Origin of the sequence: Streptomyces sp. NPDC002790 (genome assembly GCF_040295505.1) — a bacterium.
Lineage (GTDB): Bacteria > Actinomycetota > Actinomycetes > Streptomycetales > Streptomycetaceae > Streptomyces.
In genome coordinates, this window is the sequence record NZ_JBEOVM010000019.1 from 1 (window position 1) to 57,435 (window position 57,435).

Genomic DNA, 57,435 nt, shown 5'->3' on the forward strand with positions numbered 1-57,435 from the left:
CGATATTGTGTACGGTGAGTGGTGTTCTGCGTTGTGATCTTCCGAACCCAGCCCCCCCCATGGGAGCAACCCCCACCAGCACGAAGAGCGCCAGCCCATAACCAGAACTCGACCCGATCGACGGGAAAACGACCCCGCCCCGGGGTCACAAATCGGGCTCGGATGTGAACGCACGCGCAAGGAATCGAATATGAGCGCAGCGGCCCGAGTGGGAGCACGGAGGGAGCAAACAGACAAGGGGACACCGGGAGCACGGGAGCACGCTCCCCGCTCCAAGTGGGAGCATGGGAGCAACAGAAAAAGGGCCGTTCGAAAACGGCCCTTCACCTGCGACGTTCGATCGTTCGAACTTGTCGGGACGACAGGATTTGAACCTGCGACCCCTTGACCCCCAGTCAAGTGCGCTACCAAGCTGCGCCACGTCCCGGTGCTCGTTGACCTGGGGTTTCCCCCCGGCCTCACGCGCAGAGAAACCATACCGCACTCGGAGCCGTGGTCGCGCATCCCTTCCGGTGGGTGGGCGGGGTCCGGCAGGCCGCGGGAGCGGGGGTTGACCTCAAGCAAAGTTGAGGTCGCAGGCTGCGTGTATGACGACGACCACATCGGATGACATCGCCACCAGCGCCACCGGATCCGACGAAGCTGTCGGTCCCGTCGGGACTGCTGGGCCCGACAAGACCGACAAGGCCGATAGGGCAGACAAGAACGACAGGGCCGACAGGGCCGACGGACGGCCCGGCCATCGGTACGCGGATCTGCCTCGGCTCATCAGTCTGATGACCGGGGACGAGAAGCACGGGCCCGCCGCCACCTCCACCCTCGACGTGTTGTGGGTGCTGTACGACCGCGTTCTGCGGGTCGGGCCGGAGAGTGTCGAGGAGGTCGGGCGTGATCGGTTTCTGTTGTCCAAGGGACATGGGCCCATGGCGTACTACGCCGTGCTCGTCGCCAAGGGGTTCGTGCCCGAGGCGTGGCTGAGTGGGTTCGGGGCGTATGAGTCGCGGCTCGGGCATCATCCCGATCGGGTGCTCGTGCCGGGCGTGGAGATCGGGAGCGGCTCTCTGGGGCATGGGCTGCCGATCGCGGTCGGGACCGCGCTCGGGCTTCGGGCCCAGGGGCTGGGCGAGCCGGCCGTCTGGACCCTGGTCGGTGACGCCGAGCTCGACGAGGGCAGCAACCACGAGGCCATCGCCTTCGCCGGGGCCGTCGGGCTGGAGCGGCTGCACACCGTCGTCGTCGACAACCTGTCCGCTACGTACGGCAGGGCCGGCGGCATCGCCGCCCGGTTCGAGGCCGCCGGGTGGTCGACGGTGACCGTCGACGGGCGGGACCACGAGGCCTTGTACCAGGCCTTCAGCGCATCCCATCCGGGGCGGCCGCACGTCGTCGTCGCCCGTGTCGAGCCCAAGTTTGAATGAGCCCCCTCCCCTCTCCCCCACCCCCGCCGCTCCCTGCCTCTCGCGCCCCCTTTCCAGGAAGGACATCCACCGTGGACACCATGCGTGATCGCTTCGCCCCCGTTCTCAGCCAGATCCTCGACGAGGATCCCCGTGTCGCCGTCGTGCTCGCCGAGATCGGGGCCGCGCCCTTTGCGGGGGCCGCTCGGCGGCATCCGGAGCGGGTGATCAATGTCGGGATCCGGGAGCAGTTGCTCATCGGGGCGGGGGCGGGGCTTGCGCTCGCCGGGATGCGGCCCGTGCTGCACACCTTCGCAAGCTTTCTCGTTGAACGGCCTTTTGAGCAGGTGAAGTTGGACTTCGGGCATCAAGGGGTCGGGGGTGTGCTCGTGAGTGCGGGCGCGTCGTACGACGTGTCTTCCGGGGGCTTTACGCACATGGCCCCCGGCGATGTGGCGCTGCTCGACACCCTCGACGGGTGGCGTGTACATGTGCCTGGGCATCCCGACGAGGCCGAGACGCTGCTGCGGCGGGCCGTCGGGGCCAGTGGTGATGTGGTGAGTGGCTCGCAGGAGTACGTGCGGCTCTCCGTGCAGAGCAACAGGGAGGCGTTGCCCGTGGACGGGGGGCGATTCCTGGCCGTGCGGGAAGGGCGGCGGGGAGTCGTGGTCGCCGTTGGGCCCATGTTGGACAACGTGCTCGCCGCCACCGAAGGGCTTGATGTCAGTGTTCTCTACGCGACTACCGTTCGGCCTTTTGATGACACTGGGCTGCGGCGGGCCGTGGATGCGAGTGGCAGCGCTGATGTCGTGATCGTCGAGCCCTATCTCGCCGGGACCTCCACCGGCGCCGCCACTGGCGCGCTCGTCGATCTGCCGCACCGCGTACTCGGACTCGGTGTCGGGCGGCGGGAGTTGCGGCGGTACGGGAGCGTCGAGGAGCACGTCGCCGGGCATGGGCTCGACGCGAGGGCGCTGCGGGAGCGGATCAGTGGGTTTCTGCTTTCCCGTGTCCCCTCTGCCGCTGCTCCGGCATAGGAGGCATAGAAGGCATAGGTGGCACAGGTGGCACAGGAGGGGTGGGGGCACGAGGGGGCTGTGCCTCCGCTCTCACCAGGCCCCTGATCGCCGGGACCGAGATCATCGTCGCCGCCACCATCAGCGTGATCACTCCTCCTGCCAGCAGGACCTGCTGGGTGCCGAACGTGGCCGCTGCCGGGCCCGCCAGTGCCTGGCCCACCGGCTGCATGGCGATGGAACCGGCCACCTCGTAGGCATGGATGCGGTTGAGGACCTCGCGCGGGACCTGCGTCTGGACGCTCGTCGCCCACATCACGCCCCAGAACGACATGCAGGCCCCGGCCACCGCGCAGCCCGCCATCATCCATGGCACCCCCAGGCCGGCGCCCGCCGTCGCGGGGAACAGGGCGAAGCCGAACAGCGCCAGGCCACCCGCGCGCAGCATCCGGCGCGGGCGCACGCGCAGGGCCAGTACGCCGCCGATGACCGTGCCCGCGCCGAGCGCCGAGTTCACCAGGCCGTACGCGCTCGAGCCGTACTCCTGCGTTACCTGTACGGCCACCAGGGGGACGGCCGGGCCCCACGCTCCGATCATCAGCACGCACCAGATCGAGATCACTCCCCAGAGCCATCTTCGCGATCTGAACTCCCGCCAGCCCTCCACCAGTTCGGAGCGGAAGGCGCCTCGGGTGCGTGTCTTCCCACTGTCGCGTATGACCGGTGGCAGGCGCAGGAGGAGCAGGCACAGGGCGCTCAGGCCGTACGTTCCCGCGTGCGCCGCGAAGACCAGGCCCGGTGAGGCCAGCGCGACCAGCATGCCCGCCACCGCCGGGCCCGCCAGTTGTGCGCCGGACTCCGCCACCCGGATCGCGCCGTTCGCCGCCTGGACGTCGGATGCGAGGCGGGGCACCGTGCCGGCGACGCCGGGTTGGAAGATTGCCGCGGCCAACCCGTTGATCGCGCCGATGACGCAGATCTGCCAGAGCACGACATGGCCGGTGAAGAACATGACGGCCGCGAGGGACTGTGTCACCAGGCGTGCGAGGTCGGCGCCCGTCATCAGCAGGCGGGTGTTGAAGCGGTCCGCCAGCACCCCGCCGAAGATGACCAGGCCGGCGAAGCAGGCCACCGACGAGGCCATGGCGAGGCCCACCGCGCCTGCCCCGTAGCCGTGCTGCAGGAGGCCTGCCGCGAGTGCCACCGGCAGCATGGTGTCGCCGAGCTTGGCCACGCCCCTCGCGGTGAAGAAGAGGCCGAAGTCGCGGGTCCAGATGCCGCGCCGGGGCACGACATCGGCGTCCTCGGCGTCCTCGGCATCGACCGCCCGGTCGACCATCCCCGTCCCCCGTTCGCCGTCCCCGCGGCGCACCGCACGCGCGCGGCCCGCCCTCGCGAGCGGATCATGCCATGCGGACGTGCGGCGCCTCACCTGGTTTCATCCCGCCCGCGGAAGGCCCAACTCCGGGTGTGCGTCCAGGAGTCGGGACGGAGCGGCCTGGCGCCAGGAGTCGGCGAGGATGTCGCGCAACTCGGCCGTGTTTTCCAGGGCCGCGAGGCGCGCCCGGACCCATGCGAAGGACGCCTCGTGGTCCGCGATCCAGAACTTGTCCGGCTCGGACAGGACGAGTTCGTCGCGCTCCTCCTTCGGGCAGCGCACCGCTATCGACGTCTCGTCCTCGGGCAGCGTGGCGAACATCTTCCCCGCGACCCGGAACGTGGGCATGCTCCAGGCGACCTTCTCGGTCGTGTCCGGCAGGGACAGGGCTACGGTGCGTACATCCTCGGCGTCCAGCATGCTACGAACCGTAGCCAACGCCACTGACAACGCCACCGACAACGCCATCGGACCCGGGGGCGACCCCCTCGCGGTCACCCGCTCACGGCACCCGCTTGTCCAGCCACGCCACCAGGTCCGCCTGTACCTCGTCACGGTTCGTCTCGTTGAGGATTTCGTGGCGGGCGCCCTCGTAGCCCTTCCAGGTGAGGTCGGTGACGCCCAAGTACCGGAAGTCCTCCAGGAGTTCGTGGACGAGCGTCATGCGCTGGTTGCACGGGTCCTCCGTGCCGACCGCGATGTGGATCGGCAGGTCGGCCGGGATGCGGGCGAGGTTCGCCGGGTCGTTGATGCGGCGGACCGCGCGGACCCAGTCCAGGGACAGGCCCGCCGAGAAGTCGAAGCCGCAGCGTTCGTCGGCGACGTACTTGTCGACCTCCGCCTCGTCGCGCGAGAGCCATTCGAAGCCGGTGCGGTGCTCGTACGGGTCGTTGAAGGAGGAGAAGAGGTTGCCCACGTACGGCGAGGCGCCGGCGCGGCCGCCCGCCGCGACCGCGGCCTCCAGAGCCGCGATGTCGCCCTCGTTGTCGGCGCCGGGCAGGGAGCGGAAGGTGCCGGAAAGGATCAGGGCCACCAGGTCGTCCGCATACCGCTGCGCATAGTCGCGCGCGAGCAGCGAGCCGAGGCTGTGACCCAGCAGTACGAACGGGACGTTCGGGTACAGGGCGCGTGCCTGGTCGCCGATCGCCTTGAGGTCCTCGACGATCGACACCCACGCGTCGACGGTCTCGGGGTCGCCGTCGTCCGTGACTCCGTAGCCGCCCGTGGTCGAGGCCGTGGCGCCGTGGCCGCGGTGGTCGGAGGCGATGACCGCGTAGCCGTGGGAGGTGAGGTGGCGGGCGAAACGGTCGTAGCGCTGACCGTGTTCGGCCGCGCCGTGGGCGATCTGGACGAAGGCGCGAGGCCTGCCGTCGTCGGGCAGCCAGGTGTACGTGGCCACGGCGGCGCCGTCTCCGGTGCTGAGCGCGCTCGTCGTGTACGTCGGGTCTGTGGCGGTCATCTGGCGGCTTCCTCTCGGACAGTCCGTACGGCCCTGTGGGCGGGCGGGGCAACGCGGGTGCGGTGTGAGGGGGCGGGTGCGGTGTGCGGGTGCGGTGCGAGTCCGACCTGCACGTCTCCTCCCCTCCCCCGCACCGTAGGCCCTCACTCCTGGCAATCACCGACCGGCACGAGCCCGGCGGTCACCGACCGGGCCACGTAGTCGGGGATGACGCCGGCCTCGTCCCGGTCCTCCCCCGCCTCAGCCCTCCGCCGCCTCCCCCAGCGCCTCGAGCACCGGCCGGATCAGCGGGTGTTCCTCCACCCCGTGCCGTACCGCCGCGAAGACCTTCCGGGTCGGCGCCGCGCCGTCGATCGGCCGGACCACGACGTGACTCAGGTCCACGCCGTGCAGGGCCGAGCGCGGAACCAGCGCCACGCCCGCGCCAGCGGAGGCGAGGGCGACGACAGCGCGGAAGTCGTCCGACGAGTGCTCGAACTGCGGGGCGAAACCGGCATGTTCGCAGGCCAGGACCACCACGTCGTGGCAGGGGTTGCCGGGGTACGGGCCGATCCACGTGTCCTTCGCGAGGTCGGCGACCGGCACCCACTCTGTCGCCGCGAGGCGGTGCGTGAGCGGCAGGACCGCGTCGAACGGCTCCGCGTACAGCGGCACGCGCGTGATCCGGTCGTCGTCGGCGGCAGGCGCGCCCCGGTAGTCGACGGCGACCGCCACATCGATCCGCCGGTCCAGCAGCATCGGCAGGCTGGCGTCGCCTTCGGCGTCCTGGACGCGGACGCGGATGCCGGGCGCCGACTTCGACAGCAGGGCGAGGGCCGGCCCCACGACGAGGCCGATGCCCGTCGCGAAGGAGGCGAGCGTCACCGTGCCCGCCTCACCCGTGCTGTACGCGGCCAGCTCGGCCTCGGCCCGCTCCAACTGGGCGAGGACCGCGTTGGTATGGGTGAGGAGGATCTCGCCGGCCGACGTCAGCCGGACTCCGCGCGCGCCGCGCTCGACCAGCTTGTGGCCCGTCTCCTGCTCAAGGGCCGTGAGCTGCTGCGAGACCGCCGAGGGGGTCAGGTACAGCGCGGCGGCCGCAGCCGTGACGGTGCGGTGGTCGGCCACCGCACGGAGGATGTGCAGCCGCCGCGCTTCGATCATGAGCCGATTCTCCCAAACGGGTCTGACACTGCCCCCGGGGAGGCGTCAGCCGAGCTCGGCGCGGGCCGCCACGAACGCGTCCACCGCCCTGTTCACGTCCTCCGTGGAGTGCGCCGCCGACAGCTGGACGCGGATGCGCGCCTGGCCCTGCGGCACCACCGGGTACGAGAAGCCGATCACGTAGATGCCGCGCTCCAGGAGCAGCTCGGCCATCCGCCCCGCGACGGAAGCGTCGCCGATCATCACCGGGGCGATCGCGTGGTCGCCGGGGAGGACGTCGAAGCCCTCCTCGGCCATCCGCGTACGGAACAGCTTGGTGTTCGCCGCGAGGCGCTCGCGCAGGTCGCCCGCCGACTCCAGGAGGTCGAGGACCTTCAGGGAGGCCGCCGCGATCACCGGGGCAAGGCTGTTCGAGAACAGGTACGGGCGCGAACGCTGGCGCAGCAGCGCGACGATTTCCGCGCGCGCCGCGACGTAGCCGCCGGACGCCCCGCCCAGGGCCTTGCCGAGGGTGCCGGTGATGATGTCGACGCGGTCCATGACGCCGTGCAGCTCGGGGGTGCCGCGGCCGCCGGGGCCGACGAAGCCGACCGCGTGCGAGTCGTCGACCATGACCATGGCGTCGTAGCGCTCGGCGAGGTCGCAGATGTCGGCGAGCGGCGCCACGTAGCCGTCCATGGAGAAGACGCCGTCCGTGACGATCAGCTTCCTACGGGCGTCGGACGCCGCCTTCAACTGCGCTTCCAGGTCGGCCATGTCGCGGTTGGCGTAGCGGAAGCGCTTCGCCTTGGACAGGCGGATGCCGTCGATGATCGACGCGTGGTTGAGGGCGTCGGAGATCACCGCGTCCTCGGGGCCGAGCACGGTCTCGAAGACGCCTCCGTTGGCGTCGAAGCAGGAGGAGTACAGGATCGTGTCCTCCTGGCCGAGGAAGGCCGACAGGCGCGCCTCCAGCTCCTTGTGAACCTCCTGGGTGCCGCAGATGAAGCGGACGGACGCCATGCCGTAGCCCCAGCGGTCGAGGGCCGCGTGGCCCGCCGCGATCACGTCGGGGTGGTCGGCGAGGCCCAGGTAGTTGTTCGCGCAGAAGTTGAGCACCTCGCCGGGACGGCCTCCCGCGGTGACCTCGACGGTGGCGGACTGCGGGGTGCCGATGACCCGCTCGGGCTTGTGCAGGCCCGCGGCGGCGATCTCGTCGAGGGTCGCCTGGAAGTCTGCGCGCGCGTTGTCGAACATGACGTGAGTCCTTCTAAAGATGGGACCAGGGATGGGAAGTTCGGTGGGGGCGGGGAGCGCTCAGGCGGTCCAGTCCAGGATGACCTTGCCGCCCTTGCCGCTTGCCGCGTCCTCGAACGCCGCGTCGAAATCGGTGTACGCGTAGCGGCCGGTTATCACCGGCGCGAGGTCGAGGCCGCCTTCGAGGAGCACCGACATCGCGTACCAGGTCTCGAACATCTCGCGGCCGTAGATGCCCTTGATGGTGATCATCGAGGTGACGACGCGCGCCCAGTCGACGGCGAACTCCTCGGACGGCAGGCCGAGCATGGCGATCCTGCCGCCGTGGGTCATGTTCGCGAGCATGTCGCGCATGGCGACGGGGTTGCCGGACATCTCCAGGCCCACGTCGAAGCCCTCGCGCAGGCCGAGTTCGCGCTGGCCGTCGGCGACGGTCGAGGTCGCCACGTTCAGGGCGAGGCTCACGCCCACCTTCCGCGCCAGCTCCAGACGTTCCTCGCTGACGTCGGTGACGACGACGTTGCGGGCGCCGGCGTGCTTGGCGACGGCCGCCGCCATCAGGCCGATGGGTCCGGCGCCCGTGATCAGTACGTCCTCGCCGACGAGCGGGAAGGACAGCGCGGTGTGCACGGCGTTGCCGAACGGGTCGAAGATCGCCGCGACATCGAGGTCGACGGGGACGCGGTGCACCCACACGTTCGACGCGGGCAGCGCCACGTACTCGGCGAACGCGCCGTCGCGGCCGACGCCGAGGCCGACCGTCGCCCGGCACAAGTGGCGGCGCCCGGCAAGGCAGTTGCGGCACTTGCCGCACACCAGGTGGCCCTCGCCGCTGACCGTGTCACCCACGGCGATGTCGCTCACGTCGCGCCCGGTCCCGACGACCTCGCCGACGAATTCGTGGCCCACGACCAGCGGCGCGCTGATGGCCGACCGCGCCCAGCCGTCCCAGCTGCGGATGTGCAGATCGGTGCCGCAGATCCCGGTGCGCAGGACCTTGATCAGTACCTCCCCGGGGCCGACGCCGGGCTCGGGGACGTCCGTCAGCCACAGACCCGGTTCGGCCTTCTCCTTGACCAGTGCCTTCAAGGGTTCGACTCCTGTCGTCGCGCACGCGGGCAGGGCGAACCGGCCCGCGTACGACGGAGAATGGGTGGTGGGGTGCGCTGCGTCAGTCATCCGGATACGTCCCGAATGCGGTCCGCCGACACCGCAGACTCTTCCGTACACGGCGCGTTCGGTCCATCGAGGTTTTCTTAAGCGGCGCCCCAGGTTTCCTACAGGCCCGCGCCGCGCTCGGCGCGGACAACGCGACCGCGCTGATGGGCTCACCGGCCGAAGGCACACGTCCGGCCGGTTGATCCACTCAACGAACAGACTGTCCGAATAACGGACGCACGACGCATCCCCTCCCACGTGGTCGCATACTGTCGCCGCACTTCAACCCGTCTCAGACAGCGAACAGGCACGACCATGACACGGACCTCCGTCACGGACCGGCCGCAGGCCGGATCCGACGTCGGCGTCACGCCGGGCGACGTCGAGGACGCCTCCACCGGCACGGAACTCGGCCACGGCCTCAAGCAGCGGCACCTTTCGATGATCGCCCTCGGCGGTGTCATCGGCGCGGGGCTCTTTGTGGGGTCGGGGGCCGGGATCGCCGCCGCAGGACCCGCGGTCGTACTGCTCTTCGCGGGCGCCGGATTCGTCGTCATGCTGCTCATGCGGATGCTCGGCGAGATGTCCGCCGCCCGGCCGGCCACCGGCTCGTTCTCCGTGCACGCTGAGCGCGAACTCGGCGCCTGGGCGGGGGCGACCTCCGGCTGGATGTACTGGACCATGCTGACCTGCGGCGTGGCCGCGGAGGCGACCGCGGCCGGGCAGATCATGCACGGCTGGGTGCCGTTCCTGCCCGCCTACGGGTGGGTCGCCGTCTTCATGGTGTTCTTCTGCCTGAGCAACCTGGCCGCCGTGCGCAACTTCGGCGAGTTCGAGTTCTTCTTCTCCGCCCTGAAGGTCACGGCGATCTGCGCATTCCTCGTCCTGGGCGTCCTCGGCATCTTCGGTGTCTTCGGTGACGCCCCCGGCGCCTCGAACCTCACCGGCCGGGGCGGCTTCTTCCCCACCGGCTCCTCCGGCCTGATCGCCGGACTGCTCACCGCCGTCTTCGCGTACGGCGGCCTGGAGACGGTGTCCATCGCCGCCGCCGAGTCCGACAAGCCGCGCGAGAACGTGGCCCGCGCCGTGCGCACCGCAGTGTGGCGCATCGCGCTCTTCTACGTAGGGTCGATGGCGCTGGTCGTCGCCCTGGTGCCGTGGAACGACCCGAGCGTCGCCGCCGACGGCCCGTACGTCACCGTGCTCGACGAGTTCGGCATCCCGGCCGCCGGCACCATCATGCAGGCCGTCATCCTGGTCGCCCTGCTGTCGGCGATGAACGCCAATATCTACGGTTCCTCGCGCATGGCCTACTCGCTCGTCTCCCGCGGCCTCGGCCCGCGCTTCCTGGGCCGGGTGCGTCGCCGCGTGCCGGTGGCCGCGGTGCTCGCGTCCTGCCTCTTCGGGTTCTTCGCGGTGTTCGCCGGCGTCTGGTGGCCCGACACCGTCTTCACGTGGCTGATGAACACGACCGGCGTCGCCATCCTCGTCGGCTGGGTCTTCATCTGCCTCGCGCAGCTGAAGATGCGCCGCCGCCTGGAGCGCGAGTCGCCCGAGCTGCTCACTGTGAAGATGTGGGGCTTCCCGTATCTGACCTGGCTCGCCCTGGCGGCCATCGCGGGTGTCTTCGTGGTCATGGCCTCGACGGCCGACGGCCGCGACCAACTGCTCGTCTCCGCGATCCTGGTGGTGGCGCTGGCCGCGGGCGGGTACGCAAAGCAGCGCAGGGACGCGCGCCGCTGACGACTCCGGTGCGGGGCGGGCTCAGTCGAGCAGATCGCCCCGCCCCCGTACCAGTTCCATCAGTTCACCCGCCATCGACTTGATGGTCGCGAGCCCCGCCTGTCCCCACGGGCGGGGTTCGGTCGCGACCGCGCACACGGTGCCGAGGGCGAGCCCCGTGCGCTCGTCGATCAAAGGCGCGCCCAAGTAGGAGCGGATTCCGATTTCGTCGACTACAGGGTTGCCCGCGAAGCGCGGGTAGTCGCACACGTCTTCAAGGACGAGTGCTTTGCGGCGCACGACTACATGTGGGCAGTAACCGTGATCGCGCGCCATGTAGCGCGCCACTTCACCTTCCGTAGACGTCGATGTGGCGGCCGAGGCCGCCACCGCGCCCAGTTCGCCGCCCCGGTGGTCCCCACCGGGGGTGTGCAGGCCGGCGAAGAACTGCCGGTTGTCGTCCATGAAGTTGACCATGGCGTACGGGGCGCCCGTCACCTCGGCGAGCCGGTCCGCGAAGCGGTCGAACACCGGCTCGGCACGCTGCCCCAGGTCGAGCCCGCGCAACCGGCGGGCCCGCTCGGCACCCTCCTGGTCCTGCGGGGTCAGCAGCAGCCTCCTGGTCGCGTCGTACGTCACGTGTGGGCCCCGAACCCCGAGGCGGTCGCGGGCGCGTGCGCCAGCAGGTGTCGTACGAGGGTGAGCAGCGTCTGGATGCCGGAGCTCGAAATGCGCGCGTCGCAGCGCACGACGGGCACCGCCGGGTCCAGGTCGATGGCGGCGCGGACCTCGTCGGCCTCGTAGCGGTACGAGCCGTCGAACTCGTTGACCGCCACGACGAAGCCCATGCCGCGCTCCTCGAAGAAGTCGACGGCGGCGAAGCAGTCCTCCAGGCGGCGCGTGTCCGCGAGGATGACCGCTCCGAGGGCGCCCTCGGACAGCTCGTCCCACATGAACCAGAAGCGCTCCTGGCCCGGCGTGCCGAACAGATAGAGCACGTGCTCGGGGTCCAGGGTGATCCGCCCGAAGTCCATCGCGACCGTCGTCTCGACCTTGTTCTCGATGCCGTCGAGGTTGTCGGTGTCCGCGCTGACCGTGGTGAGCAGCTCTTCCGTGCTGAGCGGAGCGATCTCGCTGACGGCCCCTACGAAGGTCGTCTTGCCGACCCCGAACCCGCCCGCGACCAGGATCTTCAGTGCGGTGGGGAAAGGGTCAGAGCTGGCGTCGTAGTCCATCGAGCACTGCCTCCAGTAGGGACCGGTCAGTGGGGTTGTCGTGGAACGTGGGGGGCTTGGTGGTGATCGCCTGGCAGTCGACGAGGTCGGAGAGGAGAACCTTGGTCACGCCCGCCGGGAGCTTCAGATGACCGGCGATCTCGGCGACCGATGTGACCTGCGCACACAGGTCGAGCGCCTGGCTGTGTTCCGGACCCAGATAGCCGAGGGGGGTCGCCCCCGTGGCCATCACATGGGTGAGCAGATCCATCGACGTACTCGGCCGGGTGCGTCCGTTGCTGATCGCGTACGGACGTACGAGCCGGCCCGCGGCGCCGTCCAGCCATGGCCCGTCCTGCGGGGCCGCCACCGTCAATTCCTCATCGCCGTGGGCTGGGCGGAGGGCTGCCGGGGTGCGGTGACCAGGTAGGGGCGCACGCTCTTGACGAGCATGGCCATCTCATAGCCGAGCACGGCCGCGTCCGCGTCGCGCCCGGCGAGGACCGCGAGACAGGTTCCGGAGCCGGCGGTCGACACGAACAGCAGCGCTGAGTCGAGCTCCACCACCACCTGCCGTACGTCGCCGCCGTCGGCGAACCGGATGCCCGCGCTGCGGCCGAGCGAGTAGAGGCCCGAGGCGAGGGCCGCCATATGGTCGGCGCTGTCGGCGTCGAGCCCGTGCACGGACTTGACGAGGCCGTCAGAGGACAGCAGCACGGCGCTGCTGGTGTGGGGAACGCGCTGGACGAGGCCGCTCATCAGCCAGTCGAGATCGGACACATGACCCGTCGGCACATCGCTCGCCATGGGGGATCGACTCCTTGGTGGACTGCTGGGTGTGGTGCGGGGAGGTGGGGGATCGGCGGGGGCGGGCGCGGTGCGGGGTGCCGTGCGGCGCGGGTGGTCGGGCGGGTACGCGCGCGTGGTGGTGTGCGGAGGCGGGGGCGGGCGTGTGTGCGGCGTCAGGGTGGTCATGCAGGGGCGCCGCCTCGGCCGTGGCCGCCCTGGTCGTCGGGGCCCGGCTCCCACTGCTGAGCGTTCGGGGCCTCGTCGCCGGGGGCGCGCGGTTCCGCCGACTCGGCGAGCGTGATGCCGCGCTGGAAGGCGGCCATGAGACCGGGGTCGTGCACGGAGGGCGCCGACTCCTCATGGCGTGGCGCGGGGCCGCCGCGCAGTTGCGGAGCGATGTGCTCCTGGGCCCTGCGGTGCGGCAGTTGGGGGCGGCCCATGGTGCCCCGTACGACTCCCTCGGGGCGGGGCACCAGGGGCTCGGCGTGCGCCGCGGCCTCGCGGGACTCGGGGCGGAGGCCGGGGAGTGCGTCGGCGGGGGTGGGGCGGGAGCCTCCGGCGATGCGCTGCGGGAGGGGGGTGGCGTGGGGTCCGGGGCGGGAGGTGGTGGGTGGGGTGCCGTTGGGCGCGGGGGCCGTGAGGGGGGCGTCGGTCGGCGGGCCGGCCGGAGGCGCCCCTATGGGCGTGCCCGTGGGGGGTGTTCCTGTTCCTGCGAAGGGTGCGTCCGTCGGCGTGCCGGCGGCAGGCGTGCCCATGGGCGTTCCCGCGAGGGGTGTGTCCGTAAGTGGTGTGCCCGTCGGCGTGACGGCCGGAGGCGTCCCAATCGGTGTGCCCGTGGGTGGAGTTCCCGTGGGTGGTGTGTCGGTCGGCGGGGCGGCGGGCGGGCCCGTCGGAGGGGTTTCCGTGAAGGGGGCGGGCAGTGGGCCGAGGGGCGTGCCCGTAGGAGGGATTGTCGTGAAGGGGGTGTCGGTCGGCGTACCGGCCGGAGGTGTTCCCGTGTGGGGCTGGCGGGGCACCACGGAAACGGCGCCGTGGAGCGGGGCGGGGTCGGGCTGCGGCGGGGGGCCCGCTCGGTGGCCGTTCGCCGACGGCATCGGCTCGCCGCCGAGCACGCTGTTCGCGGTCGCCGCCGCGGCGGCCTTGCGGACGTGCGGGATGCGCACGCCCGCCCCGTCCGTGTCGCCGTCCCCGCCGAGCAGGTCCTGGGGCAGCACAAGGACCGCCTGCACTCCCCCGTAGATATTGGTCTGCAGCCGCACCGTGATGCCGTGCCGTCGCGCGAGCTGCGACACCACGAACAGGCCGATGCGGCCGTCCGCGAGGAGGCTGGCCACGTTGACCTGGTCGGGGTCGGTGAGCAGCGTGTTCATCTTGTTCTGCTCGGTGACCGGCATGCCGAGGCCGCGGTCCTCCACCTCGATGGCGAGCCCGGAGGTCACCGGGTTGGCGCGGAGCAGGACCTGGGTGTGCGGGGCGGAGAACACCGTGGCGTTCTCGACGAGTTCGGCCAGCAGGTGGATGCAGTCGGCGACGGCGTGCCCGCGCAGTGTGCCGTCGATCGGCGGCACGAGTTTGACCCGCGAGTACTGCTCGACCTCGGCGATCGCGGAGCGCATCACCTCGGTCATGGACACGGGGTGGCTCCACTGGCGGCGCGAGACGGCGCCGCCGAGTACGGCGAGGTTCTCGGCGTGCCGGCGGGTGCGCGTGGCCATGTGGTCGACGTGGAAGAGGCCCTTGAGCAGGTCGGGGTCCTCTACCTGGTTCTCCAGCTCGTCGAGAAGGCTGATCTCCCGGTGCACGAGCGACTGCAGGCGCCGGGCGAGGTTCACGAACACCTCGACCTTCTGCCGGCTGCCTGCCTGGCTGGACAACTGGGTGGCCTGGACGACGGCGGTCACCGCGACATCGTGTCCGCGCGCGAGGTCGACGGCGAGCCGGTCGAAGTCATCGCCTCCGGGCGCGCCGACGGCGGGTGCGCGGCGCGGCGGAGGGGCCTCACCTTTGCGCAACTGCTCGACCAGAGCGCGCAGTTCGGACTGGCGGTGCGCGGCGCCCTGACGCAGCGCGAGCACCCGGTCGCGTACGACGGCGGCGGTGCGCCGCGCGGCGACGGCGGCGATCACGATGCCGGCGACCGTCACCAGGCAGGCCCCGCCGAGCACCGCCCACAGCGTCGGACTCGGCCGCACGCCGGTGTGCTGGAGGACGAACAGCACGGCCGCGCTCGCACCGAGGGCCACCGCGAGCGGCGGAAGGACGGCGATACGCAGGAGTTGGGAACGTATGTGGGTCTCGGTCGGCTGTGGCGCGGCCCGCCCGGCCGGCCTGCCGTGCCGACCGCCTTCGCGGCGGTCTGCGCGGGCGGCCGACTGGCGGAGCTGGGACATACGGCGACCTCGTCCTCGGTTCTGTGAGTTCAGGGGCGTGGCTCGGCAGCTGAATGGACAGCAGGCAGCGCGACCGGGCGTCGCACGACGAGCACACACGGTAGTCGCCAACGGCATATACGCGAGGGGCAGTTGACAAACTCCGACGGCCGAGGTCCCGCTCTGGTATGAGCCTTCGCACCTACGACCGAATACCTACGCGCGCAGCGTCCGCACACCCGTTCGTCAGGGCGATTCAGGAAACTCGACGGGCCGGATTCAAGACGGATGGAGACCTAGAGCCGACCTAGAGCCTGTCGTCCGGGCGGAAGCGGGCCTTGATGTGCATGCGCTCTCCCTGGGGACCCAGGATGCTGAGGAATTCCACGGCGCGTTCGTCGGCGTTGCCGAACCAGTGCGGGAGGTGGGTGTCGAACTCGGCGGCCTCGCCCTCCGTGAGGATGACGTCCTGGTCGCCGAGCAGGAGGCGCAGCCGGCCCTGGAGTACGTACAGCCAGTGGTACCCCTCGTGCGAGCGCGGCTCGGGTTCCCGGCCGTCGGTGAGGCCCGCGGGAAGGGTCTGCTTGAACGCCTGGAGGCCGCCGGGCTTGCGGGTCAGCGGCACGATCGTCACGCCGTTGCGCGTGACTGGACGCGGGTGCACGCGCGGGTCGAGGTCGGCCGGGGCTCCGACCAGTTCGTCGATCGACACCTGGTGGGCCCTGGCCAGCGGCAGCAGGAGTTCGAGCCCCGGCTTGCGGTGCCCGGACTCGAGGCGGGACAGCGTGCTGATCGGGATTCCGGTGGTTTCCGACAGGGCTGTCAGGGTGGCGCCCTTGTGCCGGCGCAGCTCGCGCAGCCTCGGTCCGACCGCGGCCAGCACCCCGTCGACGTCGTCGCTCATCCGTCCACCGTGCCCGCGTTTTGCGTTTTCTGCAAAGAAGTTTGCCCGTACGCACGCGTGGCGCGACCTTGGCGTCGACGGGGTCACCTCACCGTCGAACCGACGAGAGACAGGACCGGACGCCAATGGACAACGACTTCACCCAGCGCGACAGCACCCAGTTCGACACCCCCGAGCACGACGGCCCCCAGTCCGACACCGCCCAGGAGTGGGACACGCGGTACCGCGCCAGCGACCAGCTCTTCAGCGGCAACCCGAACGGTGTGCTGGTCGACGAGGTGAGCGACATGCGGCCCGGCCAGGCGCTCGACGTCGGCTGCGGCGAGGGCGGCGACGCGCTCTGGCTGGCCCGGCGCGGCTGGCAGGTCACGGCGGTCGACGTATCGGAGGTCGCCCTGCGCCGCGCCGCCGAGGCCGGCGCCGATGTGGCGGGCCGGGTCTCCTGGTCGCGGGCCGACCTGGCCGTCACGCCGCCGCCGGCGGGCGCCTTCGACCTGGTGACCGTCCAGTACTTCCCGCTGCTGCGCAGCGCGGGCCTGGCGGCGGCGCGCGGACTCGTCGACGCGGTCGCGCCCGGCGGCACACTGCTGTTCGTCACGCACGCCCTGGCGGACCTGGCGCAGGACCATGCGGTGACCGCCAAGTTCAACCCCACCAACTACTACTGGGCGGACGACGTCGCCGCACTGCTCGCCGGGGACGGCAGCGACGCCGGCCGCCGCGACGGCGACCGCGCCTGGAAGATCGAGGTCAACGAGACCCGCCCGCGCACCGCCCCGGCCCCGCCCGGCACACACCACCACCGGGACACGGTCCTCCGGGCCCAGCGCCTGGCGTAAACGGAAACCGGGGCCGGGCAGGGCGGGACCGGGGCGGGCCAGTAGGCGCCGGACGGCACCCAGCCACCCACCGCCGACGGCGCGGCCCGCCAACCCGCCAACCGCAGTCTCCGCGCCCTCCGCCCTCCGCCCTCCGTCCTCAGCCCTTTCCCCTCGACCGCCCTCCACCTACCCCGCGACCACGATCCCCGCATCCTCCGCCCCCGTCACGGGCCCGCCCACCGGCCACCCGCCCTGCGGTTCGGCCGCGACCGCCCGCCACCACTGCTCCGTGGGCAGCGCCTCGGCGTCCGGCTCGAAGGGCTCGCCGGGGCGCGGCAGCGCGATGCGCGCGGCGGAGCGGCGGGCCGCGGTGACGGTCCCCTCGCCGGGCTCGGTCCACGCGTGCGGCGCCAGGTTGAACGTGCCCCAGTGGATCGGCAGCATCGGCCCGGCCGCGGGCCCTCCCTGTAGGTCGAGGTGGGCGCGCATGCCCTCCTCCGGGGTCATGTGGATGTCCGGCCAGTACTCGGAGTAGGCGCCGATCTGGATCATCGTCACGTCGAACGGACCGTGCTCTGCACCGATGTCGGTGAAGCCGGAGAAGTACCCGGTGTCGCCACTGTGGAAGACGCGGTGCTCGGGCCCGGCGGCCACCCAGGAAGCCCACAGGGTGTGCTGCGTGTTGCGCAGGCCGCGGCCGCAGAAGTGGCGGGCAGGGGTGGCGGTCAGTGTCACCCCGGCGACCTTCGTCGACTCGTGCCAGTCCAGCTCGCGCAGCCGGTCCGCGGGCACGCCCCAGTGCTCCAGGTGCGCTCCGACGCCGAGCGGCACGGCGAACACGGTGTCCGTGTGGGCGAGCGCCTTGATGGTGGGCATGTCCAGGTGGTCGTAGTGATCGTGCGAGATCACCACCACGTCGACCGGCCCCAGCGCGGCGAGCGGCAGCGGCGCCGGGTGCAGCCGCTTGGGCCCCGCGAAGGCGAACGGTGAACAGCGCTCGCCCCACACCGGGTCGAACAGCACCCGCACCCCGTCTATCTCCGCCAGGACGCTGGAGTGCCCCATCCACGTGATCCGCAGGCCGCTCGACGGCGGCTTCGCCAGGTCGGCGAGGGTGGTGGCGTGCACGGGCACGGTCCCCGTGGGGGCCCTGCGGGCGCGCTCGTCCTTCCGGAAATAGTTCTTCGCGAACTCGAGCATCGAGCCGTCGGGCCGAATGCGGGCGCCCTCCGGGTTCCGGAAGGACCCGTCCGCGAAGTTCGGGGACCGGCGGATGCGGTCCAGACGTGCTCCTGCGGGCTCGGCGCCAAAGGCATCGGGCTGGAGCGAGCGCAGCCCGGAAGTCAGAGAACGAGACACGGCGCCTCCCATTGATCGATCAGGTTTCCCATTATGTGCGGCACCACTGACAACGCGCCGGGTGCCTCTTCTGTGCCCGAGTCCCAGGGCTTGTGACCGGCGTCCCTCCGCCGCCGTCCCGCACCCCTCGCAGAAACTGATCCATCATTCAGTACCAGTTCGATTGACAGCACTCTCGACGACTCCGGATACTGACTGGCGATTCAGTAAAGCCAACTGGATCCAGCGAAGCCGGAAGCCGTATGGAGGCACCGTGTCGGAACTCCCCACCGAGCTGGTCCCGCTCACTCCCGAACAGCACGCCGTCGTCGAGCTCGCCCGGACGTTCGCGGCCGAGGAGATCCGGCCACGCGCGCGTGCTGTCGACGAGGCCGACGTCGAGACGCCCTGGGACCTGTGGCGCAAGGCGGCCAAGGTCGGCATCACCGGGTTCATGCTCCCCGAGGAGTTCGGCGGAGGCGGCTTCACCGACGTCTTCACGCAGGTCCTGGTACAGGAGGAGCTGTGCGTCGGCGACCTGGGCATCGGCAATCTGCTCTGCTCGAACGGCTTCTTCGCCGACCCCGTGCTCGCCCTCGGCACCGAGGAGCAGCAGCGCACCTGGCTCACCCCGCTCGCCGGCCCCGACACCCCGATGACGTCGCTCGCGACCACCGAACCGGGCGCGGGTTCGGACGCGGCGTCGATCGCGACGACGGCCCGCCGCACCGAGGGCGGCTACTTGCTCAACGGCCAGAAGTCGTGGATCTCGAACGCGGGCGAGGCCGACCGCTACGTGGTGTTCGCCAAGACGGATCCGACGCAGCGCTCGCGCGGTGTCAGCGCCTTCCTTCTGCACAGGGACACCGAGGGTGTCAGCTTCGGCGAGCCGATGCGCAAGATGGGTCAACGCGCCATCGTCTGCCGGGAGATCTTCCTCTCCGACGCCTTCGTCCCCGCGGAGAACCGGCTCGGCGACGAGGGCCAGGGCTTCAACGGTCTGATGCGCACCTTCGACATCTCGCGCGCCGTCCTGGGCGCCGCCGCCACCGGTGTCGCCCGCGCCGCCTACGAGTACGCACGCGACTACGCGCGCACGCGCGAACAGTTCGGCAAGCCCGTGATCGAGCACCAGGCGGTCGCGTTCCGGCTCGCCGACATGCGTACCCGCGTCGAGCAGTCGCGCCTGATGACGTGGCGCGCGGCCCGCCGCCTGGACGCGGGCCTGAGCGCCACCACGGAGGCGGCCATGGCCAAGCTCACCGCGTCGGAGACGGCGGCGTACTGCACATGGGCGGCAGTGCAGACGCTGGGCGGCTGGGGCTACTCGCGCGAGTTCCCGGTCGAACAGTGGATGCGCGACGCCAAGTTGGAGGAGATCGAAGAGGGCACCTCCGACATCATGCGCCTGATCATTGCGAGGTCACTGTGACGTCTGTCCACGAATCCGCCGTAGTTACGCGTCACAGTCCCGAGCCGCCACCGGACCGCACCCACCTCACCGGCGGCGAAGCCCTCGTCCGCGCCCTGGCCGCCCACGGCGTCACCCGGGCCTTCGGCATCCCCGGCACCCACAACCTGGAGATCTACCGCCACTTGACGGCCTACGGTGTCGCGCACACCGCGCCGCGCCACGAACAGGGCGCCGGATACGCGGCGGACGCGTACGCGCGCGTGACGGGCACGCCCGGAGTGGCGATCACCACCACCGGGCCCGCGCTTCTGAACATCGCGGCGGCCGTCGGCCAGGCGTACTCGGACAGTGTGCCGCTGCTGGTGATCTCGCCGGGCATGCCGCTGCGCCACCCCCGCCAGCCGACGGGCCTGCTGCACGAAATGCGCAGCCAGACCGAGGCGTTGCGGAACGTGGCCGCCTTCAGCCACCGGGTCTCCTCGGTGGCGGAGATCGGTGCGGCGGTGGCGCGTGCGTTCACGCTGTTCCGCTCGGAGCGGCCGCGTCCGGCGCACATCGAGATCCCGCTCGACCTCCTGGAGGCGGCCGAGCCCACGGGCCCGGCCCGCACCGCTCCCCCGGCCGCGCCGCACGTCCCCGACGCGGCACGCGTCGAGGAGGCCGCCGCGCTCCTCGCCCACGCGCAGCGCCCGGCCATCGTCCTCGGTGGCGGAGCCCGCGGCGCGGCGGACCAATGCCTCGCCCTGGCCGAACAGTTGGCGGCCCCGGTGGTCACCACGGCGAACGGGAAGGCGATCGTCGACGAGGGCCATCCGCTCTCCCTCGGCGTGTCCCTGCACAGCCCGGTGGTGCAGGAGTGGCTCATGAGCCTGGACGTGGTCCTGGCCGTCGGCACGGAGCTGGCCGAGTCCGACATCTGGACGGCCGAACCGCTCCCCCTCCAGGGCCAGTTGATCCGGGTCGATCTCGACCCCGCGCAGATGTACGCGGGCGTCCCGGCGAACGTCCCCCTGGTCGGCGACGCACAGGCCACACTCGACGCGCTCACCCTCGCAATCGCGGCCGCCACCACACACACCACCGCCACCCCGAACCCCACCACCGCCCACGCCCGAACCACCGCCCACGCCGAAACCGCCGCCCTCAGGGCATCCCGCGACACCGAATCCCGCCCCCGCGACGCCCACTGGCTGCCCTACCTGAAGGCGATCCGCGGCACCCTCACCCCGGACGCCGTCGTCACCTCGGACAGCGCCCAGTGCTGCTACTACGGGGCCCTGCCGCACCTCACCCTGGGGCCGCGCGCCCGCTACCTCCACCCCACCGGCTTCGGCACGCTCGGCTATGCGCTGCCCGCCGCGATCGGCGCGAAGGTCGCCTGTCCGGACCGCCAGGTGGTGGCGCTCAGCGGCGACGGTGGGCTGCAGTTCTCAATCCAGGAGCTGGCCACGGCCGCCGCGCTCCAACAGCCGCTCGCCGTCGTCGTGTTCGACAACTCCGGTTACGGCGAGATCCGCGACGAGATGAAGGCCCGCGGCGACGCACCGCTCGCGGTCGACCACGCGCGCGTGGACCTGCCCTCCCTCGCCCGCGCCTACGGAGGACACGGCGCGACGGCCCACTCCCCCGAGGAGCTCGCGAAGCTGCTGAGCACCGCCCTGACCACTCCCGCCCCCACCCTGATCGTCGTCCCTGAGGAGTCCGCATGACCACCGCCCACACGCCCGCCGGCACCGCCACGCCCCCGACGGGCTGGACCACCCCGGGGACAGCCGCGGCGGCCCCCCTCACCCAGCTCACCTGGACCGACCATGTCACCGGCCGCCACGGCTACTTGGTGATCGACCGCTTGGTGCGCGGCGTCTCCAGCGGCGGCCTGCGGATGCGGGCCGGCTGCACACTGGAGGAGGTCGCGGGGCTCGCGCGCGGCATGACGATGAAGGAGGCGCTGCACTACAACCCTCAGGGCCGCTACATCCCGCTGGGCGGCGCCAAAGGCGGCATCGACTGCGACCCGCAGGACCCGGAGGCGTACGGCATCCTGGTGCGCTACCTGAAGGCGATGCGCCCGTCCATCGAGTCCTTCTGGACGACGGGCGAGGACCTGGGCCTCACGCAGGACCTGGTCGACAAGGCGGCGGCCGAGGCCGGGCTCGTGTCGTCCATCCAGGCCGTGTACCCGCTCCTGGACGACGAGGAGACGGCCCGTCAGCGGCTCGCGGACGCCTTCGCGGTGGACGTCGACGGCATCGGTCTCGACGAGCTGGTGGGCGGCTGCGGCGTCGCCGAGGCGGTCCTGGTCGCGCTGGACCGCGCCGGCCGCTCCTACGCAGGCACCCGTGTGTCCCTCCAGGGGCTGGGCACCATGGGCGGCGCCACGGCCCGCTTCCTCACGCGCGCGGGGCTCACGATCGTGGCGGTGGCCGACCTGAAGGGCACCATCGCCAACGACGCGGGCCTCGACATTGAGGCGCTGCTCGCGGCCCGCGACGCCTACGGCACGGTGGACCGGGAGCGACTGCGCCCCGAGGACCGCGAACTGCCGGGCGACGCCTGGCTGTCGGCGGACGCGGACGTACTCGTCCCGGCCGCGGTCTCGTACGCGATCGACGCGGCGAACCAGGAGCGGATCACGGCCCGCTGGGTCGTCGAGGCGGCGAACATGCCGGTGCTCGCGGAAGCCGAGGACCTCATGACCCGGCGCGGCATCACGGTGCTGCCGGACGTGGTCGTCAACTCCGGGACGAACGCCTGGTGGTGGTGGACCCTCTTCGGCGACATCGGCGCGGACGCGGACGAGGCGTTCGCCTACACGCGGCGCTCCATGCGCTCCCTGATCGACCAGATGCTCGCGCGCGCGGAGGGCGACGGAACGACCCCGAGGGCAGCGGCGCACGCCATCGTCGCCGACCGCCTGCCGATCCTCGCGGAGAGGTTCGGGTGGTACAGGTGACGACGTCAACAAGCCTGGGCGCGCTGTACGACCCGGCGTCCGTCGCGGTCGTCGGCGCGTCCGACAACCCGGAGAAGTGGGGCTACTGGCTCGCGGCGGGCGCCCTGACCGGCCGCGCCCGGCGCGCGGTCCACCTGGTCAACCACAAGGGCGGCCACCTCCAGGGCGAACCGTTCCGCCCCGCCCTGTCCACGCTGACCGAGCCACCCGAGCACGTGGTGGTCGCCGTCCCGCCCCACCAGGTGCGCCCAGTGGTTCAGGAGGGCCTCGACGCGGGCGCCCGCTGCTTCACAGTGATCACGTCGGGCACCACCGAAGAGGACTCCCTCGCGAACCTGGTCACCTCGCGCGGCGCCCGCCTGCTCGGCCCCAACTGCATGGGCATCGTCGACACGAGCAGCCAACTCCGGCTCAGCTGGGGCGACTTCCCGGTCGGCGCCCTCGGCCTGGTCTCGCAGAGCGGCAACCTGGCCCTGGAGATCGGCAGACATCTCGACCGTGCGGGCGCGGGCTTCTCGCGCTTCGTCTCGCTCGGCAACCAGCGCGACATCGACGCCGCCGACGCCCTGGAGTCCCTGATCGCCCACGAGCCCACGAGAGCGATCGCGGCGTACGTGGAGGACTTCCGGGACGGCCGCCGCCTCGCGGACGTCCTGGCGGCCGCGCACGCCGCGGGAAAGCCGGTCCTGCTCCTCACGGTGGGCCGCAGCGCGGCATCGGGCCGCGCGGCCGCCTCCCACACGGGCGCCCTCGTCAGCCCGCACGCGACGGTCGCCGCGGTCTGCCGCGACGCAGGTGCCCTCCTCCTGAACTCGGCGGGCGAACTCGTCGACACCGCCCTCCACTTGATGTCCCCCACCCTCCCCCTCGTACGTTCCCGCCCCCACCCCCCACGCCACGAAACCACCCCCGCCCCCGCCCTGGCCCCGGCCAGCGCCACCCCACCCCCTCCGCACCGGGTCGCCGTCATCGGGGACAGCGGCGGGCAGGGCGCGCTGGCCGCCGACTCGTTCGCCGGGTGCGGCTTCGATGTGCCCGCGCTCTCCCCGGCCACCGTCGAGTCCCTGGCCGCGCACCTGCCGCCGGGCGCGGGGCGGGTCAACCCGGTCGACCTGGCGGGTGCGGGTGAGCGGGATCTGGCCACCTACGCGCGCGTGGCGGCCACCTTGCTGCACAGCGGCGACGCTGACACGGTGGTGCTCACGGGCTACTTCGGGGACTACGCGACCGCGAACCCGGCCCAGGCAAGGCGCGAGTGCGAGATCGCGCACGCCCTCGCCGACGCCGCCGGCGCCGCGGGGCGGGCCCTACTCGTGCACACCATGGCCCGCGACACCCCGGCCCTCGCCGTCCTCAAGGAACGCGGCATCCCGGTCCACGAGCGCGTCGAGCAGGCGGCAACGGCACTCGCGGGCGCCGTGCGCCTGGCCTCCGCGACTCCGCGCCTGCCGCAGGAGCGAACCACTCCCCCGGCGGCGTACGAGGTCGAGGACGGCGGCTACGAGCGGGTGCGGGAGCTGCTGGCGTCCTACGGAGTCGCGTTCCCCACGGCCGAGTTCGTGACGGACGCGGACGCTGCGGCGGAGGCTGCCTACCGCACGGGCTACCCCTTGGTGCTCAAGGCGATGGGGCTCGCCCACAAGACCGAGGCCGGCGGTGTGGCGCTGCACATCGCCGACGAGCTCGCCCTGCGGACCGCGTTCGCGCGGATGCGGGAGGCCACGGGGGCGGCCCGGTACGCGGTCGAGTCGATGGTGACGCCTCCGTACGCGCGCGAACTCATCGTCGGCGTACGCAAGGATGCGGCGTTCGGCCCCGTCGTCATGGTCGGCGCCGGAGGTGTCACGGCCGAACTGCACGCCGACACCGCGCTGGCGCTGGCCCCGCTCACCCCGGCACGCGCGCGTGCGCTCCTGCTTGAGCTGCGGCACGCGCCGCTGTTGACCGGGTGGCGCGGCGCACCGGCCGTCCATCTGGAAGCGGCCGTGGCGGCGGTGTGCGCGGTGGCACAAGCGGCGGCGGATCACCCGGAGTTGACGGATCTGGAGGTCAACCCGCTGCTCGTGCATCCCGGAGGGGCGATCGCGCTGGACGCGCACGCGGTGCGGGCCTCGTAGGGACCGGTGCGCAGGCGGGCCGTTGTCAGACCCGCCTGGGATGCTCCGAGTATGGAGATGAACCTGCAGCTGACGATCGACTGTTCCGATCCGCGGGCCATGGTGGCCTTCTGGGCGGAGGCCCTGGACTATGTGCCCGAGCCTCCGCCCGAAGGGCACCCCACGTGGCGCGCCTACTGGGCGGCGATCGGCGTCCCCGATGAGGAGTTGCCCGCCGGTGCCGGGGACCTCCCGGAGTCGATCATCGATCCCGCGGGGCGTGGACCGCGGGTGTGGTTCCAGGTGGTTCCCGAGCAGAAGGCCGCGAAGAACCGGTGGCACTTCGATCTGAGGGTCGGCGGCGGCCGAGGCGTCCCGCTGGACGTCCGCACCCAGCGGGTCGACACCACGGTGGAGCGGCTCGTGAAAGCCGGTGCCACCGTGCTGCGGATCAAGGACGAGCCCGACACCGGATTCTACGCCGTCGCCCTGCAGGACCCGGAGGGCAACGAGTTCGACGTGGTGTGACGACGGCCTCGGCCACCGTGCCCGGCCTACTCCGAGCCGGCTCCGCGCGCCCGCCGCCGCGCGGGCGCCCCGCACGCGTAGAACACCAAACCGATCACGACGAACAGGAGCAGCGGCAGCACCTGGCTGAGCGTGTACGGCAGCCGCTGGCCGGCGAACGACTCGGGCAGCGAGTCCGCCGGGTTGCCAGCCGTGCCGAACCACCCCACCCCGAAGCCGGGCCAGACGAGCACGACCACGGTGAACGCCACGAAGCCGGTGGAGAGCGCGGTCACGATCCAGGCGCCCGCCCGGCCGCCCGGCACGGCGTAGGGCCGCTCCTGGTCGGGGTACTTGCGGCGCAGCACGGCGAGGCTCGGGAACGTGATGACGTAGGAGATGAACGTCGTGCTGATGGTCAGGCCGAGGCCCGCCGCGAAGTACTTCTCACCGTCGCCTCCGGTGAGATTGAGGGCGACGACGAACAGGATCGAACCGAGCACGGCGGACAGGATGTTGACCCGGACCGGCGTGCCGTGCTTCTCGGAGATGCGACCCAGCCAGGCCGGGCCCGCGCCGTCCGCGCACGCCACGGCCTGCGCACGGTGGGCGCCCATCGCCCAGGTGACACCGGAGGTGAGCAGCCCGATGATGAGGCCCGCCGCGGCGACCCCGCCGAACACGGAGCCGAGCCCGGTCAGCGTCACCGTGCCGTCGGCCGCGATCGAACCGCCGTAGACCGTGAAGACGGCCTTGCAGGCGTCGATGAAGCCGCCCAGGCTGCCGATCTCCTGGCTGGGCAGAACGAACAGGATGCCGAGGATGGGCCCTCCGTAGAGCAGCACGGCGGCGAGGCCGGAGCGCAGGATCGACAGCGGGATGTCGCGGCGCGGGTTCTTCATCTCCTCGGCGGCCGAGCTGGGCAGTTCGAAGCCTACGTAGTTGAAGATGAGCACCGGGACGAGCGCCACGAAGCCCGCATACGTAGGCGTGAATTCGCCCGCGGGCAGAGCGTGGATGCCATGTTCGGCGGCGTACACGACGACGGACACGAGGAAGAAGCCGAGCAGCACGACACGCGCGACGGCGCCCGCGATGGGCACCCACTTGCCGATGCGTACGGACTGCACCACGGCGAGCGCGCCACCCCAGATGAACACGAACCCGGCGACGTACTTCCACACGCCCGGCAGCGGCGTGAAGAACTCCTCCCAGGTCGTCAGCGCGATGATGCACAGGCTGCCGCCCACCCAGACGGGATTTGATATCCAGTACAGGAGTTGGTTGACGCCCGCGACGAGCCGGCCAAAGGCGAGGCGGGTCCAGACGTACGGGCCGCCCTGCACGGGGAAGGACGAGCCGAGTTCGGCGACGAGCAGCCCGTAGGGGAGGAAGAAGACGACAGCCAGGATGACCATCCAGGTCAGGCCCTGCGGGCCCTGTGCGGCGACGGATCCGATGGTGTCCAGGCCGACGAGCGTGCAGATGAGGAAGAACAGCACGTCCAGCCGGCGCAGATCCTTGCGCAGCCGTGAGCGCTGCTCGCCCCAGCCTTCGGAGAGGTCGGGCTCGTCCCCGGCGGGCGGGGTCGGCGAGAGGGACGGCGCGTGGGTCACGATTGCTCCTGGCGAGAACAGAACGGGAACAGAACGACGAGAGCACTGACGGCACTTGGGCCCTGCTCGGGCCGCGCCCACCCCCGACCGGCCGACTTATTGACTGAACGGCCAGTCAGTAGTGGAACGTGACGCGACTGTGGCCCCTGCGACGGCGGGGCGTCAAGAGTCCTGCACCTGAACGAGCGCCTGAACGAGTCGGTGCGCAGGAACAACTAGGGTTGCGGCGTGACCAGAGTCCGGTTGAGCGTGGCCGAGCGGCGCGAAGAGCTGCTGGGGGCCGCCATCGAGCAGATCGAGGCGCGCGGAGTGGCCGCCGTGCGCATCGCCGACGTGGCGTCGGCGCTCAGCGTGAGCAACGCGCTGGTGCTGTACCACTTTTCGACGAAGGAGAAGCTCGTCGCGGCCGCGTTCGCGCACGCCGCCGAGAGCGACCTGGCCCACCTGCGCAAGCTGCTCGGCCGCCGCACGACGGCCCTGAAGCGGCTGCGCGCCGCGGTGCGCTGGTACGCGCCGACGGGTCAGGCCAAGGGGTGGCGGCTGTGGATCGAGGGCTGGGCCGCGGCGCTGCGCGAGCCCGCGCTGCGGGAGGTCACACGGGACCTCGACCGGCAGTGGAAGGCGGCGCTCGCGGAGGTGATCGCCGAGGGCGTGGCGGCGGGCGAGTTCGGCTGCCCCGACCCGATGGCGGCGGCGCTGCGGCTCACGGCGCTGCTCGACGGGCTCGCCGTGCAGCTGACGGCGTACGAGGACAAGCGGGCCAGGCCGGCCACGGTGTCGCGGGCCCGCATGCAGGAGTGGGTGGATGAGGCGCTCGCCCGCGAACTGGGGCTCGAGCGCGCGGAGTTGACCGGGGCGGGACGCTGACGGGAAGCCGTCAGCGCCGCCGAACCGCCGAGGGGCGCCGCGTCAGAACGCCGCCTCCCGATGAGTCCTACCCCGTACTGCGGTGAATGCGTCAGGAAGCCCGCTCCAGGTGCGCCTTCACGGCGTGCGGGTCCACGAAGCCCTTGGCCTGCACCCGGTCGCCGGAGGACTCGCCGCGCAGCCTGCGCCCGATCCACGGCACCAGGAACTCCCGCGCCCAGTGGATGTCGTCGCGCCGCACCTCGAACGTGCCGCGCGGGGGCAGCAGCGGCCACGCCTGCTCGGGGTTGGCCGGCACCTCGACGCCGAGCGCCTGGGCGGCACGCAGCGCCACGCGCGTGTGCCCGTCGGGCGACAGGTGGAGGCGGTCGCCGTCCCAGGCCCGGCGGTCCTGGATGGACTTCAGGGACCACAGGTCGAGCATCACGCAGCCGTGGCGGTCGGCTATCGCCCGCAGATGCATGTTGTACGTGGCGATCTTGCCGCGCAGATGCTTGAGCACGGCCACGTCACGGGTGTCGAACCCGGTGGCCACCATGACGGTGCCTGCCGCGTCGGCGAGCCGGACGACAGCCTTCTCGAAGCGTTCGGCCACGTCGTCCGGGTCGGTGCCGGGGCGGATGATGTCGTTGCCGCCGGCGACCAGGCTCACCAGGTCGGGGGCGAGCTCGACCGCCTTCGGGACCTGGTCCGCGACGACCTGGTCGAGGAGCTTGCCGCGCACGGCCAGGTTCGCGTACCGGAAGGTGTCCTCGGGGACACGGTCGTCCAGGAGGACGGCGAGCCGGTCCGCCCAGCCCGCGAACTTACCGTCGGGGCCGGGGTCGCCGACCCCCTCGGTGAAGCTGTCGCCCACGGCCGCGTAGGAGCGGATCGTGCCGTTGAGTGAGTCCGTGAGTGCTCTCGATTCGTTTGCCACGACCACACATCTTTCACCCTCGGGTGTGACCTACGCGACCGTAGCCAGGGGTTGACGCGTGGTGAGATACCCCACCCGCCACATGGGGAATAAGCGTGGAATAAGCGCGCGAACGCGATTCGGCGCCCGGGGTGCTCCCCGGGCGCCGAAGGGAGCGGGCCGACGGGCGGCCGCTACGTCACGTCTCAGGCGTTCACACCGTGCTCGCTCAGGTACGCGATCGGGTCGATGTCCGAGCCGTAGTCCGCACCCGTGCGGATCTCGAAGTGCAGGTGCGGTCCGGTGACGTTGCCGGTCGCGCCGGACTTGGCGATCTCCTGGCCGGCCGTCACGGTGGCGCCCTGGGCGACACCGATCGACGACAGGTGGCCGTACTGGGAGTAGTGGCCGTCGGCGTGCTGGATGACGACCTCGTTGCCGTACGCGCCGCCCGAGCCGGTCGAGACGACGGTGCCGTCGGCGATCGACTTCACGGAGGTGCCGGTCGGCACCGAGTAGTCGGCGCCGGTGTGGCTGCCGCTGGACCACATGGAGCCGGAGTTGCCGTAGCCCGTGCCCTTGGCGCCGTCGACCGGCGCCGTGTAGTCGCCGGAGGCGGTGGTCTTGGCGCTCGTCTGCGTGGCGGCGGCCCCGCTCTCGGAGCCGGAGTCGTCCGCGGCCGCGCCGCCGAGGTCGAGCTTGACGCCGATCTTGAGGTGGTCCGCGTTGGAGCCGACGGCGTCCTTGTTGTTCTCGTACAGCTTCTTCCAGCCGCCGTCGACGTCCTGCGCCTTGGCGATCTTCGAAAGCGTGTCACCGGCCTTGACGGTGTACGTCGTGGTGTCGGCGGTGCCGCCGGACGTCGCGGCCTGTGCGCCGGTGGCGCCCATCAGCGGGAGCGCCACGGCGACTCCACCGGCGGAGGCGACGGCGGCGACACGGGCGATGCGCTGGGAGGTCGAAAGGCGGTGCTTTCCCTTTGCGGGCATGCTGATTTTCCTCTCCGTCGCCTACGAGGTGAGCTGTCGGGTTCGGGCTGGAGATGCCCGGCCACGCCCGGGGTGCGGGCGCGGCTTCACCCCTAGCCGCTTCGGGAAATCCCTACGCGGCGTACTGCGTGTGGGTCCCCCGCTCCTGCCGTGGACGGGTAGTCGAAAGGAATCCGGGCGGCGGCAGGACTAGGCGTTCCGACCGGATTGATTGGTGACCGTAGGCGAACCGCAATGGCTACGACAAACCCCGAATTCGCTTGCGGCGGCAATTCATTGGGTTTCCGGGGCCGTCCTGCGTAACCCTGCGTCGACATTCTCTGCTTTACCAACGCCATACCTTCGGGGATTACTGGGCAGGCAATCCTGGCCGCCCGGCACGCAGCGTCACGAACATGAAGCCGGTCACGCACACGCCCACAAGCCCCTCCGATCCATGCACAGTTGACACAGAACGGGGCGAATCGGACAGATGGTTGCCTGGGGAACCGATGTCGTATCGTCAGGAGCGCGCCCACCGGCGACCCAACGCCGGTGCACCGATTGGGAGGAGCCCCTGTGACGCAGCACGCACCGTCCACCGAGCCCGAGCTGACCGGAGTGCGCAACTTCCGAGACGTGGGCGGCCTTCCCACCGTGGACGGCCGGCGCGTGCGTCAGGGCGTTCTGTTCCGCAGCGGTCACCTCGCCCACGCCACGGCCGAGGACTCGAGCTTCCTCTCCTCCCTCGGCCTGCACACGGTCTTCGACTTCCGCAACGGCGCCGACCTGACGCTGGAAGGCGCGGACGTCGAGCTGCCCGGCGTGCGCAATCAGAACCTGCCGCTCAACGACCCGGCCGACGGCGCCGAATTCTGGACCATGGTCCGCGACGGCAACATCGATCAGCTGCGCCAGATCCTCTCCGAGGGCCGCGCGGCGAACCGGCTCGTCGAGTCCTACCGCACCATGATCAAGGAGCGCACCGCCGAGCACAGCCGCGTGCTGCACTCCCTCGCCGAGGACAGCCTCCCCGCGCTGATGCACTGCGCGGCGGGCAAGGACCGCGCGGGCCTGTCGATCGCGGTGACGCTGCTCGCGGTGGGCGTGGAGCGCGACGCCATCGAGGCGGACTACCTCAAGTCCAACGAGAAGCACCGCCGCTACAACGTGCGCCGCACCGCCACCGCGAAGGACGCCTACTCCCCCGAGATCATGGAGCTGCTCAGCCCGCTCTTCGACGCCCGCATCGAGTACCTCAACGCGGGCCTCGAGACCATCGACGAGCACTGGGGCGGCACGGACCGCTACCTCGAAGAGGGCCTGAAGCTCACTGCGGCGACGCGCGAGCGACTGCGCGAGCGCCTTCTCGCCTGACCGCCGAGCGCCGAGCGCCGAGCGCCGGAGGGTGTCTGGCCCGAGCGTCGCAAGTGCCTGGCACGAGCGCCGCAGGTGCCTGGCCCGTGCATCGCAAGTGCCTGGCACGAGCGCCGCACGGGCTGGGCCCAGGCGCCACACGGGCTGGGCCGGGGCGCCACACGGGCCGGGCGCGAGCGACGCATGGGCCGGCCCCGAGCGTCGCAGGACGCCCGGCGTCGCCCACCCCGTTCGAGGTCCGCCGTCACCCCTCCCTGTCGCGAAGTGCCGCGCGGGCGGGGAGGGTCACGGCGAGCAGGCCGAGGCACACCGCGCTTGCCGCGAACGTGCCGTACAGCAGCGGCGGTATGTACGGGGACTCACCCGTCATGCCGCGCATCATCGGGGTCAGCGTGATCATCGCGATGGCGGTGCCGAGCGCCACCCCCGCGGCCGATACCAGCAGGCTCTCCCAGCGGAGCATCCGCAGCACCTGGCGGCGCGTGGAGCCGACGAGGCGGAGCACCGTCAGTTCGCGACGGCGGTCCAGGACCGTCATCACCAGTGTGTTGACCGCCGCGACGGCGGCGAAGCCGCCCAGGACCGCGGCCATCATGTAGTTGGACCATGCGCCCATTTCGCTGTCCACGCTCTGCTCGACGGCGTAGCCCGAGGCGTCCGTGACCTTGCCGAGTGCGGTGAGCGGCGCGGCGTCGCCGCCGCGCACCAGCAGCGTGCTGTCGAAGGCCGATGTGACGTGTCCTGACAGGGAGGCACGGTCCATGGTCACCGCCGCCAGCCCGAGGCCCCGGCCGTACACCGCCGCGACGTGCGGGCGGGCCTTCGTGCCGTCGGGGAGACGGAGCGGCAGCCTGTCGCCCACCTTCACCTTCGCCGCCGTGGCGAGGGTCTTGTCGATGGCGATGCGGTCCGCGCCCACGCGATCCAGGCTTCCGGCGCGCACATCCAGATCCTGCACCTTGGCGAGCTCCGCGCCCGAGCCCGAGATTCCCTGGGCCGCGGTCGCCTGCAGCGACGTCTCCCCACCCGAGTCGACCGGTATGAGCACCTGCGTGTCCAGCAGGCTCACAGCCGCGTCGACACCGGGAGTGCGGGCTGCCCGGTCGGCGGCGCCCGCGGGCAGACCTGCGGGGTTGGTCACGACGTGGTCCGCCGTGATGCCGTCGCGCAGCTGGTCCGCGGACACCTTGCTCTCGCTTGTGTGCATGAAGACCAGCGTCGAGGCGAAGGCCATCGCCAGCACGATTGGCGTGATCGCGGAGGCCAACCGGCGGGAATTCGTCCGGGAGTTGGCGGCCGCCAGCGAGGCCGAGGCGCCACCGCCACGCAGCAGCAGGCCGAAGAGGGCCGCGCACAGCCGGGCCAGCAGCGGGCCGAGCAGGGCGACGGCGAGCATGAAGAGCATGACGACGCCGAGCGAGGCGTTCGCCGCGTCGGCGCCGGCGGTGGAGGCCGCGACGCCGGCGAGCACCGAGCCGCCGCCGAGGGCCGCGACGCCGAGCACGGTACGGATGACGCCCGGCCGCAGCCGCTCCACCGAGGCCTCGGCGAGCGCCTGCCCCGGCTTGATCTTCGCCGGCCTGCGCCCGGCGATCCAGCCCGCGCCGAGCGCCGTGAGCAGCCCGGTCCCGACGGCGGCGACCAGCGGGATCCACGAGACGTGCAGCTCGACCGCCTGCGGGACGGCCCCACGGTCCTTCAGCTGCCCGAACCACCAGTGCGCGAGTCCGATGCCGGGCAGGCACCCCAGCACCCCGGCAAGCGGCGCGACGAGCAGCGCCTCCGCCGCCACCGCCCGGCGGATCTGCCGCGGGGTGGCACCGACAGCCCGCAGCAGCGCGAACTCGCGGGTGCGCTGGCCGACGGAGAGGGCGACCGTGCCTGCCGCGGTGAACACGGCCACCACCGTGGCGATCCCGCCGAAGGAGCCGCCGAGGGCGGTGAGAGTCTCTTTGGCGTACGCCAGGCCGTGGTCCTCGACCTCGCCGCGGTCGTCGCCGGTGAGCACCTGCGCGCCGGAGCCGGCGAGCGCCTTCTCCACGGCACTGGCGAGGGCTCCGGTGTCGGCGCCGTCCTTGGCCAGGACCGCGATGGCATCGGCCTTGCCGGGGTGCCCGGACAGCGCGGGGGCCTCGGCGTCGGCGAACCAGGCGGTGGCCCCGCTTCCGGCCGCTGAGCCTGCCGCCGCACCTGCCGCCGCGGTGTCCCCGGCCCCGGCCTTGGCGATGCCGGACACCCGGAACTCCGCGCGTCCCGCCGCCGTTTCGAGCGCGACGGTGTCGCCGACGTCGGCCTTCGCCGTTCGGGCCGCCGCGGCGTCGAGCGCCACCTCTCCCCTGTGCGGCGCGGCGCCCACGGACAGCGCGGTGCCGGTGAAGGCGTGCGAGCCCCAGCCGTGGCCGGTGAGTGCGCCGGTTCCCTGCCGCACCGGGAAGGTGAAGTCCGCCACCGCGGCCTCGGCGCCCGGCGCGTGGGCCGCCTTCGCGGCGAGCCCGGCGTCCACGCGCGCGGTGTCCGGGAGCGGGTACGCGGATTCCTCGGGGCCGTCGATGGTGTCGGCGACAACCCGCGCGGACTGGTCGGCCGCCGCCACGACCGGCGCCTTCGCGTACCGCTCCGCCGGAACCGAGGCGCGCACGCCCGACTCCAGCAGGCTGCCGCAGGCCGCGACGATCAGCGCCGACATCAGCAGCGCGACAAAGGTGCCCGCGAACGAGGCGGGCTTGAAGCGCACGGCCGCTCGCGCGAGGCCGTTGGGCGCGAGGCTCCTCATGCCGCCGCCCCCGCCATCACGCCCACGCGGGAGGTACGGGCGGCGAGCGTCGCCATCCGCGCCGCGATCTGCTCCGCCGAACCGCGCTCCAGGCTGTCCGCGAACGCACCGTCGGCGAGGAACAGCACGCGGTCGGCCCAGGCTGCAGCGGCCGGGTCGTGGGTGACCATGACGACGGTGGCGCCGAGCATGTCCACCGCGTGCCGGAGCAGGCCGAGGACCTCCGCGGCGGTGCCGGTGTCGAGGGCGCCGGTCGGCTCGTCGGCGAACACCACGTCGGGGCTCGTGACCAGGGCCCGGGCGACGGCCACACGCTGCTGCTGACCACCGGAGAGCTCGCCCGGCCGGCGCCGCGCCTTGTCCGCGAGCCCGACCTGCGCGAGCATCGCGGCCGCCCGGCGGCGGTCCTGGCGGCGCCCGGCCAGCCGCATCGGCAACAGAACGTTCTGCTCAACGGTCAGCGACGGCAGCAGATTGAACGCCTGGAAGACGAAGCCGAGGCGGCTGCGGCGCAGCTCGGTGAGGCTGTTCTCGTTCATGCCGGTGATCTCCGTGCCACCGAGGCGCACGGATCCCGCAGACGGCCGGTCGAGCCCGGCGGCGCACTGCAGGAAAGTGGACTTGCCTGACCCGGACGGCCCCATCACGGCCGTGAACGTGCCGCGCGGCAGAGCGAGGTCGACGCCCGCGAGGGCGTGCACCGCGCCGGCCCCGCGCCCATACTGCCGCCGCACACCGCGCAGTTCCACAGCGAGACCCGGCGTACCGGCCGGCACCTCCGGCCGGTTGCCCTCCGTCGCCCGCCGCTTTCCCCTGCGTAGCCTCATGGCCCTGTCCCGCCCTCTCGTACTCATCCTCGTTCTGATCCGACGGGGAGGAGTGTGCGAGAACGAACGGGTGCCTGGCGTCATACCCGGGAGCCAAGATGGAGGTGCTACCGCAGTAGGGGGTCCGCCCCCACCGACTGCTCCCTCACTGACTGCTCCACCACTGACTGTTCCCTCACTGATTCCCGCCCAGCGTGAACAGCAAGTAGATGAACCCCGCCAGCGCATGCCCTGCGAAGACGTACACGAGGACCCGGATCAGGATGCCGCGCGGGAGCTTGTCCTCAATGACCACGCGGCGGGCCGGGGCCGGGGCCAGAGTCGCCTCGGTCGGGTCAGCCGCACCGGTCGTGTCAGCAGTATCGGCGGTGTCAGCCATGACGGGTCTCCTTCAGCAATCCCGCTGACGGCCCGAGGCACAGCGCGGCCGTCGGGCTCTGCAGCAGGGTGTGGACGAAGAGGAAGTCGACGCCGCCCCGGTCGACGGCGGCGATCCGGTGCGGGGTGAGCGAGTCGAAGTGGGAGCTGTCCCCCGGATCGAGCCGGTAGGACGTGTCCCCTAGCCGAAGCCGTAGGCGGCCCGACAGGACGTACAGCCACTCCTCCCCCGGATGCACGCGTACGACATCGCCCTGGGACCCGTACGGCGCGTGGACCTGCAACGCCTGCATGCCGCGGCCGGGCGACCCGGCCTGCCGGTACGTCCAGCCCCCGGCCTCCGTGGCCTCCATCGTGCCGCCGCGCACGACCGCGTCCCGGTCGGCAGGGGTCTCGCCGAGGAGTTCGGATACGGTCGTACCGTAGATACGGGCCAGTGACAGCAGCATCGGGAGCGAAGGCTGACGCTGTCCGGTCTCCAGGCGTGAGAGGTGCGCCGGCGACAGGCCGGCGGATCCGGCGGCGGCCTCCAGGGTGAGGACCGCGCGGCGGCGCAGTTCGCGGAGCTGCGGCGCGACGGCGGGGAGTTCCGGGGGTTCCGGAACCTCCGCACCGTCCGCCTCGTCCGGCGAGAGGGCAGGGCTCATGCTGTCGATTCAGCCAGAGCCGTGCCCCTCCGGCAACTTTCTTGCCTCAGAGGCAAAAACCCGCACCAAGGCAGAAGCCCCCGAAGCCACCCGCCGCCGCAGCGGCCTCAGCACCCTCAGCGATTCGCCACCGCCTGCTTGATCAGCGTCTTACTGAAGTCCCACATCAGTCCGCCCCCACTGTGCGCGTCATCCATGACCGCCGTGAACGCCTCGACGAACCGTTCCACGTCGTCCTCGTTCACCATCAGCGGCGGGATCAGTTTGATGACTTCGAGGTGGTCGCCGGAGACCTGGGTCAGGATCCGGTGCTTCTGCAGCAGCGGCACCACGACCATCTGCGCGAACAGGCCCTTGCGCGCGGCCTGCAGCATCGTCCAACGGCTGCGCAGTTTCAGGGACTTGGGGCGGCCGAACTCGATGCCGATCATCAGGCCGCGCCCACGGACGTCGCTCAGCAGCTCGTAGCGGTCCACCAGCGCGCCGAGCCGGGCCATCAACAGGTCGCCCATCGCCCGAGCGTTCGCGACGGTCTCCTCGTCCTCCATGACGGACAGGACGGCAAGGCCCGCCGCCATCGCCTGCGCGTTGGAGCCGAAGCTCGCCGAGTGGACGAGGACCCGGTCCATGGACGAGTAGACCTTCTTGAAGATCCAGTCCTTGCCGAGTGTCGCGCCGACCGGCACGTACCCGCCCGACAGCGCCTTCGCGACGCACACCAGGTCGGGTTCGACGCCCTCCTCGTGCTGGTAGGCGTAGAAGTCGCCGGTGCGGCCGAGGCCGGTCTGCACCTCGTCCGCGATCAGCAGCGCCTTGTGCGCCCGCAGCAGCTCCTGCGCGGACCGCAGATAGCCGGGCGGCGCCTCGTGCACGCCCTTGCCCTGGATCGGTTCGACGATGAGCCCGGCGACGTCGCCCTTCTTCAACTCCCTTGCCAGCGCGTCGAGATCGCCGAGCGGCACCGGGGTGTCGGGCAGCAGCGGGGCGAAGCCGTCGCGGAAGCCGTCCTCCCCGTTCACCGACAGCGACCCGGTCGTCAGGCCGTGGAAGGCGTGCGCGCAGTACAGGATTCGCGGCTTGCCGGTCGCGTACCGCGCGAACTTCAGCGCCGTCTCCACCGCCTCCGTACCGCTGTTGCCGAAGAACACCCGGTCCAGGTGCGGGCTGTGCGTCAGCAGTTTCTCGGCGAGCAGGCCCGGCAGCGGCTGGCAGTCGAAGCGGGTCAGGTCGGCGAGCGAGGCGTCGAGGACGTCGTGCAGTGCCTTGCGTACGACGGGGTGGTGCCGGCCGAGGCCCATGACACCGAATCCGGCGAGCATGTCCAGGTAGTCGTTGCCGTCCGCGTCCCAGAAGTGCGCGCCCTCGGCCCGCTCGTAGACCTTGTCGAAGCCGATGGTGTGGAGCATCTTCGGCAGCTGGTGGTTGAGGTACTTGGCGTGCAGCTCGTACCGTTCGGCGCCGCGCTCGGCGAGCAGCGTGCCGAGGTCGAACTCCTTGCTCATGCGTTGATCTCCCTACCGGCGCTCATACCTTGCTCTCCGTTGCTCTCCTTGCCCGCGGTGAGATTCAAGCTGGTGCTGATCCGGCCCGCGATCTCCACAGGTGTCAAGCCGATGTCGGCGAGCACCTCGCCTCGTTTGGCGTGTGCCAGGAACTGCTCGGGGATGCCGAACCTCCGTACGGGTACGTCGACTTCGGCCTCGCCGAGCGCGAGCGCGACGGCCGAGCCGACGCCCGCCGCCTTGCTGTTGTCCTCGACGACGGCGACCAGTTCGTGCGCGGCGGCCAGCGGCGCGAGGTCGGGGTCGACGGGCTTGACCCAACGCGGGTCCACGACCGTGCAGTTGATGCCGCGCGCCTCCAGCAGTTCGGCGGTCTGCAGGCACACCGGCGTCATGACACCGACCGACACAAGGAGCACGCGCGGCTCCTCGGCCCGGCGCAGTACGTCGATGCCGCCGACCCGGTCGACCGCGGCGATCGGCGCGCCCACCGACTCCTTGGGGAACCGCAGCATGGTCGGCGCGTCGTCCACGGCGACCGCTTCCCGCAGCTGGGCCCGGAGTTGGTCGGCGTCGCGCGGCGCAGCGATCCGCAGGCCCGGCACGACCTGGAGCACGGACATGTCCCACATGCCGTTGTGGGAGGGCCCGTCGGCGCCGGTGACCCCGGCCCGGTCGAGCACGAAGGTGACCCCGCACTTGTGCAGTGCGACGTCCATCAGGAGCTGGTCGAAGGCCCGGTTGAGGAAGGTCGCGTACACCGCAACGACTGGGTGCAGTCCACCCGTTGCAAGTCCCGCGGCCGACACGGCGGCGTGCTGTTCGGCGATCCCGACGTCCCACACCCGCTCGGGGAACTCCTGCGCGAACTTCGTGAGCCCCACCGGGTGCAGCATCGCGGCGGTGATCGCGACGACGTCCTCGCGTTCGCGCCCGATCGCCGCGATCTCGTCCCCGAACACCGAGGTCCAGGAAGGCCCGTTGGAGGGTGCGAGCGGCTCGCAGGTCAGCGGGTCCATCACGCCGACCGTGTGAAAGCGGTCGGCCTCGTCGGCGAGCGCCGGCTCGTAGCCGCGCCCCTTCTCGGTGAGGCAGTGCACAAGTACCGGTCCGTGGAAGCGTTTTGCTCGCCGCAGGGCGGATTCGACGGCGCCCATGTCATGGCCGTCGATGGGGCCCACGTACTTCAGGCCCAGGTCCTCGAACATGCCCTGCGGCGCGAACGCGTCCTTGAAGCCCTTCTTCGCGCCGTGCAGCGACTCGTAGACCGTGTGCCCGACCACGGGGGTCTTCAGCAGCACATCCTTGCCCCAGGCCAGCACCTGCTCGTACGAGTCCGTGGTGCGCAGCGTCGCCAGGTGGTTGGCGAGGCCGCCGATCGTGGGCGCGTACGAACGCTCGTTGTCGTTGACGACGATGATCAGCGGCCGGTCCTTCGCGGCCGCGATGTTGTTCAGGGCCTCCCAGGCCATGCCGCCGGTCAGCGCGCCGTCGCCGATGACGGCGACGACGTGCCCGCTCTCCCGCTGCACCTGACGCGCCTTGGCGAGGCCGTCGGCCCAGCCGAGCGCCGTGGAGGCGTGCGAGTTCTCCACGATGTCGTGCTCGGACTCCTCACGTGAGGGATAGCCGGACAGGCCGCCCTTGCCGCGCAGCTTGGAGAAGTCCTGGCGGCCCGTCAGAAGCTTGTGCACGTAGCTCTGGTGGCCGGTGTCCCACACGAGGCGGTCGACCGGCGATTCGAAGACCCGGTGCAGCGCGATGGACAGTTCCACCACTCCCAGGTTCGGTCCGAGGTGTCCCCCCGTCCTCGCGACCGCGTGAATCAGGAACTCCCTGACCTCGTGGGCCAGTTCGGCGATCTCCTCCTCGCTCAGTGCCTTCAGGTCGCGCGGCCCTCGGATGCTTTCCAGAATCGTCACGCTCGAGCCCCCTTCCCGTCCGTCGTTAAGAACTCAAGCGACGGTGACGTCGGGAACCCCCGACGCGGCGCCGTCCTTCTCCATCTGTTCGGCGATCTTCATCGCCTCGTCGATCAGCGTCTCGACGATCTTCGATTCGGGGACGGTCTTGATGACCTCGCCCTTGACGAAGATCTGGCCCTTGCCGTTGCCGGACGCGACACCGAGGTCCGCCTCGCGCGCCTCTCCCGGACCGTTGACCACACACCCCATGACGGCGACCCGCAGCGGCACTTCCATGCCGTCGAGCCCGGCGCTCACCTCGTCGGCGAGCTTGTAGACGTCCACCTGCGCACGCCCGCAGGACGGGCACGACACGATCTCCAGGCGCCGCTCCCTGAGGCCGAGCGACTCCAGGATCTGGATGCCGACCTTGCACTCCTCTGCGGGCGGCGCGGACAGTGACACCCGGATGGTGTCGCCGATGCCCTCGGAGAGCAGCGCACCGAAGGCCACGGCGGACTTGATGGTCCCCTGGAAGGCGGGCCCTGCCTCGGTGACACCCAGGTGCAGCGGATAGTCGCAGGCGGCGGCGAGCTGCCGGTACGCGTTGACCATCACCACCGGGTCGTTGTGCTTCACCGAGATCTTGATGTCCCGGAAGCCGTGCTCCTCGAAGAGCGAGGCCTCCCACAGTGCGCTCTCCGCCAGGGCTTCCGGTGTCGCCTTGCCGTACTTCTGGAGCAGTCGCCTGTCCAGCGAGCCGGCGTTGACCCCGATGCGGATCGGTGTGCCGGCGTCCGACGCCGCCCGCGCGATCTGCTTCACCTTGTCGTCGAACTGCTTGATGTTGCCCGGGTTCACGCGCACCGCCGCGCACCCCGCGTCGATGGCGGCGAACACGTACTTCGGCTGGAAGTGGATGTCCGCGATCACGGGGATCTGCGATTTGCGCGCGATGGTCGCGAGCGCGTCCGCGTCGTCCTGCGTCGGACAGGCCACGCGCACGATCTGGCAGCCGGAGGCGGTCAGTTCGGCGATCTGCTGGAGCGTCGCGCCGATGTCCGACGTGCGGGTCGTGGTCATCGACTGCACGGATACGGGTGCCCCGCCGCCCACGGCCACCGGTCCGACCTGGATCTGACGGCTGACTCGCCGTTCAGCGATGGGTCGGACCGGTACCTCGGGGAGGCCCAGTGAGACGGGCTCTCCGTTCATGACGCGCTCACCCACGGTTCCCGGCGACGGTCTCGGACATGGCGCGGATGGACTCCTTCAGCGACCCCATGGTGGCGAGCACGGCGGTCGGCTCGTAGCCGCAGTGCGCCATGCAGTTGTCGCAGCGCGCGTCCTTGCCGCGGCCGTACGCGTCCCAGTCCGTCTCCTCGATGAGCTTCTTGTACGTCGTCACATACCCGTCGGCCATCAGATAGCAGGGCTTCTGCCAGCCGAAGAGCGAGTAGTTGGGGATGGCCCACGCGGTGCACGGGAAGTCGACCTTGCCCTCGAGGAAGTCGAGGAACAGGGGCGAGTGGTTGAGCCGCCACCGGCGCCGGTTGCCGCCCGCGAAGGCCTTCTTGAACAGCTCGCGGGTCTGCGTGACGCCGAGGAAGTGGTCCTGGTCGGGCGCCTTCTCGTAAGCGTACGCGGGCGAGATCATCATCTCGTCGACCGCGAGGTCGTCGTTGAGGTAGTTGAGCACCTCGATGATGTTCTGCGGGGTGTCCGTGTTGAAGAACGTCGAGTTCGTGGTGACACGGAAGCCGCGCCGCTTGGCCTCCTTGATCGCCTCGATCGCCTCGTCGAAGACACCTTCCTTGGCGACGGACTCGTCGTGCCGCTCCCGCATGCCGTCGATGTGCACGGTGAAGGCGAAGAACGGGGACGGCGTGAACTTGTCCATCTTCTTGCGCATCAGCAGCGCGTTGGTGCACAGGAAGACGTACTTCTTCTTGGCCACCAACTGGCGCACGATCTCATCGATCTGAGGGTGCATCAGCGGTTCGCCGCCGGCGATGGAGACCATCGGGGCGCCCGATTCGAGGACGGCGCCGACGGCCTGCGCGACGGGCATGCGCTGCTTCAGCACCCCGGCCGGGTGCTGAATCTTTCCGCATCCCTCGCACGCGAGGTTGCAGGCGTAGAGCGGCTCCAATTCGACGATGAGCGGAAACTTGTCCCGCCGGCGGATCTTCTGTTCAGCGAGATATGTCGCAACCTTGATGGATTGACGAAGCGGCATGGCCATCTGGGCTCACCTCCGAGGGAGCAGCAACGAACGGTGCCATTCAAAAAAGGCGGGTAGGACGGCACGAAGGACACGGAAAGCCGATAGTCCACCGCGAACGGTGCCGATCCTGACGAGTTCATGTTCTGGAGCGTCCACGACCACCCGGACGGCGGCAACCGGACGCCTTCCGGCCACACCGGCCGCCCGCAGGGTCGCGGCCGACTCCATGTCCACGGCGATCGCGCCGGTGCTGAGCAGGTCGGCGCGCTCGTGACCGCGCACCACGTGGTCCGAGCCGGTCAGCGGCCCGGTGTGCACGGTCTTGCCGGGCACGGCCCTGACCAACTCCTTGACCAGGAGTTCCGTGCCCGTGCACGGCGTGCTGCCGTGCCCGTCACGGGTCTCCTCGGCCACGACCAGGTCACCGGGGTGCATTCCGGGCGCGAGCCCGGCGCAGAACCCGGTGGCCACGACGGCGGCGTCGCGCAGCACCGCGTCACCGAGGGCGCGGGCCACCGCGCTTTCGGCGGCCTTGGGCCCCATGCCCGTACGCAGCACGGTCACGGGGCTCGTGGCCCCGGCCCGGCTGCCGCTGCGCAGCGCGAGGTGCTCGATGCCGAGCGCACAGGCGACCAGCAGCGGCGCGGCCTGCGGCGACCGGTCCGTCGGCGATGCGGTCATCAGCTCCCCTTGGCGGCGGCGCCCAATCCACTGAACGGCTCGCCGTTGACGTACCGGCCGAGCGCGGTCAGCGGGAACACCTGCCGATACAGGTGGTAGTTGATCGAGAAGTCCCAGGGGAAGCCGGTCCCGGTGAAGAACGGCTCGTCCCAGGTGCCGTCCTCGGTCTGGGTGTCGGCGAGGTACGTGACGCCGCGCTCGACGGCCTTCGACTCCCGTTCGCCGGCCGCGAGCAGCGCGAGCAGCGCCCAGCCGGTCTGCGAGGCGGTCGAGGCGCCGTGCCCCTTCCAGTCCTCGTAGCGGTACGAGCGCAGGTCCTCGCCCCAGCCGCCGTCCTCGTTCTGGACGGACTCCAGCCAGCTGACGGCCCGTCTGACCGCGGGGTGCGAGGCGGGCAGCCCCGCCGCGATCAGGGCGGGCACCACGGACCCGGTGCCGTAGACGTAGTTGACGCCCCAGCGGCCGAACCACGCGCCGTTTCCCTCCTGTTCGGCGAGCAGCCACTCGATGCCGCGCCGGGTGCGCGGGTCGCGTGTATGGCCCTCGATGGCGAGCATCTCGACGACGTGCCCGGTGACGTCGGCGGACGGCGGGTCGATGACCTCGCCGAAGTCGCAGAACGGCAGCCGGTTGGGGAACGGGCTGGTGTTGTCGACGTCGAAGGCGCCCCATGCGCCGTTCTTCGACTGCATCCCGAGGTTCCAGCGCACGCCGCGCTCGATGGCCTTCTCGAGGCGCGCCTTGTCGGGGTGGGCCACGCGGCGCAACGCGAGCACGACCTCGGCGGTGTCGTCGATGTCGGGGTAGTTGTCGTTGTCGAACTCGAACGCCCAGCCGCCGGGCTCCAGTTGGGGCTTGCGTACGGACCAGTCGCCGGGCCGGTCGATCTGCTCGGTGATCATCCACTCGGCGGCCCGGACGAGCGCCGGGTGGTCGGCGGGCAGGCCCGCGTCGGCGAGCGCGATGGTCGCCAGGCACGTGTCCCACACCGGCGACTGGCAGGCCTCGATCATCCGGGCCCCGTCCTCGCGCCACACGACGAACCGGTCGAGGGACGCCAACCCGGCTTTGAGGACCGGGTGTTCGAGGTCGTAGCCGAGCAGGTGGAGCGCGATGACGGAGTAGACGGCGGGCGGCTGGATACCGCCCCAGCAGCCGTCGTTCTCCTGGCGCTCGATGATCCAGCGGGCCGCGGCGTTGACGGCCGCTTTGCGCAGCCGCTTCGGGGCCACCTTGTGGTAGCCGTGCATGATCTTGTCGAGCCGCTGGAACGCGCCGTCCCAACTCGCCACCGGGGCAAGGGGCTTGGCGGGGTTCGGGTCGCGGGCGTCGGTGTGCAGCTCGTCCAGCGGGAACGGTGCGGGGCGCACCGGGCGCTTCGCGGAGACCACGGTGAGCGGCACGATCGTCTGCCGGGCCCAGCAGCCGAAGTCGTAGATGTTCAGCGGCATCCACTTGGGGAAGTAGATGAGCTCCGGCGGGAGTTCGGGGAGGTCGTCCCACTTCCACCAGCCGAACAGAGCCAGCCAGATCCGCGTGAACACACGGGACTCGGCGATGCCGCCGCGCTCGCGTACCCACGCGGAGGCCTTGGCCATGTGCGGGTCGTCCGGGGAGTCACCGGCAAGGCGCAGCGCGACGTACGCCTCGATGGTGGTGGACAGTTCGCCCGGCCCTCCGTAGAAGGTGGCCCAAGTGCCGTCCTCGCGCTGCTCGCCGCGGATGAACAGGGCGGCGGCGTCGGTGGTCGCCTTGTCCCTGATACCGAGGAACTGGCGCAGCAACAGGTCTTCGGCGTCCATCGTCACGTTGGTGTCGAGGTCGCCCTTCCACCAGCCCCGGTCGTCCTGCCGCGCGAGCAGGAAGTCCGTGGCACGCTGTATGGCTCGTCCTGCGGCGACTTGGGTCCCGGCCGCCGCGGGGGTTGTGTCGGTCAGTTGGGCAGTGGTGGCCGAGGTCGTCTGCGGTGCCGTGGCTCCGGAGCTTCCGTCGGTCGTCGCTGTCATGGCTATCCCTTCATGCAGTGGTTCTGATGCTGGGTAACCGTCGGCCGGAGCCCTGGCGGGACACCGGCCGGCGACTGCGAGTCATATGCGGCCGATAGTGATCATCTCTTTCGTACGACAACGAAGTCGGCGAGCGCCACGAACTGGGCGCGCACCGTGGCTGACATCTGGACGGAGTCCAGGGCTTCGAGGGCGACGGCGTACTGGCGCCGCGCTTCTTCGGCGGTCCACTCGCGCCCGCCGGCCTCCTCGATGAGGGCGGCGCGGGCGGCGAAGTCCGCCTCGGTGAAGGTGTCGAAGTCAACGTCCTTGGCGTCGGCGGCGAGGAGCTCGCCGAGCTGCTCGGAGGCCGGGCCCCCTGCGCCGAGGGCGGCGACGACCGGGAGGGACTTCTTGCGCTGGCGCAGGTCGCTCCAGGTCTGCTTGCCGGTCGACTCGGGGTCGCCCCAGATGCCGAGCAGGTCGTCGACGGCCTGGAAGGCGAGGCCCAGGTGGTAGCCGTACTTCTCCAGGGCGTCGGCTGTCGCGTCGTCGGCGCCGCCGAGGACGGCGCCGATGGAGGAGGCGCAGGCGAGCAGTGCGCCCGTCTTGTTGCCCTCCATCTCCAGGCACTCGACGACGCTGACGCGCTCGCGGTGCTCGAAGCCGATGTCCTGCGCCTGGCCGTCGATGAGGGCGCGGGTCGCGGTGGTCAGGCGGCGCGTGGCGCGGCCGGCGTCGACGGTCTCCAGCTCCAGGATGACCTCGTTGGCCAGCGCGAAGAGGGCGTCGCCGACGAGGATGGCCTGGGCGGGGCCGTGCACCTTCCACACGGTGTCGCGGTGGCGGCGCTGCTCGTCGCCGTCCATCAGGTCGTCGTGCAGCAGCGAGAAGTTGTGGACGAGCTCGACCGCGACGGCGCCCGGCACGCCGACCTCCGGGTCGGCGCCCGCGGCCTGCGCGGACAGCACGGCCAGAGCGGGGCGCACGGCCTTGCCGCCGTCACCGTCGGCCGGGTTGCCCGCGGCGTCGATCCAGCCGAAGTGGTAGGCGGCGACGGTGTCCATCGGTGCTGCCAGGCGGTCCACCGCCGCCTTCAGCACGGGGGTGGCCAGGGTTCGGCCGCGCTCCAAAAGCGCGGTCACGTCCACCGCGTCGGCAGCCTCTGGGGCCGAGGGCACAGGTGGCACAGTCTCTCCTTGTGTTACCGGATTCACCGTTGTCGGCGTTGTCGGCATCTCCACCGACGGAAGTTCGCTGGTCACGTCAACCGTGGGAAGTTCGTACGTCACGCTGCCTCCCGGTACAGGTGGCCGCGGGGGCGGCCGAGCGCGGCGAGCGCCGCGTCGGCGGCACTGGTGCCGCTGCGGACAGCGCCTTCCATGGTCGCGGGCCACCCGGTGGCGGTCCACGCGCCGGCCAGGTACAGGCCGGGGGCATTGGTGCGGGCCGTGGGCCGCAGCGCGCCGACCCCGGGGGCCGGCGCGAAGGTCGCCGACCGTTCCCGGGTGACGAAGAAGTCGTGGATGGTGGCACCGCGCGCGGCGGGCAGCAGCCGCTCCAGCTCCGGCAGGTACCGCTCGCGCAGGGTGGCGACCGGCGCGTCGATGTCATCCTGCGCGGCCGACTGGGAGACGGCGAGGTACTGGGCGCCCGGCAGCGTACGGGCCAGGCCTGAGGCGTCCGTACGGTCGAAGACCCATTGGACGGGCGAGCCGAGCGCGGTGAAGAAGGGCTGCTTGAGGACCTTGCGGCCGTAGACGACGTGCAGGTTGAGGATCGGCGCGGTGCCGATGTCGAGCAGCCGGCCCGCGTCGTCGAGGGCCCCCGCGGGCAGCAGGTCGTGCGCCTCGCGCTGCGGCACGGCGAGCACGACGGTGTCGGCGGCGAGAATCCGCCCGGAAGTATCCGGCCCTTCGGGAACCTCGACGGCCCAACGACCGTTGTCCGTACGGGAGATGGAGGTGACGCGTGTACGGAGTTCGGTGCGTACGCCCGCGGAGTCGAGCGCCTTGCGGGCGAGAGTGTCGTGGAGTTCACCGAGGGGCACCTTGGCCCACCCGATGTCGGCGGCGCCGGGCTCGGACAGCAGCCCGGTCTTGAAGACCATGGCGGCAAGGCCCAGCGAGGACTCGCCCGCCACTGCGTTCAGCGTCGCGACGCCGACGAGGTCCCACAGCGCCTCGATGGCCCGCTGCGTCTGACCGTGCTCGGCCAGCCAGGAGCCGAAGTCCCGCTTGTCGAGCGCCGGATCGGTGGGATCGAGGCCCTTGAGGGCGAGCGCGGCCCGGCCGACGGCGGCACGCTCGGCGAGCGACAGGTGCGGGTACGTGGCGAGGCTCTTGGCCAGGTGCAGCGGCACGGGCAGCGCGGTGCGCCGCAGTCGGCCGAGGCGATTCTTCTCGGCGTCCAGTACGGGTACGTCGAGTCGTTCCTGCAGGGGCGCGAGCGAGGTGGCGTCGACGCGGTCGAGGAACCAGCGGTAGGCGGTGCAGCAGCGCAGGTACACGTGCTGGCCGTTGTCGATGGTGAGGTCGCCGCGCTTGAAGGAGAACGCGAGGCCGCCGAGCCGCGGGCGCCCTTCGAGGAGGGTGACGTCCATGCCGCCGTCGGCGAGGGCGAGCGCGGAGGTGACTCCCGCGAGCCCACCGCCGACGACCACCGCGGTGGGCCGCGCGCGGTTCCCGGCGGCCTCCGCCTCGCGCACGTCGCCGGCCGTGGTCCCCTCGCTCATGCGCCCTCCCCCTGGGTGGTGCCTTCGGTGGTGCGTACGGCCTGCGTGGGGCCGGGTTCGACGGGTGTGGCGAACAGGCGACCGACCGTTGCATGCAGGGACGCGGCGTCGCGGCGGAGGGTTGCCCGCCGCTTGGTTCTCGCCATGTCACCCTGGCCCGCGGTGTCCATCAGGCGCGCCTCCTGGTGGTGCCGCGGGTGGCGCCGCGCACGACGGTGCGGGTGTCGAGGCCGGACAGGCCGCGTACGGCGACGTACGCCTTCTCGTGTCCGGGCAGCGAGACCCGGCCGCGCAGCACGGCCTCGGGGTCGCGCTCGATGCGGTCGAGCAGCCGGCGGTAGATGCCGGCCATGGCGGCGACGCAGGCGCCGGAGCGCCGGTCGAGCATGGGCAGGAGGCGGTAGCCCTCGGCGAACAGGGCGCGGGCGCGCCGCACTTCGAAGTGCACGAGCCCGGCGAAGTCCGAGCCCGCCGGGGGCACGGGTCCGTGGAACCCGGCGGAGCAGCCGAACTTCGCGAGGTCGTCGGCGGGCAGATAGGTGCGCCCGTCCTCGGCGTCCTCGCGCACGTCCCGGAGGATGTTGGTGAGTTGCAGCGCGAGACCGAGCGTGTCGGCGAGCTCCGGCGCACGCTCGACGCCGCGCGCCCCCGGTTCCGTGCCGAACACGCCCAGCGAGACCCGCCCGATGGCGCCCGCGACGCACCGGCAGTAGACCTTCAGGTCGTCCCAGGTCTCGTAGGTCTCGCCGCGCAGGTCCATCAGGACGCCGTCGATCAGCTCGTCGAGCCCGTCGAGCGGGATCGGGAAGCGGCTCGCGGCGTCGGCGAGGGCGACGGCCACCGGGTCGGTGTCGTCCTCCTCGACCTTGCCGTCCTGGACCCGGGCCAGCAGTGACCTGGTCTCGTCGAGCCGGTGCGCCTTGATGTCGGGTTCGAGGCCGCCGTCGCCGATGTCGTCGACGCGGCGCGAGAACGCGTACAGGGCCGACATGGCGCGCCGCTTCGAGGTCGGCAGCAGCCGGATCCCGTAGGCGAAGTTGCGGGCCTGCTGGCCGGTGACGGTCTCGCAGTAGCTGTATGCGGCGAGCACCGGCGCCGACACGGTCTGGTCTGACTCCACGGTCTTGCTCACCCCTCTCCTCGCAGAGTCGCTCCCACCTCGCGCAGCAATCGCGCTTTGGTGGGTTTGGGTGGTCCCGGAAGTACGTCGTACGAAACGACGGTGATCGCGTGGACCGCCGCTTTCCCCCCTGCCACGAACCCTGCCAGCAGCAGCTTCAATCTGCCGTGGACGCTACCCACCAGGGGGGTGCCTTCATTCAGCAGCTTCAGGGCGCGTTCGGCCTCGTACGCGACCAGCGCGCGCACCGATGCGCCCGCGGTCGGCGCGGCGAGATCGCTCTCGTCGACGTGGAACTTCTTCAGGTCTTCGGCCGGCAGGTAGATCCGGTCCCGGTCCAGGTCCTCGGCCACGTCCTGGAGGTGCTCGACGATCTGGAGCGCGGTGCAGACCGCGTCCGAGAGGCGGATGCGCTCGGGGGTCGCGGTGCCGGTGATCGCGAGGACGAGGCGGCCGACGGGGTTGGCGGACAGCTCGCAGTAGGCCAGCAGGTCGTCGTACGTCTCGTAGCGCGTGACCAGCTGGTCCTGGCGGTTCGCGGCGACGAGGCCGAGGAACGGCTCGGGGGTCAGCGAGCGGCGGCGGACGGTGGGCTGCAGCGCCTTGAGGAGTGGGTGTCGGGGCGTGCCGTCGAAGACCTGCCGCAGGTCGGCCTCGAACGCGTCCAGCATCGCGACGCGGTCGTGCGCCCGATCGGGTGACACGCCCAGGAAGCGGGCGTCCGCACCCCCGGGGGCGAGGTCGCCGTCACCGATGTCGTCGACGAGGCGTGCGAAGCCGTACACGGCCATCAGGTCGTCGCGCCAGGCGCGCGGCAGGAAGAAGGGTGCCACCGGGAAATTCTCCTCGGCGGCTTTGTCGAGGGTGGCGCTCACCGGGCTCACTGTGTCGTCAGGGCTCTCGGGGCGCACTCGGGCGTGCGCGCTCACCGGTTGCGGCCCACTTCCCCCAGGACGGCGAAAGCCCCGTGGAGCTGGAGAGTTTCCATAGCCATTGCCGTCACAACTCCCGTTCTACACTGCGGACCCAATGCATCTCATTTCGGACACGCCGCTTGACCGGCCGCGCGGCCGCCCAGCCCCACAGGGGCCGGGATGTCGCGTCTTATCGCCCCACATGCCGCGATTGAGGCCGGTACAGCTTACGTTGTACAACGCCCGCCCTCACGTCGGGGTGTTCTGCACATCACAACAACACACCGATTGACGCCAAGATTCCTTCAGGGCAAGGAAGTTGACCCGTCCTTGACCGTGATCGCCAATTACTTGGTGTCTACAGGCATATCAGAGGCCCCACCGGACGGAAGCCGGTGGGGCCTCATATGACGTGGTCCAGAGGCGGGCGGTTACTTGCCCGTGAACTTCTCGTACTCCTTGAGTACCTCGGCCGTCGGACCGTCCATACGCAGTTCCCCGCGCTCCAGCCACAGGACGCGCTCACAGGTGTCGCGGATGGACTTGTTGTTGTGACTCACCAGGAAGACCGTGCCGGCCTCCTTGCGCAGCTCGCGGATGCGGGCCTCGGAGCGCTTCTGGAACTTGCGGTCACCGGTGGCAAGCGCCTCGTCGATCATCAGCACGTCGTGGTCCTTGGCGGCCGCGATGGAGAAGCGCAGGCGCGCGGCCATGCCGGACGAATACGTCCGCATCGGGAGCGTGATGAAGTCGCCCTTCTCGTTGATGCCGGAGAAGTCGACGATCTGCTGGTAGCGCTCCTTGATCTCCTCGCGGGACATGCCCATCGCGAGGCCGCCGAGGATGACGTTCCGCTCGCCCGTGAGGTCGTTCATCAGGGCCGCGTTCACACCGAGCAGCGAGGGCTGGCCGTTCGTGTAGACCTTGCCCTTCTCGGCCGGCAGCAGGCCCGCGATGGCGCGCAGCAGGGTCGACTTGCCGGAGCCGTTCGACCCGATGAGGCCGATGGCCTCGCCGCGGTACGAGGTGAAGGAGACGCCCCTGACGGCGTGCACCTTGCGCACGCCGCGCTCGTCGCCGCGCTTGACGATCCGGCTCAGCGCGGAGGTGGCGCTGCCCTTGCCGGTCTTGGCGCCGTTGACGCGGTACACGATGTGCAGCTCGTCGGCGATGACCGTCGGGACGTGCGCATCGGAGGTCTTGTCGAGATCAGCCACGGCCGTACCGCTCCTCTGACTTCCAGAAGTAGATGAAGCCGAGCACCGCGACGAGCACGGCCCAGCCGAGGGCGAGGCCCCACACGTGCGGCGGCAGGTTGCCCTCCCGGTCGTAGCCGTCGATGAGCGCGAAGCGCATCAGGTCCATGTAGACCGCGGCCGGGTTCCACTGGAGCACGTCGGCGATCCACCCCGGCTTGCCCTTGAGCATGATCGGGATGGAGAACATGACGCCGGACGCGTACATCCACGTACGCATGACGAACGGCATCAGCTGCGCGAGGTCCGGAGTCTTGGAGCCCGCCCGCGCCATGATCAGCGCGAGGCCCACGTTGAAGAGGAACTGCAGCGCGAGCGCCGGGATCATCAGCAGCCACGACAGGCTCGGGTAACTGCCGAAGGCGCAGGCCACGATGACCAGCACGATCATCGAGAACAGCAGCTGCTGGAGCTGCTGCAGGGCGAAGGAGATGGGCAGCGAGGCACGCGGGAAGTGCAGCGCGCGCACCAGACCCAGGTTGCCGGAGATCGCGCGGACTCCGGACATCACCGAGTTCTGGGTGAAGTGGAAGACGAAGACACCCGTCACCAGGAACGGGATGTACACGTCGTGCCCCATGCCCCGGTCCGCGCCCAGGATCAGGCCGAAGATCAGGAAGTAGACCGCCGCGTTCAGCAGCGGCGTCACCACCTGCCAGAGCTGGCCGAGCTTGGCCTGGCTGTACTGGGCGGTCAGCTTCGCCTGCGAGAAGGCGAGGATGAAGTGGCGCCGGCCCCACAGCTGCCGTGCGTACTGGAAAAGACCCGGGCGGGCCCCGCTGACGGTCAAGCCGTACTTGGCGGCGAGCTCGCGCCGGGAGAGCCCGTCGTCGGGCGACGGGGGCGCGCTCACCGCGACACCGGCGTCATGCGTTGTCTCACTCACAAGAGGAACTTTCGTCTTCAAATGCACGGCCTGCCGTCAGGCACGAGCTTGTCAGATGACAGGGGGTCGGCCCAGTCGGGTCAGCCGCCACACGGTACGCCACTTCATGGGGCGCCTGGGCCCGCAGGGGGTCGTCCAGCCCTCCTTGAAGCCGCCGAGCCAGGCCTTCAGTGCCGGGCCCGATGGCCGGCGGGCCAAAGTGAGCAGCAGCCAGACGCCGAGATACACGGGCACCAGGAGCGCGGGCAGGTTGCGGCGGGCCAGCCAGACGCGGTTGCGGGCCACCATGCGGTGGTAGACCGCGTGCCTCGACGGGGCCGTGGTGGGGTGGTGCAGCACCATGTCGGCGCGGTAGTCGATCATCCAGCCCGCGTCGAGGGCCCGCCAGGCGAGGTCGGTCTCCTCGTGGGCGTAGAAGAACTCCGCGGGCAGCGGCCCGGCATCGGCGATGACCCGCGTACGTACGGCGTTGGCGCCGCCGAGGAAGGTCGTCACACGCGAGGAGCGCATCGGGTCGGCGGCGCGAAGCCGCGGCACGTGCCGGCGCTGGGTCTCGCCGGTGTCCGGGTCCGCGATGCGGAAGCTGACGATGCCGAGCCCGGGGTCGGCGGTGAAGGCGGCGCGGCACTTCTCGGCGGTGTCGGTGAGCGGCAGCAGCCCGTCGTCGTCCAGGAACATCAGGATGTCGACGTCGGAGCCGGAGGGGCCGAAGGCCTCGATGCCCACGTTGCGTCCGCCGGGGATGCCGAGGTTCTCGGGCAGCTCGATGGTCCGTACGCCTTCGGGGACGTCCGGGACCGGGGAGCCGTTGCCGACCACGACGACCTCGACCGGGTCGCCGTCCTGCTTGGCGACCGAGTCGAGGAGGGCGCGCAGCTCGGCCGGCCGGTTGCCCATGGTGATGACAACCGCGCCGACCTTCAACTGCTGTGTGCCGCCGCTCACTTGAGCCTGCTCGAAGCGAGGATGGACACGAGGTGGAGCAGGGTCTGGAGGACGGCGATGCCCGCCAGGACGGCCACACCCAGGCGCGTGAAGAACATGTCGCCCCGGACCTGGTCCACGATCGCGAGGATCAGGATGAGGAGCGTCGCCTCGATGCCCAGGATGAGCCGGTGGAACTGCAGCGCGGCCGCGGCCTTGCGGGCCAGGGCCATGCCGGAGGAGCGCATCTCGGACGCGGACTCCTTGACCTGCTCCTTGCCGCCGGCCGCGCGGGCCAGGCCCACGAGGTCCGTCTCGGCCTTGATCAGGATGGCGCCGAGCGCGGCGAGCGTGCCGAGGAACGCCCACAGCCAGTCGATCCGCCCGGAGCCGAACACGTCGGCCGCGCGCAGCCCGAAGCCGACCAGGACGGCGGCGTCGGTGAGGTACGCGCCGACGCGGTCCATCCAGACCCCGGTGAGCGAGTACTGCTTGCGCCAGCGCGCGATCTCGCCGTCGACGCAGTCGAGCAGCAGGTACAGCTGCACCGCGACGACGCCGAGGACCGCGCCCCAGATGCCGGGCACCAGGAGCGCGGGAGCCGCGAGGACGCCGCAGACGGTCATCAGGTAGGTCAGCTGGTTGGGCGAGACCTTGGTGTTCACCAGGTGGCGGTCGACACGCAGCGAGAGCTCGCGCATGTAGAGCCGGCCCATCCAGTGCTCACCGCTCCTGCGGTCCTTCACCCCTACGGGGTGAACTACCGGGCGGAGTTCAGCTACCGATGGCTTTTGCATAGTCGGCGTAGGCGTCCCTGATCTGATCGGTGGAGAGGTCGAGGTGCTCGAGGATCGTGAAGCGGCCCGGACGGGTCTGCGGAGCGAACTCCACGACCTTCACGAACTCGTCCACGGTGAAGCCGATCTCCTCGGGCGTCACCGGCAGCCCGTGCCGGCGCAGCACCTCGACCATGTACACGGACTGCTCGTGGGCACCGCGCAGGTGCATCGCGAACGCCGCGCCCAGGCCGCACTGCTCGCCGTGGCTGGCGGCGCGCTTGGGGTAGAGGAGGTCGAAGGCGTGGTTGATCTCGTGGCAGGCCCCCGAGGCCGGCCGCGAGTCGCCCGAGACCGACATGGCGATGCCGGTGAGGACCAGGCCCTCGGCGAGCACCTGGAGGAAGGCGTCGTCGCCGACGCCGCCGGGGTGCCGCAGGACCGCCTCGCCCGCCTGCCGGGCCATGGCGGCGGCCAGGCCGTCGATGTCCTCGCCCCGCTCACGGGCGCCCAGCTCCCAGTCCGCGACGGCGGAGATGTTGGAGAGGGCGTCACCGATGCCGGAGCGCACGAAACGCACCGGGGCCTCGCGGATCACGTCGAGGTCGATGACGACGCCGATCGGGTTCGGCACACCGTACGAGCCGCGGCCCGCGTCGTTGTCGAGGGTCGCGACGGGCGAGCACAGGCCGTCGTGCGACAGGTTCGTCGCGACGGCGACCAGCGGCACGCCGACGCGCGAGGCCGCGAACTTGGCACAGTCGATGATCTTGCCGCCGCCGAGGCCGACCAGGGCGTCGTAGCGCCCGGCCTTCTTGACGTCGTCGGCGAGCTTGATCGCGTCGTCGATGGTGCCGCCGCCGACCTCGAACCACTCGGCGCGGGGCAGCGAGGGCTCGAGGCGGGCCCGCAGGGCGGCGCCCGAACCACCGCTGATCGCGATGGCCAGGCGCCCCGTGGACGACGAGATCCTCTGGTCGGCGAGGACCTTGGCCAGGTCGTCGAGCGCCCCGGACCGAATGTCGACGACGACCGGCGAGGGAATGAGTCTCGTCAGTACTGGCACGCGATCTCCCGCCCCTTGGCCAGGTCCTCGTGGTTGTCGATCTCGACCCACGGGACGTCGCCGATGGGCGCGACGTCGATCTTGAAGCCGCGGTTCACGAGCTCCTGGTAGCCGTCCTCGTAGTACAGCTGCGGGTCACGCTCGTACGTGGCCTTCAGGGCGTCGGCCAGCTCGTCGGCGGCCTCGCCCTCGATGAGGGTGACGCCGATGTACTCGCCGGTGGCCTCGGAGGGGTCCATCAGCTTCGTGATCTTCTGGACGCCCTTGTCGGGGTCCACGACGACCTTCATCTCCTCGTCGCCCAGGTCCTTGACCGTGTCGAGCGCGAGGATGATCTTCTTGCCGTCGCCGCGGGCGGCGAGCAGCGTCTTCTCGACGGAGACCGGGTGCACGGTGTCGCCGTTGGCGAGGATCACCGTGTGCTTCATGGCGTCACGGCCGCACCACAGGGAGTAGGCGTTGTTCCACTTCTCGGCCACGTCGTTCTCGATGAGCGTGAGCTTCAGGCCGTACTTCGCCTCGAGCGCGGCCTGGCGCTCGTAGACGACCTCCTTGCGGTAGCCGACGATGATGCCGACCTCGGTGAGACCGATCTCCGCGAAGTTCTTCAGCGTGAGGTCGAGTACGGAGAGCTCGTTGTCGGTCCCCTCGCCCACGACGGGCACGAGCGCCTTGGGAAGCGTCTCGGTGTAGGGACGGAGCCGGCTGCCGGCGCCGGCGGCCAGGACGAGGCCGATCATGCGGGTTCTCCTTCATCGTGTACGGCGGGTGCTCCGCGCTGAGCGGAAGCGACCCAGAAGCGGATGCTCTCAGCGAGCACCACGAGTGCCACGACCACGGCGAGCGCCGTGAGCGCGACGGTGAAATCTGTGGGGGTGAACAGCGCGGCGAGGACCGTGACCACCAGTGTCCGGCCTTCGTGCCCGCCGATCGCCCGCACCAGCCAGTGCGGGGGCGCCCCGGCGTCGCCGCGAATGCGGTACACCGTGTCGTAGTGATGGTAGGCGACCGCCGCCACGAGGCCGAAAGCCGCGGGCAGGGCGCCCTGTACGTCCGCGCGGGCGGCGAGGACGAGGATCGTGAGGTACTCGGCGGCCCGGAAGATCGGCGGCACGAGCCAGTCGAGGGCGCCCTTGAGGGGGCGGGCGACCGCGAGGCCCGACGTGATGCAGTACACGGCCGCGGCGACGATCGGCCAGACGCTGCCGAAGTCCGTGAGTCCGCTCACGGCGACGACGGCGACGGCCCCTACGGCGGCGACGACCGGGGCCGCCTTCGCCTTGAGGGTCCTGCCGACCAGCTCGGCGATCGGGCCGGAGTCGGCGAGGTCGCGCAGCGCCTGTGCGGCACGGTCGGTACGGCGTGCCCTGCGGGTCAGCGAGCGCAGGACGCGGCCCGCGGTGGTGTAGCAGGCGGCGAGGGCGCAGCCGATGAGCAACATGTAGAAGGTGATGCGCGGTGTGGTCAGCGCGGTGAACAGCGCGATCAGCGCCCAGCGTTCACCGATCGGCAGCACGACCATGCGGCGGGCCCAGACGGTCCAGCCGACGGAGTCGAGCTTGCCGGAAAGGGACGCGGTGGGGCTGGTGTTGGCTTCGGCATCGTGGTTCGCCTCGTTGAACGAGAAGTCGATGACGTGCCGCCCGGTCTGAAGGACCATGGCGCCGAGCGCGAGCGCCCAGACATCGTCACCGCTCGCGTTGGCGGCACCGAGCGCGAGGCCCGCGTAGTAGGCGTACTCCTTGGCCCGGTCGAACGTCGCGTCCAGCCAGGCGCCCATCGTCGAGTACTGCAGCGAGTAGCGCGCGAGCTGCCCGTCGGTGCAGTCCAGGACGAAGGAGGCGAGCAGCAGGACGCCCGCCGCGACGAAGCCGCCGCGGGTTCCGGTGGCCGCGCAGGCGGCCGCGATCACCGCGACGAGCAGCGACGCGGTGGTGACCTGGTTCGGGGTCAGGCCCCGGCGTGCGCACCAGCGCGCGATGTACCGGGAGTACGGGCTGATGCAGTAGGTGGTGAAGAAGCCGTCGCGCGCCTTGACCGCCGTGCGCAGCCGGATCGCCTCGTCGTCGACGGAGGCGAGGGCCTGCCGCGCCTCGTTGCGGGCCTGCGGGTCGGCGGGCACCGCGGCGACGAGCTCACCGAGCTCGGCGCGGTGCACGTCTGTGCCGTCCGCCTCCAGGCTCTTGGCCACGACGTCCGGGTCGACGCCGGTCCGCGCGACCGCGCGGGTCAGCGCCTGGCGGGCGGCGGGCTGCGCGGTGAGCGCGCCGGGGATCGCCGACGCGGGGAAGCGCGGGTCGGTCAGGCCGAGGCGCAGGGCGTGGACATGGCCCACGAAGCCCGCGTCGACGACCGCGACCCGCTGCTCGCCGGGGACGGCCGCGAGCGCCTCTTCGGCGGCCGCGGGGTCCGGGGCGAACCGCACGTCGAAGCCCAGCCCCCGCAGATCTCCCTCCAGGGACGATCCGGGAACCGGCGATCCGGTGACGATGGCGGTCGACAGACGAACTCACTCCTTGGGTGCCGACGCGAGAGCGCGCCGGGCTCATGCATGGTGGGGCGCCCGGCGCCCAGGGGCTGCGCCGGGTGGCCCGTCGTCCGCCCGGAGGGCGGGCGTCGCGGCGTCTGGTGCGTGCGATCGCAAGGCGCCGGAAGGTCCTAGTAGCGGAGCTACTCGGGCCTTTCGGCAACACAGCGAGCGCGCGTGCCAGACGTCGCGACGCAGGCGGGTCACCCGGCGCAGTCCCTGGGGCGCGGCCGGGCGGCATGTCGGCAGAGGCTATCGGATGGCGCAACCAGGCGTTCGCTGCCCGTTTACCGACCGATTGGCCCCTGTCTCATGCGGTCCGCGAGGGGCTGTCGTGTGCGACATGACCTGGCCGACCGCGCGCTCATCATTGACGATCAAGTACTCGGGCCACAAACCAGGGTCGGCCCGGGTCCGTAACCGGGGGTAGCCGGTATCGACAAACCGGGACGAGCTCGGATCGGTCATAGGGTGGTGCGCCATGACGTGGCTGATCACCGGCGGAGCCGGATACATCGGCGCCCATGTGGCGCGGGCTATGACGGAGGCGGGCGAGCGGGTCGTCGTCCTCGACAACGTGACCTCGGGGGTGCCCTCGCGGCTTCCCGAGGCGATCCCGCTGGTGCGCGGCTCGGCGCTGGACGGCGAGTTGGTGGCCCGGGTGTGCGCGGAGCACGAGGTGACGGGCGTCGTCCATCTCGCCGCGCACAAGCAGGTCGGCGAGTCCGTGGAGAAGCCGGAGCTGTACTACCGGGACAACGTGGGCGGGCTCGCCGCGCTCCTGGAGACGGTCGCGGCGGCCGGGGTGCGCCGCTTCGTGTTCTCCTCTTCGGCGGCCGTCTACGGCAATCCGGATGTGGGCCTCATCACCGAGTCCACGGCCACCGCGCCCGTGAACCCGTACGGCGAGACGAAGCTCGCGGGCGAGTGGCTGGTGCGGGCGGCCGGGCACGCGCACGGCATGGCGACGACCTGCCTGCGCTACTTCAACGTGGCGGGCGCGGCGGCGCCGGAGCTCGCGGACATCGGCGTCTACAACGTGATCCCGATGGTCTTCGACCGCCTGACGCGCGGCGAGGCCCCGCGGATCTTCGGCGACGACTACCCGACCGAGGACGGCACCTGCGTACGTGACTACATTCACGTCGCCGACCTCGCCGAGGCGCACCTGGCGGCGGCCCGCCGGCTGTCCGAACCCGACGCGGGCGGCGATCTGACGCTCAACATCGGCACGGGGCAGGGCGCTTCCGTGCGGGAGCTGATCGACGTGATCGCGGAGGTGTCCGGGAACCGCACCCCCGCGATCGTCGAACCGCGCCGTCCGGGCGACGCCCCGCGCGCGGTCGGCTCCTCCGCGCTCGCCGAGAAGGAGCTCGGCTGGAGCGCGCGGCGCGATGTGCGCGAGATGGTCGGGTCGGCCTGGGCCGGCTGGTGTCTGCGGCACCCGGAGGCGGCCGGTAAGTGATCACTGCGGCGTCCTGACCTGCGTACACGCGTCACATCGTTTACGCAGGTCAGGGCACATGACAACGGTGTTCAGCGCCATGTTTGCGGATACCCCCTACCCGTAGTTCACTGTGATCGTCGCCCCCGACCAGGGCAACGCGCCGGATCGATACGTAGGGGGGGTTCGATGGGCCTCGGGCACGATCACGACCACGGGCACAG

The 57,435-nt window shown here is 71.1% G+C and carries 50 protein-coding genes, 1 tRNA gene and 1 riboswitch (1 of these 52 only partly in view); of the genes, 13 read left to right on the forward strand and 38 right to left on the reverse strand.

The window, feature by feature from the left end; translation table 11 throughout:
* Window positions 1-353: 353 nt before the first annotated feature.
* A tRNA-Pro gene (locus ABT004_RS12235) sits at window positions 354-427 on the reverse strand.
* 349 nt (window positions 428-776) lie between these two features.
* On the opposite strand from ABT004_RS12235, the gene ABT004_RS12240 reads away from it, so the two are divergent.
* Window positions 777-1,418, forward strand: a complete 642-nt coding sequence (locus ABT004_RS12240) for a thiamine pyrophosphate-binding protein (protein WP_351334863.1) — start codon at window positions 777-779, stop codon at window positions 1,416-1,418.
* 71 nt (window positions 1,419-1,489) lie between these two features.
* Entirely contained in the window at window positions 1,490-2,434 is a 945-nt protein-coding gene (locus tag ABT004_RS12245; protein WP_351334687.1) for a transketolase family protein, read from the forward strand.
* Here the strand turns inward: ABT004_RS12245 and ABT004_RS12250 are convergent.
* The 6 genes from ABT004_RS12250 to tdh all read right to left on the reverse strand — a co-directional run bounded on the left by ABT004_RS12250 (window position 2,385) and on the right by tdh (window position 8,718).
* Complete coding sequence (locus ABT004_RS12250; RefSeq protein ID WP_351334689.1) at window positions 2,385-3,752, reverse strand: MFS transporter; 1,368 nt, start codon at window positions 3,750-3,752, stop codon at window positions 2,385-2,387. The genes ABT004_RS12245 and ABT004_RS12250 overlap by 50 nt on opposite strands.
* Window positions 3,753-3,851: 99 nt before the next feature.
* Window positions 3,852-4,211, reverse strand: coding sequence for an MmcQ/YjbR family DNA-binding protein (locus ABT004_RS12255; RefSeq protein ID WP_351334692.1), 360 nt, complete (start codon window positions 4,209-4,211; stop codon window positions 3,852-3,854).
* A gap of 82 nt (window positions 4,212-4,293) precedes the next feature.
* Entirely contained in the window at window positions 4,294-5,250 is a 957-nt protein-coding gene (locus tag ABT004_RS12260) for an alpha/beta fold hydrolase (RefSeq protein WP_351334695.1), read from the reverse strand.
* 240 nt (window positions 5,251-5,490) lie between these two features.
* Complete coding sequence (locus ABT004_RS12265; protein ID WP_351334698.1) at window positions 5,491-6,393, reverse strand: LysR family transcriptional regulator; 903 nt, start codon at window positions 6,391-6,393, stop codon at window positions 5,491-5,493.
* A 45-nt stretch (window positions 6,394-6,438) separates the two neighbouring features.
* Window positions 6,439-7,629 (reverse strand): glycine C-acetyltransferase, encoded by a 1,191-nt coding sequence (locus ABT004_RS12270; RefSeq protein WP_351334701.1) that lies wholly within the window; start codon window positions 7,627-7,629, stop codon window positions 6,439-6,441.
* Window positions 7,630-7,689: 60 nt separating this feature from the next.
* Window positions 7,690-8,718 (reverse strand): L-threonine 3-dehydrogenase, encoded by a 1,029-nt coding sequence (gene tdh, locus ABT004_RS12275; protein WP_351334866.1) that lies wholly within the window; start codon window positions 8,716-8,718, stop codon window positions 7,690-7,692.
* Window positions 8,719-9,102: 384 nt separating this feature from the next.
* Between tdh and ABT004_RS12280 the strand changes: the two genes are divergently transcribed.
* On the forward strand, window positions 9,103-10,530 hold the full coding sequence (locus ABT004_RS12280; protein ID WP_351334704.1) for an amino acid permease: 1,428 nt from the start codon (window positions 9,103-9,105) through the stop codon (window positions 10,528-10,530).
* Between the two features lie 21 nt (window positions 10,531-10,551).
* On the opposite strand, the gene ABT004_RS12285 is transcribed toward ABT004_RS12280, so the two are convergent.
* The 6 genes from ABT004_RS12285 to ABT004_RS12310 all read right to left on the reverse strand — a co-directional run bounded on the left by ABT004_RS12285 (window position 10,552) and on the right by ABT004_RS12310 (window position 15,785).
* Entirely contained in the window at window positions 10,552-11,148 is a 597-nt protein-coding gene (locus ABT004_RS12285) for a GAF domain-containing protein (protein WP_351334707.1), read from the reverse strand.
* Window positions 11,145-11,744 (reverse strand): GTP-binding protein, encoded by a 600-nt coding sequence (locus ABT004_RS12290; RefSeq protein ID WP_351334710.1) that lies wholly within the window; start codon window positions 11,742-11,744, stop codon window positions 11,145-11,147. Before ABT004_RS12290 ends, ABT004_RS12285 begins: the two co-directional genes overlap by 4 nt.
* A complete protein-coding gene (locus tag ABT004_RS12295; RefSeq protein ID WP_351334713.1) occupies window positions 11,722-12,093 on the reverse strand; it encodes a DUF742 domain-containing protein in 372 nt (123 codons plus the stop codon). The genes ABT004_RS12290 and ABT004_RS12295 overlap by 23 nt, the downstream gene beginning before the upstream one ends.
* Window positions 12,094-12,095: 2 nt before the next feature.
* Window positions 12,096-12,530 (reverse strand): roadblock/LC7 domain-containing protein, encoded by a 435-nt coding sequence (locus ABT004_RS12300; protein ID WP_351334716.1) that lies wholly within the window; start codon window positions 12,528-12,530, stop codon window positions 12,096-12,098.
* A 164-nt stretch (window positions 12,531-12,694) separates the two neighbouring features.
* Window positions 12,695-14,902 carry a sensor histidine kinase gene (locus ABT004_RS12305; protein ID WP_351334718.1) on the reverse strand — a complete coding sequence of 736 codons (2,208 nt, stop codon included), beginning with the start codon at window positions 14,900-14,902 and terminating at the stop codon, window positions 12,695-12,697.
* 286 nt (window positions 14,903-15,188) lie between these two features.
* Window positions 15,189-15,785 (reverse strand): helix-turn-helix domain-containing protein, encoded by a 597-nt coding sequence (locus ABT004_RS12310; RefSeq protein WP_351334720.1) that lies wholly within the window; start codon window positions 15,783-15,785, stop codon window positions 15,189-15,191.
* A 125-nt stretch (window positions 15,786-15,910) separates the two neighbouring features.
* On the opposite strand from ABT004_RS12310, the gene ABT004_RS12315 reads away from it, so the two are divergent.
* A complete protein-coding gene (locus tag ABT004_RS12315; protein ID WP_351334722.1) occupies window positions 15,911-16,624 on the forward strand; it encodes a class I SAM-dependent methyltransferase in 714 nt (237 codons plus the stop codon).
* A 168-nt stretch (window positions 16,625-16,792) separates the two neighbouring features.
* Here ABT004_RS12315 and ABT004_RS12320 read toward each other — a convergent pair whose 3' ends face one another.
* On the reverse strand, window positions 16,793-17,977 hold the full coding sequence (locus ABT004_RS12320; protein ID WP_351334724.1) for an MBL fold metallo-hydrolase: 1,185 nt from the start codon (window positions 17,975-17,977) through the stop codon (window positions 16,793-16,795).
* A 241-nt stretch (window positions 17,978-18,218) separates the two neighbouring features.
* Between ABT004_RS12320 and ABT004_RS12325 the strand changes: the two genes are divergently transcribed.
* Genes ABT004_RS12325 through ABT004_RS12345 form a run of 5 tightly spaced genes read left to right on the forward strand, consistent with a single transcriptional unit; the run spans window position 18,219 to window position 24,935 of the window.
* Complete coding sequence (locus ABT004_RS12325) at window positions 18,219-19,376, forward strand: acyl-CoA dehydrogenase family protein (RefSeq protein ID WP_351334727.1); 1,158 nt, start codon at window positions 18,219-18,221, stop codon at window positions 19,374-19,376.
* Complete coding sequence (locus ABT004_RS12330; RefSeq protein ID WP_351334729.1) at window positions 19,373-21,067, forward strand: 5-guanidino-2-oxopentanoate decarboxylase; 1,695 nt, start codon at window positions 19,373-19,375, stop codon at window positions 21,065-21,067. The genes ABT004_RS12325 and ABT004_RS12330 overlap by 4 nt, the downstream gene beginning before the upstream one ends.
* The gene (locus ABT004_RS12335; RefSeq protein WP_351334732.1) at window positions 21,064-22,311 is read left to right on the forward strand and encodes a glutamate dehydrogenase; all 1,248 of its coding nucleotides are present in this window, start codon (window positions 21,064-21,066) and stop codon (window positions 22,309-22,311) included. The genes ABT004_RS12330 and ABT004_RS12335 overlap by 4 nt, the downstream gene beginning before the upstream one ends.
* Complete coding sequence (locus ABT004_RS12340) at window positions 22,308-24,428, forward strand: acetate--CoA ligase family protein (RefSeq protein ID WP_351334734.1); 2,121 nt, start codon at window positions 22,308-22,310, stop codon at window positions 24,426-24,428. The genes ABT004_RS12335 and ABT004_RS12340 overlap by 4 nt, the downstream gene beginning before the upstream one ends.
* A 51-nt stretch (window positions 24,429-24,479) precedes the next feature.
* Window positions 24,480-24,935, forward strand: coding sequence for a VOC family protein (locus ABT004_RS12345; protein ID WP_351334737.1), 456 nt, complete (start codon window positions 24,480-24,482; stop codon window positions 24,933-24,935).
* Window positions 24,936-24,961: 26 nt separating this feature from the next.
* Here the strand turns inward: ABT004_RS12345 and ABT004_RS12350 are convergent, their stop codons facing one another.
* Window positions 24,962-26,530 (reverse strand): APC family permease, encoded by a 1,569-nt coding sequence (locus tag ABT004_RS12350; protein WP_351334739.1) that lies wholly within the window; start codon window positions 26,528-26,530, stop codon window positions 24,962-24,964.
* A 228-nt stretch (window positions 26,531-26,758) separates the two neighbouring features.
* Here ABT004_RS12350 and ABT004_RS12355 point away from each other — a divergent pair, with 228 nt between their 5' ends.
* Window positions 26,759-27,397, forward strand: coding sequence for a TetR/AcrR family transcriptional regulator (locus ABT004_RS12355; RefSeq protein ID WP_351334742.1), 639 nt, complete (start codon window positions 26,759-26,761; stop codon window positions 27,395-27,397).
* A 91-nt stretch (window positions 27,398-27,488) separates the two neighbouring features.
* Here the strand turns inward: ABT004_RS12355 and ABT004_RS12360 are convergent, their stop codons facing one another.
* A complete protein-coding gene (locus ABT004_RS12360; protein ID WP_351334745.1) occupies window positions 27,489-28,316 on the reverse strand; it encodes an SGNH/GDSL hydrolase family protein in 828 nt (275 codons plus the stop codon).
* 185 nt (window positions 28,317-28,501) lie between these two features.
* Complete coding sequence (locus ABT004_RS12365) at window positions 28,502-29,284, reverse strand: M23 family metallopeptidase (RefSeq protein WP_351334747.1); 783 nt, start codon at window positions 29,282-29,284, stop codon at window positions 28,502-28,504.
* A 3-nt stretch (window positions 29,285-29,287) separates the two neighbouring features.
* A riboswitch (cyclic di-AMP (ydaO/yuaA leader) is annotated at window positions 29,288-29,455 on the reverse strand.
* A gap of 387 nt (window positions 29,456-29,842) precedes the next feature.
* On the opposite strand from ABT004_RS12365, the gene ABT004_RS12370 reads away from it, so the two are divergent.
* Window positions 29,843-30,640 (forward strand): tyrosine-protein phosphatase, encoded by a 798-nt coding sequence (locus ABT004_RS12370; RefSeq protein WP_351334750.1) that lies wholly within the window; start codon window positions 29,843-29,845, stop codon window positions 30,638-30,640.
* A gap of 244 nt (window positions 30,641-30,884) precedes the next feature.
* Here ABT004_RS12370 and ABT004_RS12375 read toward each other — a convergent pair whose 3' ends face one another.
* From ABT004_RS12375 to ABT004_RS12475, 21 genes are all read right to left on the reverse strand, one after another.
* Complete coding sequence (locus ABT004_RS12375) at window positions 30,885-33,413, reverse strand: FtsX-like permease family protein (RefSeq protein WP_351334752.1); 2,529 nt, start codon at window positions 33,411-33,413, stop codon at window positions 30,885-30,887.
* Window positions 33,410-34,240, reverse strand: a complete 831-nt coding sequence (locus ABT004_RS12380; protein ID WP_351334754.1) for an ABC transporter ATP-binding protein — start codon at window positions 34,238-34,240, stop codon at window positions 33,410-33,412. The genes ABT004_RS12375 and ABT004_RS12380 overlap by 4 nt, the downstream gene beginning before the upstream one ends.
* A gap of 175 nt (window positions 34,241-34,415) precedes the next feature.
* Window positions 34,416-34,619, reverse strand: coding sequence for a DUF6126 family protein (locus ABT004_RS12385; protein ID WP_351334757.1), 204 nt, complete (start codon window positions 34,617-34,619; stop codon window positions 34,416-34,418).
* Window positions 34,612-35,265, reverse strand: coding sequence for a helix-turn-helix domain-containing protein (locus ABT004_RS12390; protein WP_351334759.1), 654 nt, complete (start codon window positions 35,263-35,265; stop codon window positions 34,612-34,614). Before ABT004_RS12390 ends, ABT004_RS12385 begins: the two co-directional genes overlap by 8 nt.
* Before the next feature lie 116 nt (window positions 35,266-35,381).
* Complete coding sequence (locus ABT004_RS12395) at window positions 35,382-36,767, reverse strand: aspartate aminotransferase family protein (protein ID WP_351334761.1); 1,386 nt, start codon at window positions 36,765-36,767, stop codon at window positions 35,382-35,384.
* Window positions 36,764-38,689, reverse strand: a complete 1,926-nt coding sequence (dxs, locus tag ABT004_RS12400; protein ID WP_351334764.1) for a 1-deoxy-D-xylulose-5-phosphate synthase — start codon at window positions 38,687-38,689, stop codon at window positions 36,764-36,766. Before dxs ends, ABT004_RS12395 begins: the two co-directional genes overlap by 4 nt.
* A 33-nt stretch (window positions 38,690-38,722) precedes the next feature.
* The gene (ispG, locus tag ABT004_RS12405) at window positions 38,723-39,886 is read right to left on the reverse strand and encodes a flavodoxin-dependent (E)-4-hydroxy-3-methylbut-2-enyl-diphosphate synthase (protein WP_351334767.1); all 1,164 of its coding nucleotides are present in this window, start codon (window positions 39,884-39,886) and stop codon (window positions 38,723-38,725) included.
* A gap of 7 nt (window positions 39,887-39,893) precedes the next feature.
* The gene (gene hpnH, locus ABT004_RS12410; protein ID WP_351334769.1) at window positions 39,894-40,916 is read right to left on the reverse strand and encodes an adenosyl-hopene transferase HpnH; all 1,023 of its coding nucleotides are present in this window, start codon (window positions 40,914-40,916) and stop codon (window positions 39,894-39,896) included.
* 6 nt (window positions 40,917-40,922) lie between these two features.
* Window positions 40,923-41,579, reverse strand: coding sequence for a phosphorylase family protein (locus ABT004_RS12415; protein WP_351334772.1), 657 nt, complete (start codon window positions 41,577-41,579; stop codon window positions 40,923-40,925).
* Window positions 41,579-43,585, reverse strand: coding sequence for a squalene--hopene cyclase (gene shc, locus ABT004_RS12420; RefSeq protein WP_351334774.1), 2,007 nt, complete (start codon window positions 43,583-43,585; stop codon window positions 41,579-41,581). The genes ABT004_RS12415 and shc overlap by 1 nt, the downstream gene beginning before the upstream one ends.
* 101 nt (window positions 43,586-43,686) lie before the next feature.
* Window positions 43,687-44,754 (reverse strand): polyprenyl synthetase family protein, encoded by a 1,068-nt coding sequence (locus ABT004_RS12425; RefSeq protein ID WP_351334777.1) that lies wholly within the window; start codon window positions 44,752-44,754, stop codon window positions 43,687-43,689.
* Window positions 44,755-44,852: 98 nt separating this feature from the next.
* Entirely contained in the window at window positions 44,853-46,298 is a 1,446-nt protein-coding gene (hpnE, locus tag ABT004_RS12430) for a hydroxysqualene dehydroxylase HpnE (RefSeq protein ID WP_351334780.1), read from the reverse strand.
* A gap of 169 nt (window positions 46,299-46,467) precedes the next feature.
* Window positions 46,468-47,430: a presqualene diphosphate synthase HpnD gene (gene hpnD, locus ABT004_RS12435; protein ID WP_351334783.1), complete on the reverse strand. Its 963-nt coding sequence runs from the start codon at window positions 47,428-47,430 to the stop codon at window positions 46,468-46,470.
* Window positions 47,427-48,302 (reverse strand): squalene synthase HpnC, encoded by an 876-nt coding sequence (gene hpnC, locus ABT004_RS12440; RefSeq protein WP_451190347.1) that lies wholly within the window; start codon window positions 48,300-48,302, stop codon window positions 47,427-47,429. The genes hpnD and hpnC overlap by 4 nt, the downstream gene beginning before the upstream one ends.
* A 461-nt stretch (window positions 48,303-48,763) precedes the next feature.
* Window positions 48,764-49,549 carry an ABC transporter ATP-binding protein gene (locus tag ABT004_RS12445; protein WP_351334787.1) on the reverse strand — a complete coding sequence of 262 codons (786 nt, stop codon included), beginning with the start codon at window positions 49,547-49,549 and terminating at the stop codon, window positions 48,764-48,766.
* Window positions 49,542-50,474: an ABC transporter permease gene (locus tag ABT004_RS12450; protein ID WP_351334790.1), complete on the reverse strand. Its 933-nt coding sequence runs from the start codon at window positions 50,472-50,474 to the stop codon at window positions 49,542-49,544. Before ABT004_RS12450 ends, ABT004_RS12445 begins: the two co-directional genes overlap by 8 nt.
* 51 nt (window positions 50,475-50,525) lie before the next feature.
* Window positions 50,526-51,398 (reverse strand): glycosyltransferase family 2 protein, encoded by an 873-nt coding sequence (locus ABT004_RS12455; protein ID WP_351334869.1) that lies wholly within the window; start codon window positions 51,396-51,398, stop codon window positions 50,526-50,528.
* 17 nt (window positions 51,399-51,415) lie between these two features.
* Window positions 51,416-52,195, reverse strand: a complete 780-nt coding sequence (locus ABT004_RS12460; protein WP_351334792.1) for a CDP-alcohol phosphatidyltransferase family protein — start codon at window positions 52,193-52,195, stop codon at window positions 51,416-51,418.
* Entirely contained in the window at window positions 52,173-53,240 is a 1,068-nt protein-coding gene (locus ABT004_RS12465) for an iron-containing alcohol dehydrogenase family protein (RefSeq protein WP_351334794.1), read from the reverse strand. Before ABT004_RS12465 ends, ABT004_RS12460 begins: the two co-directional genes overlap by 23 nt.
* Window positions 53,228-53,980, reverse strand: coding sequence for a phosphocholine cytidylyltransferase family protein (locus ABT004_RS12470; protein ID WP_351334796.1), 753 nt, complete (start codon window positions 53,978-53,980; stop codon window positions 53,228-53,230). Before ABT004_RS12470 ends, ABT004_RS12465 begins: the two co-directional genes overlap by 13 nt.
* On the reverse strand, window positions 53,977-55,743 hold the full coding sequence (locus tag ABT004_RS12475; RefSeq protein ID WP_351334871.1) for a DUF5941 domain-containing protein: 1,767 nt from the start codon (window positions 55,741-55,743) through the stop codon (window positions 53,977-53,979). Before ABT004_RS12475 ends, ABT004_RS12470 begins: the two co-directional genes overlap by 4 nt.
* Window positions 55,744-56,248: 505 nt before the next feature.
* On the opposite strand from ABT004_RS12475, the gene galE reads away from it, so the two are divergent.
* Both galE and ABT004_RS12485 read left to right on the forward strand, forming a co-directional pair.
* Window positions 56,249-57,232 carry a UDP-glucose 4-epimerase GalE gene (galE, locus tag ABT004_RS12480; RefSeq protein ID WP_351334798.1) on the forward strand — a complete coding sequence of 328 codons (984 nt, stop codon included), beginning with the start codon at window positions 56,249-56,251 and terminating at the stop codon, window positions 57,230-57,232.
* A gap of 168 nt (window positions 57,233-57,400) precedes the next feature.
* Window positions 57,401-57,435: the start of a cation diffusion facilitator family transporter gene (locus tag ABT004_RS12485; protein ID WP_351334801.1), read on the forward strand. Its footprint extends 907 nt past the window's final position; 35 of the gene's 942 nt are visible here — the first part of the coding sequence; its start codon is at window positions 57,401-57,403; the stop codon falls past the right edge of the window.

Bases quoted from the DNA above. Each gene is read 5' to 3' on its own strand.
- ispG (WP_351334767.1), bottom strand. From the start codon at position 39,886: ATGAACGGAGAGCCCGTCTCACTGGGCCTCCCCGAGGTACCGGTCCGA.
- ABT004_RS12390 (WP_351334759.1), bottom strand. From the start codon at position 35,265: ATGAGCCCTGCCCTCTCGCCGGACGAGGCGGACGGTGCGGAGGTTCCG.
- ABT004_RS12380 (WP_351334754.1), bottom strand. From the start codon at position 34,240: ATGAGGCTACGCAGGGGAAAGCGGCGGGCGACGGAGGGCAACCGGCCG.
- ABT004_RS12415 (WP_351334772.1), bottom strand. From the start codon at position 41,579: ATGACCGCATCGCCGACGGACCGGTCGCCGCAGGCCGCGCCGCTGCTG.
- ABT004_RS12260 (WP_351334695.1), bottom strand. From the start codon at position 5,250: ATGACCGCCACAGACCCGACGTACACGACGAGCGCGCTCAGCACCGGA.
- ABT004_RS12315 (WP_351334722.1), top strand. From the start codon at position 15,911: ATGGACAACGACTTCACCCAGCGCGACAGCACCCAGTTCGACACCCCC.
- ABT004_RS12270 (WP_351334701.1), bottom strand. From the start codon at position 7,629: ATGTTCGACAACGCGCGCGCAGACTTCCAGGCGACCCTCGACGAGATC.
- ABT004_RS12265 (WP_351334698.1), bottom strand. From the start codon at position 6,393: ATGATCGAAGCGCGGCGGCTGCACATCCTCCGTGCGGTGGCCGACCAC.
- ABT004_RS12320 (WP_351334724.1), bottom strand. From the start codon at position 17,977: ATGGGAGGCGCCGTGTCTCGTTCTCTGACTTCCGGGCTGCGCTCGCTC.
- ABT004_RS12470 (WP_351334796.1), bottom strand. From the start codon at position 53,980: ATGATCGGCCTCGTCCTGGCCGCCGGCGCCGGCAGCCGGCTCCGTCCC.
- ABT004_RS12290 (WP_351334710.1), bottom strand. From the start codon at position 11,744: ATGGACTACGACGCCAGCTCTGACCCTTTCCCCACCGCACTGAAGATC.
- ABT004_RS12395 (WP_351334761.1), bottom strand. From the start codon at position 36,767: ATGAGCAAGGAGTTCGACCTCGGCACGCTGCTCGCCGAGCGCGGCGCC.
- ABT004_RS12365 (WP_351334747.1), bottom strand. From the start codon at position 29,284: ATGCCCGCAAAGGGAAAGCACCGCCTTTCGACCTCCCAGCGCATCGCC.
- ABT004_RS12300 (WP_351334716.1), bottom strand. From the start codon at position 12,530: ATGGCGAGCGATGTGCCGACGGGTCATGTGTCCGATCTCGACTGGCTG.
- ABT004_RS12255 (WP_351334692.1), bottom strand. From the start codon at position 4,211: ATGCTGGACGCCGAGGATGTACGCACCGTAGCCCTGTCCCTGCCGGAC.
- ABT004_RS12375 (WP_351334752.1), bottom strand. From the start codon at position 33,413: ATGAGGAGCCTCGCGCCCAACGGCCTCGCGCGAGCGGCCGTGCGCTTC.
- ABT004_RS12240 (WP_351334863.1), top strand. From the start codon at position 777: ATGACCGGGGACGAGAAGCACGGGCCCGCCGCCACCTCCACCCTCGAC.
- hpnE (WP_351334780.1), bottom strand. From the start codon at position 46,298: ATGAGCGAGGGGACCACGGCCGGCGACGTGCGCGAGGCGGAGGCCGCC.
- hpnH (WP_351334769.1), bottom strand. From the start codon at position 40,916: ATGGCCATGCCGCTTCGTCAATCCATCAAGGTTGCGACATATCTCGCT.
- ABT004_RS12460 (WP_351334792.1), bottom strand. From the start codon at position 52,195: ATGCAAAAGCCATCGGTAGCTGAACTCCGCCCGGTAGTTCACCCCGTA.
- ABT004_RS12345 (WP_351334737.1), top strand. From the start codon at position 24,480: ATGGAGATGAACCTGCAGCTGACGATCGACTGTTCCGATCCGCGGGCC.
- ABT004_RS12385 (WP_351334757.1), bottom strand. From the start codon at position 34,619: ATGGCTGACACCGCCGATACTGCTGACACGACCGGTGCGGCTGACCCG.
- ABT004_RS12305 (WP_351334718.1), bottom strand. From the start codon at position 14,902: ATGTCCCAGCTCCGCCAGTCGGCCGCCCGCGCAGACCGCCGCGAAGGC.
- ABT004_RS12310 (WP_351334720.1), bottom strand. From the start codon at position 15,785: ATGAGCGACGACGTCGACGGGGTGCTGGCCGCGGTCGGACCGAGGCTG.
- ABT004_RS12335 (WP_351334732.1), top strand. From the start codon at position 21,064: ATGACCACCGCCCACACGCCCGCCGGCACCGCCACGCCCCCGACGGGC.
- shc (WP_351334774.1), bottom strand. From the start codon at position 43,585: ATGACAGCGACGACCGACGGAAGCTCCGGAGCCACGGCACCGCAGACG.
- ABT004_RS12250 (WP_351334689.1), bottom strand. From the start codon at position 3,752: ATGGTCGACCGGGCGGTCGATGCCGAGGACGCCGAGGACGCCGATGTC.
- ABT004_RS12280 (WP_351334704.1), top strand. From the start codon at position 9,103: ATGACACGGACCTCCGTCACGGACCGGCCGCAGGCCGGATCCGACGTC.
- galE (WP_351334798.1), top strand. From the start codon at position 56,249: ATGACGTGGCTGATCACCGGCGGAGCCGGATACATCGGCGCCCATGTG.